48 protein-coding genes, 3 pseudogenes and 1 riboswitch (1 of these 52 running past the window's edge) are annotated in these 57,671 nt (G+C 71.3%); of the genes and pseudogenes, 24 read left to right on the top strand and 27 right to left on the bottom strand.

The genetic code is table 11. The features are described from left to right. On the bottom strand, positions 1–12 hold the start of the coding sequence (locus tag ACWD6N_RS09405; RefSeq protein ID WP_450004652.1) for a glycosyltransferase family 2 protein. It extends 1,113 nt beyond the left edge of the window; the window shows 12 of its 1,125 coding nt (coding positions 1–12); the start codon lies at positions 10–12; the stop codon falls past the left edge of the window. 89 nt (positions 13–101) lie between these two features. Beyond that, on the bottom strand, positions 102–1,427 hold the full coding sequence (locus tag ACWD6N_RS09400) for a polysaccharide pyruvyl transferase family protein (protein WP_354965959.1): 1,326 nt from the start codon (positions 1,425–1,427) through the stop codon (positions 102–104). 396 nt (positions 1,428–1,823) lie between these two features. On the opposite strand from ACWD6N_RS09400, the gene ACWD6N_RS09395 reads away from it, so the two are divergent. The 4 genes from ACWD6N_RS09395 (at position 1,824) to ACWD6N_RS09380 (ending at position 5,562) form a co-directional block, all read left to right on the top strand. Continuing rightward, positions 1,824–2,228, top strand: a complete 405-nt coding sequence (locus ACWD6N_RS09395; RefSeq protein ID WP_354965958.1) for a hypothetical protein — start codon at positions 1,824–1,826, stop codon at positions 2,226–2,228. Between the two features lie 150 nt (positions 2,229–2,378). Next, a complete protein-coding gene (locus ACWD6N_RS09390) occupies positions 2,379–3,143 on the top strand; it encodes a hypothetical protein (RefSeq protein ID WP_354965957.1) in 765 nt (254 codons plus the stop codon). A 293-nt stretch (positions 3,144–3,436) separates the two neighbouring features. Further along, positions 3,437–3,578, top strand: a riboswitch (cyclic di-AMP (ydaO/yuaA leader). A gap of 226 nt (positions 3,579–3,804) precedes the next feature. After that, on the top strand, positions 3,805–4,650 hold the full coding sequence (locus ACWD6N_RS09385; protein ID WP_354965956.1) for a C39 family peptidase: 846 nt from the start codon (positions 3,805–3,807) through the stop codon (positions 4,648–4,650). A 165-nt stretch (positions 4,651–4,815) separates the two neighbouring features. Next, positions 4,816–5,562, top strand: a complete 747-nt coding sequence (locus ACWD6N_RS09380) for an alpha/beta fold hydrolase (protein WP_354965955.1) — start codon at positions 4,816–4,818, stop codon at positions 5,560–5,562. Positions 5,563–5,579: 17 nt separating this feature from the next. Here the strand turns inward: ACWD6N_RS09380 and ACWD6N_RS09375 are convergent, their stop codons facing one another. The 4 genes from ACWD6N_RS09375 to ACWD6N_RS09360 all read right to left on the bottom strand — a co-directional run bounded on the left by ACWD6N_RS09375 (position 5,580) and on the right by ACWD6N_RS09360 (position 10,663). After that, the gene (locus ACWD6N_RS09375) at positions 5,580–7,250 is read right to left on the bottom strand and encodes a CDP-glycerol glycerophosphotransferase family protein (protein ID WP_354965954.1); all 1,671 of its coding nucleotides are present in this window, start codon (positions 7,248–7,250) and stop codon (positions 5,580–5,582) included. A 40-nt stretch (positions 7,251–7,290) separates the two neighbouring features. Further along, complete coding sequence (locus ACWD6N_RS09370) at positions 7,291–8,808, bottom strand: bifunctional cytidylyltransferase/SDR family oxidoreductase (protein ID WP_354965953.1); 1,518 nt, start codon at positions 8,806–8,808, stop codon at positions 7,291–7,293. 147 nt (positions 8,809–8,955) lie between these two features. Then, the gene (locus tag ACWD6N_RS09365) at positions 8,956–9,765 is read right to left on the bottom strand and encodes an ABC transporter ATP-binding protein (RefSeq protein ID WP_354966127.1); all 810 of its coding nucleotides are present in this window, start codon (positions 9,763–9,765) and stop codon (positions 8,956–8,958) included. A 4-nt stretch (positions 9,766–9,769) separates the two neighbouring features. Continuing rightward, the gene (locus ACWD6N_RS09360) at positions 9,770–10,663 is read right to left on the bottom strand and encodes an ABC transporter permease (protein ID WP_354965952.1); all 894 of its coding nucleotides are present in this window, start codon (positions 10,661–10,663) and stop codon (positions 9,770–9,772) included. A gap of 218 nt (positions 10,664–10,881) precedes the next feature. Between ACWD6N_RS09360 and ACWD6N_RS09355 the strand changes: the two genes are divergently transcribed. Beyond that, positions 10,882–11,490: a TetR/AcrR family transcriptional regulator gene (locus ACWD6N_RS09355; RefSeq protein WP_354966126.1), complete on the top strand. Its 609-nt coding sequence runs from the start codon at positions 10,882–10,884 to the stop codon at positions 11,488–11,490. A 28-nt stretch (positions 11,491–11,518) separates the two neighbouring features. On the opposite strand, the gene lhgO is transcribed toward ACWD6N_RS09355, so the two are convergent. Then, a complete protein-coding gene (gene lhgO, locus ACWD6N_RS09350) occupies positions 11,519–12,715 on the bottom strand; it encodes an L-2-hydroxyglutarate oxidase (RefSeq protein ID WP_354965951.1) in 1,197 nt (398 codons plus the stop codon). Between the two features lie 119 nt (positions 12,716–12,834). Between lhgO and ACWD6N_RS09345 the strand changes: the two genes are divergently transcribed. From ACWD6N_RS09345 to ACWD6N_RS09330, 4 genes are all read left to right on the top strand, one after another. Continuing rightward, positions 12,835–13,974 carry a DegT/DnrJ/EryC1/StrS family aminotransferase gene (locus tag ACWD6N_RS09345; RefSeq protein ID WP_354965950.1) on the top strand — a complete coding sequence of 380 codons (1,140 nt, stop codon included), beginning with the start codon at positions 12,835–12,837 and terminating at the stop codon, positions 13,972–13,974. A 26-nt stretch (positions 13,975–14,000) separates the two neighbouring features. Next, complete coding sequence (locus ACWD6N_RS09340) at positions 14,001–14,933, top strand: NAD-dependent epimerase/dehydratase family protein (RefSeq protein WP_089016815.1); 933 nt, start codon at positions 14,001–14,003, stop codon at positions 14,931–14,933. A gap of 71 nt (positions 14,934–15,004) precedes the next feature. Further along, positions 15,005–15,397: an acyltransferase gene (locus ACWD6N_RS09335; protein WP_354965949.1), complete on the top strand. Its 393-nt coding sequence runs from the start codon at positions 15,005–15,007 to the stop codon at positions 15,395–15,397. A gap of 13 nt (positions 15,398–15,410) precedes the next feature. Continuing rightward, a complete protein-coding gene (locus ACWD6N_RS09330; protein WP_354965948.1) occupies positions 15,411–16,598 on the top strand; it encodes a glycosyltransferase family 4 protein in 1,188 nt (395 codons plus the stop codon). 101 nt (positions 16,599–16,699) lie between these two features. On the opposite strand, the gene ACWD6N_RS09325 is transcribed toward ACWD6N_RS09330, so the two are convergent. Next, complete coding sequence (locus ACWD6N_RS09325) at positions 16,700–17,827, bottom strand: lysylphosphatidylglycerol synthase domain-containing protein (RefSeq protein ID WP_354965947.1); 1,128 nt, start codon at positions 17,825–17,827, stop codon at positions 16,700–16,702. Between the two features lie 214 nt (positions 17,828–18,041). Between ACWD6N_RS09325 and ACWD6N_RS09320 the strand changes: the two genes are divergently transcribed. Both ACWD6N_RS09320 and ACWD6N_RS09315 read left to right on the top strand, forming a co-directional pair. Continuing rightward, positions 18,042–19,142, top strand: coding sequence for a DegT/DnrJ/EryC1/StrS family aminotransferase (locus ACWD6N_RS09320; RefSeq protein ID WP_354965946.1), 1,101 nt, complete (start codon positions 18,042–18,044; stop codon positions 19,140–19,142). Next, complete coding sequence (locus ACWD6N_RS09315) at positions 19,139–20,104, top strand: Gfo/Idh/MocA family protein (protein WP_354965945.1); 966 nt, start codon at positions 19,139–19,141, stop codon at positions 20,102–20,104. Before ACWD6N_RS09320 ends, ACWD6N_RS09315 begins: the two co-directional genes overlap by 4 nt. 135 nt (positions 20,105–20,239) lie before the next feature. On the opposite strand, the gene ACWD6N_RS09310 is transcribed toward ACWD6N_RS09315, so the two are convergent. After that, a complete protein-coding gene (locus ACWD6N_RS09310; protein WP_354965944.1) occupies positions 20,240–22,279 on the bottom strand; it encodes a DUF6541 family protein in 2,040 nt (679 codons plus the stop codon). Positions 22,280–22,611: 332 nt separating this feature from the next. Further along, positions 22,612–22,734 carry a hypothetical protein gene (locus ACWD6N_RS09305; protein WP_354965943.1) on the bottom strand — a complete coding sequence of 41 codons (123 nt, stop codon included), beginning with the start codon at positions 22,732–22,734 and terminating at the stop codon, positions 22,612–22,614. 53 nt (positions 22,735–22,787) lie between these two features. On the opposite strand from ACWD6N_RS09305, the gene ACWD6N_RS09300 reads away from it, so the two are divergent. Next, positions 22,788–24,545 (top strand): CDP-glycerol glycerophosphotransferase family protein, encoded by a 1,758-nt coding sequence (locus ACWD6N_RS09300; protein WP_387327200.1) that lies wholly within the window; start codon positions 22,788–22,790, stop codon positions 24,543–24,545. Between the two features lie 64 nt (positions 24,546–24,609). On the opposite strand, the gene ACWD6N_RS09295 is transcribed toward ACWD6N_RS09300, so the two are convergent. After that, entirely contained in the window at positions 24,610–25,155 is a 546-nt protein-coding gene (locus tag ACWD6N_RS09295; RefSeq protein ID WP_354965941.1) for an acyltransferase, read from the bottom strand. A 162-nt stretch (positions 25,156–25,317) separates the two neighbouring features. Beyond that, positions 25,318–25,656: a DUF952 domain-containing protein gene (locus ACWD6N_RS09290; protein ID WP_354965940.1), complete on the bottom strand. Its 339-nt coding sequence runs from the start codon at positions 25,654–25,656 to the stop codon at positions 25,318–25,320. Positions 25,657–25,757: 101 nt separating this feature from the next. On the opposite strand from ACWD6N_RS09290, the gene ACWD6N_RS09285 reads away from it, so the two are divergent. The 3 genes from ACWD6N_RS09285 (at position 25,758) to ACWD6N_RS09275 (ending at position 28,259) form a co-directional block, all read left to right on the top strand. Next, positions 25,758–26,069 (top strand): hypothetical protein, encoded by a 312-nt coding sequence (locus ACWD6N_RS09285; RefSeq protein ID WP_354965939.1) that lies wholly within the window; start codon positions 25,758–25,760, stop codon positions 26,067–26,069. Positions 26,070–26,156: 87 nt separating this feature from the next. Further along, entirely contained in the window at positions 26,157–26,813 is a 657-nt protein-coding gene (locus ACWD6N_RS09280; RefSeq protein WP_354965938.1) for a response regulator transcription factor, read from the top strand. Positions 26,814–26,822: 9 nt separating this feature from the next. Beyond that, positions 26,823–28,259, top strand: a complete 1,437-nt coding sequence (locus tag ACWD6N_RS09275; protein WP_354965937.1) for a sensor histidine kinase — start codon at positions 26,823–26,825, stop codon at positions 28,257–28,259. Between the two features lie 11 nt (positions 28,260–28,270). On the opposite strand, the gene ACWD6N_RS09270 is transcribed toward ACWD6N_RS09275, so the two are convergent. The 6 genes from ACWD6N_RS09270 to ACWD6N_RS09245 all read right to left on the bottom strand — a co-directional run bounded on the left by ACWD6N_RS09270 (position 28,271) and on the right by ACWD6N_RS09245 (position 34,699). After that, positions 28,271–29,233, bottom strand: coding sequence for a TAXI family TRAP transporter solute-binding subunit (locus tag ACWD6N_RS09270; RefSeq protein ID WP_354965936.1), 963 nt, complete (start codon positions 29,231–29,233; stop codon positions 28,271–28,273). 74 nt (positions 29,234–29,307) lie between these two features. Further along, the gene (locus tag ACWD6N_RS09265) at positions 29,308–30,024 is read right to left on the bottom strand and encodes a hypothetical protein (RefSeq protein ID WP_354965935.1); all 717 of its coding nucleotides are present in this window, start codon (positions 30,022–30,024) and stop codon (positions 29,308–29,310) included. Between the two features lie 105 nt (positions 30,025–30,129). Further along, complete coding sequence (yaaA, locus tag ACWD6N_RS09260; RefSeq protein ID WP_354966125.1) at positions 30,130–30,927, bottom strand: peroxide stress protein YaaA; 798 nt, start codon at positions 30,925–30,927, stop codon at positions 30,130–30,132. Positions 30,928–30,943: 16 nt separating this feature from the next. Next, a complete protein-coding gene (locus ACWD6N_RS09255) occupies positions 30,944–32,350 on the bottom strand; it encodes an RNA-guided endonuclease TnpB family protein (RefSeq protein WP_387327207.1) in 1,407 nt (468 codons plus the stop codon). Continuing rightward, the gene (locus ACWD6N_RS09250; protein ID WP_354965933.1) at positions 32,347–32,961 is read right to left on the bottom strand and encodes an IS607 family transposase; all 615 of its coding nucleotides are present in this window, start codon (positions 32,959–32,961) and stop codon (positions 32,347–32,349) included. Before ACWD6N_RS09250 ends, ACWD6N_RS09255 begins: the two co-directional genes overlap by 4 nt. A gap of 112 nt (positions 32,962–33,073) precedes the next feature. Next, on the bottom strand, positions 33,074–34,699 hold the full coding sequence (locus ACWD6N_RS09245) for an ArnT family glycosyltransferase (RefSeq protein ID WP_387327229.1): 1,626 nt from the start codon (positions 34,697–34,699) through the stop codon (positions 33,074–33,076). 117 nt (positions 34,700–34,816) lie between these two features. On the opposite strand from ACWD6N_RS09245, the gene ACWD6N_RS09240 reads away from it, so the two are divergent. Continuing rightward, positions 34,817–35,857 carry an App1 family protein gene (locus ACWD6N_RS09240; protein WP_387327210.1) on the top strand — a complete coding sequence of 347 codons (1,041 nt, stop codon included), beginning with the start codon at positions 34,817–34,819 and terminating at the stop codon, positions 35,855–35,857. Positions 35,858–35,859: 2 nt separating this feature from the next. Here the strand turns inward: ACWD6N_RS09240 and glgB are convergent, their stop codons facing one another. Further along, positions 35,860–37,962 (bottom strand): 1,4-alpha-glucan branching protein GlgB, encoded by a 2,103-nt coding sequence (gene glgB, locus ACWD6N_RS09235; RefSeq protein WP_387327213.1) that lies wholly within the window; start codon positions 37,960–37,962, stop codon positions 35,860–35,862. Continuing rightward, entirely contained in the window at positions 37,950–40,025 is a 2,076-nt protein-coding gene (locus tag ACWD6N_RS09230; RefSeq protein ID WP_354965929.1) for an alpha-1,4-glucan--maltose-1-phosphate maltosyltransferase, read from the bottom strand. The genes glgB and ACWD6N_RS09230 overlap by 13 nt, the downstream gene beginning before the upstream one ends. A 145-nt stretch (positions 40,026–40,170) precedes the next feature. On the opposite strand from ACWD6N_RS09230, the gene ACWD6N_RS09225 reads away from it, so the two are divergent. Further along, positions 40,171–40,410 carry an AbrB/MazE/SpoVT family DNA-binding domain-containing protein gene (locus tag ACWD6N_RS09225; RefSeq protein WP_328425678.1) on the top strand — a complete coding sequence of 80 codons (240 nt, stop codon included), beginning with the start codon at positions 40,171–40,173 and terminating at the stop codon, positions 40,408–40,410. Beyond that, positions 40,400–40,855 (top strand): type II toxin-antitoxin system VapC family toxin, encoded by a 456-nt coding sequence (locus tag ACWD6N_RS09220; protein ID WP_354965928.1) that lies wholly within the window; start codon positions 40,400–40,402, stop codon positions 40,853–40,855. The genes ACWD6N_RS09225 and ACWD6N_RS09220 overlap by 11 nt, the downstream gene beginning before the upstream one ends. Positions 40,856–40,917: 62 nt before the next feature. Here the strand turns inward: ACWD6N_RS09220 and glgA are convergent, their stop codons facing one another. Continuing rightward, positions 40,918–42,129 carry a glycogen synthase gene (gene glgA / locus ACWD6N_RS09215; protein ID WP_387327217.1) on the bottom strand — a complete coding sequence of 404 codons (1,212 nt, stop codon included), beginning with the start codon at positions 42,127–42,129 and terminating at the stop codon, positions 40,918–40,920. 70 nt (positions 42,130–42,199) lie between these two features. Here glgA and glgC point away from each other — a divergent pair, with 70 nt between their 5' ends. Then, on the top strand, positions 42,200–43,432 hold the full coding sequence (glgC, locus tag ACWD6N_RS09210) for a glucose-1-phosphate adenylyltransferase (RefSeq protein ID WP_354965926.1): 1,233 nt from the start codon (positions 42,200–42,202) through the stop codon (positions 43,430–43,432). Between the two features lie 47 nt (positions 43,433–43,479). Then, positions 43,480–45,123: a phosphoglucomutase (alpha-D-glucose-1,6-bisphosphate-dependent) gene (gene pgm, locus ACWD6N_RS09205; RefSeq protein WP_354965925.1), complete on the top strand. Its 1,644-nt coding sequence runs from the start codon at positions 43,480–43,482 to the stop codon at positions 45,121–45,123. 111 nt (positions 45,124–45,234) lie between these two features. On the opposite strand, the gene ACWD6N_RS09200 is transcribed toward pgm, so the two are convergent. Together ACWD6N_RS09200 and ACWD6N_RS09195 are read right to left on the bottom strand one after the other, a co-directional pair. Next, on the bottom strand, positions 45,235–46,152 hold the full coding sequence (locus ACWD6N_RS09200) for an NAD(+)/NADH kinase (RefSeq protein WP_354965924.1): 918 nt from the start codon (positions 46,150–46,152) through the stop codon (positions 45,235–45,237). Between the two features lie 91 nt (positions 46,153–46,243). Continuing rightward, a pseudogene (locus ACWD6N_RS09195) lies at positions 46,244–49,346 on the bottom strand (M14 family zinc carboxypeptidase). Positions 49,347–49,566: 220 nt separating this feature from the next. Here ACWD6N_RS09195 and ACWD6N_RS09190 point away from each other — a divergent pair. After that, positions 49,567–49,713: pseudogene (locus ACWD6N_RS09190) on the top strand (hypothetical protein); the annotation flags it as partial. Between the two features lie 23 nt (positions 49,714–49,736). Here ACWD6N_RS09190 and ACWD6N_RS09185 read toward each other — a convergent pair. After that, positions 49,737–49,925 (bottom strand): annotated as a pseudogene (locus ACWD6N_RS09185) (NAD(+)/NADH kinase); the annotation flags it as partial. A gap of 9 nt (positions 49,926–49,934) precedes the next feature. On the opposite strand from ACWD6N_RS09185, the gene ACWD6N_RS09180 reads away from it, so the two are divergent. Continuing rightward, positions 49,935–50,312 carry a glycerophosphodiester phosphodiesterase family protein gene (locus ACWD6N_RS09180; protein ID WP_354965923.1) on the top strand — a complete coding sequence of 126 codons (378 nt, stop codon included), beginning with the start codon at positions 49,935–49,937 and terminating at the stop codon, positions 50,310–50,312. A gap of 31 nt (positions 50,313–50,343) precedes the next feature. Here the strand turns inward: ACWD6N_RS09180 and ACWD6N_RS09175 are convergent, their stop codons facing one another. Together ACWD6N_RS09175 and ACWD6N_RS09170 are read right to left on the bottom strand one after the other, a co-directional pair. After that, positions 50,344–52,242, bottom strand: coding sequence for a polysaccharide biosynthesis protein (locus ACWD6N_RS09175; protein ID WP_354965922.1), 1,899 nt, complete (start codon positions 52,240–52,242; stop codon positions 50,344–50,346). 353 nt (positions 52,243–52,595) lie between these two features. Beyond that, positions 52,596–53,942: a UDP-glucose dehydrogenase family protein gene (locus ACWD6N_RS09170; RefSeq protein ID WP_354965921.1), complete on the bottom strand. Its 1,347-nt coding sequence runs from the start codon at positions 53,940–53,942 to the stop codon at positions 52,596–52,598. 1,055 nt (positions 53,943–54,997) lie between these two features. On the opposite strand from ACWD6N_RS09170, the gene ACWD6N_RS09165 reads away from it, so the two are divergent. Together ACWD6N_RS09165 and ACWD6N_RS09160 are read left to right on the top strand one after the other, a co-directional pair. Then, complete coding sequence (locus ACWD6N_RS09165; RefSeq protein ID WP_354965920.1) at positions 54,998–56,134, top strand: glycosyltransferase family 4 protein; 1,137 nt, start codon at positions 54,998–55,000, stop codon at positions 56,132–56,134. Between the two features lie 28 nt (positions 56,135–56,162). Beyond that, positions 56,163–57,386, top strand: a complete 1,224-nt coding sequence (locus tag ACWD6N_RS09160) for a hypothetical protein (RefSeq protein WP_450004651.1) — start codon at positions 56,163–56,165, stop codon at positions 57,384–57,386. 37 nt (positions 57,387–57,423) lie between these two features. On the opposite strand, the gene ACWD6N_RS09155 is transcribed toward ACWD6N_RS09160, so the two are convergent. Continuing rightward, the gene (locus ACWD6N_RS09155; RefSeq protein WP_357552512.1) at positions 57,424–57,660 is read right to left on the bottom strand and encodes a transposase family protein; all 237 of its coding nucleotides are present in this window, start codon (positions 57,658–57,660) and stop codon (positions 57,424–57,426) included. Between the last annotated feature and the right edge of the window lie 11 nt (positions 57,661–57,671).

Genomic DNA, 57,671 nt, shown 5'->3' with positions numbered 1-57,671 from the left:
CTCGAAGACCACCTCGTCACCATTGACGACGCGGATGGACGGCCTCGGAACCTCACGTGGCGCCCGAGCGTGGGCCGCCTGAACAGCGGTCCAGCACGGGGTTAACGGTTGAGGATCCGGCGCACCGGCCCGGGCAGGGCCCGCCCGACCCGGGCCCGCAGCCGCTTCTCCCCCAACGTCGCGATCTCGCGCCGCAGCTCACCGTTCTGGTCGTGCAGCCACTGCACCCGGGCCAGCAGCTCCTCCGTCGCCGTGGCGGCGGCCGGGCGTACGGCGGGCGGGAAGGTGGTGGCCCGGACCTGCGCGTCGAAGCGACTGGCGCTGTCGCCGTCGGCGAACGAGTTGCCCAGATCGTGTTTCGCCAGGAACGAGAGCATGGTGGCGTACCGGGCCTTGTGACCGTTGTTCAACGCCGTGTAGTCGGCCTCCTCGTAGAGGTCGGCGGCGTCGACGTCGGCGGGCACGTCCTTCATCACCCGGTGCGGGATGTCGAAGTAGCGGGCCAGTTCCAGGGTGCGCGAGTCGTGCGCGAACAGGTACCCGGGCGTGCCGGCGACCAGCGCGGTGATGGTGCCGTGGATGCGGGTGCCGAAGGCGAAGTCGAAGCCGGCGAGGTAGTCCATCCAGGTCCACGGGTCGAGGAACATCCGCACCTTGTCCTCGGTGAACAGCGGGTGCGAGCTGTGGATCGGGATGGTGCTGGTCTTCCCCCGGTCCTCCGGGGCGTCGCCGTAGAGCAGGGTGCCCAGGGTCTTCAGGTCCTGCGGGAGGTAGCGCAGGTTGGGGTAGCGCTGCTGGTGCGAAGCGATGATCTTCCCCATGGACTTCACGTACGGCGAGACGGTCAGGGCGACCTTGTCGTGCGGCTCCAGCGCCGCCTTGCCCTTCTCCACCCCGAGGGTGTCGCCGTGCAGGAACATCGACGGGCAGCCGATCACGTCGACCGCCGAGAAGCCCAACGTGCGCAGGTAGCCCTCGGTGATCTCGCCGCGTACGCCGATGCTGTGCGAGCGGTCGAGCACCGCGCGGACGAACCGGCTGACCACACCGTCGATCGGGCGCAGGTACTCCCGGTCGCCCGCGACATTCGTCTGTACGCCCACCCCCAGCACCACCACCGGGATCTTCAACCGCTCGACCAGCTTGGTCATCGCCTCGATGCGGTGCGCGTAACTGCGGCGGAACGCGTTGGCCAGCGGGATGACGTAGACGTCGTACTGCTCGTTGATGCGGTCGACGTCGCGTAGGTCGACCTTGAAGCCGGTCGAGGTGATCTCGGCGGTGCTGGTACGCAGGATCTTGTGCGCGGCGTGGCTGAAGACCAGGTTGCCGCTGTTCTCGCCGATCCAGTTGCCCTGAAACGTCTCCTCCGGGGAGTAGACGTCGAAGGGGCCCTTCTTCGCCCGCATCAGAATCCGCTGGTGCATGGGGCTCCACCTCTCGTCTGCTGGCGCCCGGGCACAGCACCGCCCAGGCCTGGACAGGCGGGCGAGCCGTCACCTCCGGTCCCGGAATATTAGGACACGCGTCAGCCGGAACATACGCAGGCGTCACCATCGGCGAGGTGACGGGTGCCGACCGCCGCCGGTACGGTGCCCGGTCGGGCGGCACCGGGACCGCCGGCGCCGGGTCGGCTCCCGTCCTGCCGCGCCAGCGGAGCGGGACAGCCGACACCGAGCGCCGATCGGCGTGCGCCGACCGCTGAGCGGCCCGCCGCTCGACGTCCACGACGAGCGTCCGCGCTGGTCAGATCCGGCGGCGCGGCGGTATCCGACACGCCCGGCGTCGATGCGCCCGGACGGCACCGGCGGTAGCGTGGGGGCGTGCCTCCCGTCGCGCTCACCTGTCCGCTGTGGTGGGTGGCGCGCTGGGCGACGCGGATGCTGACCAGCCTCGCCGTGGTCGCCGCCCTGGCCCTCGGCTCGGGCGCGTCACCCGCGTCGGCCGCCCCGCCCGCCTCGGCCGTCCCGCTGCCCACCTCGGTGGTGTCCTCGGGCTCTCCGTCGTCCGGATGGGTCGCCCCCACGGGCGCCGCCGACCTCGCGGCTCCGGTCGCCGTCGACCACACCGCCCCGCCGATCTCGCCGGACGCGCCCGCCGCGGCACCCGCCGTCGAGGCCGCCGTGCCGGCGGAGGCCGGCGCCTCCGCGATCGGGACCGGTCCGCAGCGATCGCCGCGCACCGCCGATCCGGCCACCCGGGCGTCCCGGGCCCCGCCGAGGCTCTGAGCCACCGGGACGACGTCCCGCCACCGCGCCTGTCGAATCACGTACCTCCGCACACCCCGCCCGTCGGCCCGTGGCCCGCCACGGTGAATCCCGGCCCGGGTCGGCCGTGCGGCTCCCCACCGCAGCGATCTTCCCCCCGAGGTGCCGTTCATGGAGACCGTCCTCTACCGGTTCCTGACCGAGGTTCCGCAGGCCGCCGCCATCTGGTCGGCACTGCTCCTGTTGGCCCTGACCGTGCTCACCGTGCTGATCGCCCGCCCCGAGCGGGACCGGCCGACCGACGAGGAGTCCCCGGCGCCCACGGCCCGGGAACTGGCCGCCGTCGAGGCGGCGGACCTGCGCCGGTACGCCGAGGAGGTGGCCGTCGCCGCCGCCGGCGCGGCGCAGACCGCCCGCCGACGTCGCGCCGACTGGCTGGCCGCGCAGGAGGCGGCCGAGCGGGCCTGGGCCGGGTACGAGGAGGCGGACCGCGCCGCGCGCCGCTTCGCCGGCGCCGGTTCGCTGCCCACCCCCCGCACGCCGCGCTCCCCGACGGAGTACGCCGCCCGGGAGCGCTACCTGCACCGCGCGGCGATGGCGGCGCACTGGCGCGGCGACCTGTCGATGCGTCAGCTCACCGACGTTTTCGCACACCGCAACGGCTGGGATCCCCGGCGACACCCGGTCGAGCAGGAGGTGCTGCTGAGCCGCGCTGTCCGGGACGGCAGGTGGGTCGAGCACCGGGCCGCCGCCGAGCGCGAACGATCCACGTGGCGCGATGCCGAACTGGCCGCCGAGGCGGCCCGCACGCTCGCCGAGGAGGCGTGGGCAGCGGCGGCCCGGTTGCGGCCGGTCCGGATGCCGGTCCGACCGGCGCCGACCGCGGCGGCCCGTGCGGCGACCGCGGCGCGCTGGCGCCCGGCGCGGGTGGGCTGACCGGAAATGTCCCGACCGGAAGCGTGAGCCCGGTCACACCGACGCCGGATCGGGCAGCTGGAACGGTCGGGCGCAATGTTCGCGCAAATGCGGCGGCATTGTCGACGGCCTGTCCGGTTGTCGACCGGAGGCGCCGCCGCAACCGGTTGTCCCATCGAGTCACGTCAGTGGCAATACGCGCAGAAATTGGCGCTCGATTTCAGGTTTACGCAGGTGAACCTGGCTTGGCAGGGCTTGAGCCGGCCAGTAGTGTCGTCCCGTCCGGTGCGGTAACCGATCGCAAGAGGCGACGCCGCGCCGACCCGCTCAATCGTGATCAACGAACCGGGGACCCATCAGTTAGTCCGGGGTGAATCTGCGAGCCACGGCCCGCGGTAGGGCGATCTTCCCGCCCGAATCCGTCAGCTAACCCGGTAGGCGGTGTCGGAAGGAGTTCCATCCTCGTGCAGCACCTCTCCACCCCTCGGTTGTTCCTCCGCCTCCACGGCGCCGCGGTGCCCCCGCTCATCCGTCCGGTGAGCTGACCCTCCGGGTCACCGCCTCTCCCGCCCGGCCACGCCGGGCACAACCCTGAGCGGTTCACCACCCGCGGACCACGGTCCGCGCGCTGGCGCCTGCCCGGATATCGGTCCGGCCCGGTGTGCCGCTCTCCCCCCGATCCGTGGAGGACCCCGTGAAGCACACCCTGAAGCGTCAGCTCCGTCGTCTCGCCACCGAGCGCCCCTACCAGATCGTCGCCGCCTCCGCCGCGGCCCTGGCGCTCGCGACCACCACCGGCGCCCTGATCGCCGGCACCGACGACGCCCCGGCCAGCCAGCACACCGCGACCACGGTCGCCGAGATGCGCAGCGACACCGTCGCCTCCCGCGGCGAGGCTCGCGTAGCGGCCCCCTCGGCCAGCACCTCGCCGAGCACCGCCACCCCGACGGCCAGCGCCGCGTCGCCCGCCGCCAAGGCCACCGGCAACCCGGACCTGACCCGTAAGCCGGCGCCGAAGCCGCCCGCGACCAAGGTGCTCGACTACGACTACCAGGCGCAGAACACGTACTACAACTGTGGCCCGGCGGCCACCCGCAACGCGCTCAGCGCCACCGGGATCGACCGCACCCAGGACAAGCTCGGCGTCGAGCTGGGCACCACCGAGATGGGCACCAACTCGGCCCTGGACACCACCCGGGTGCTCAACGCCGAGGTGAAGGGCTCCCCGTACCGGACCCGGATGTTCGCCGGCGCGCCCAGCCCGGCCCAGATGGACCGACTCCAGGCCGACGTGGTCGCGGCGATCACCGCCGGCCGGGGCGTGGTGGCCAACATCGCCGGCGACGCCACCGACACCGATGGTGGCTGGCACTCCTACGGCGGCGGGCACTACATCGCCGTGGTGGGCTACAAGGACAACGGCCGGACCGTGCGGATCGCCGACTCGGCGAACGCCGCCGATCCGTCGTACTGGATCACAACGATCGACCTGGCGAACTGGATCGCCACTCGGGGTTACTCCGCCTGACCCGGGCGCAGCCGCCGCGGGCGCCGTCCCCCACAAGGGGCCGGCGCCCGCGGCGTCTTTTCATGTGGTCGACAGCCGGTGAAGCCGTACCGCGCGAGGTGGTTCGCCGTCGTGCCGCCGACGAGGACTCTCGTACCCGTCGGCGAACCGTGGGAGACTGCGGCCGTGGTGGATGAATCGCGTGGTCACACCAGCCGCGGGCCGGTCCTGCTGCTGCTGCACGGGATGGGGGCGACCGGCGACGTCTGGCTGCCCTGGGCGCCGCTGCTTGAGCAGCACTGGCCGGGGCGGTGGCTGGCACCGGACCTCGCCGGTCACGGCTGGTCGGCGCCGCTGCCGTCGTACTCCTTCGCCGGGTTCGCCGAGCGGATCGCCCACGGCCTCGCCCCCGACGACCGGATCGTCGTGCTCGGGCACTCGCTGGGCGGGGTGGTCGGCCTGGCGCTGGCCGCCCGCGCCGCCGGATCGCCGGTGGACGCGGTGGTCGGGCTGGGCATCAAGGCCGTCTGGTCACCCGACGAGCTGACCCGCGCCGCCGAACTCGCGACCCGCCCGATCAGCTGGTTCGCCAGCCGCAGCGAGGCGGCCCGTCGCTACCTGCGCGTCTCCGGGCTCGCCGGTCTGCTCCCGCCGGACCACCCGGTGGTGGACGCCGGGCTGCGCCAGGTCGACGGCCGGTGGCGGCTCGCGATGGATCCGGCCGCGTTCGACGTCGGCGATCCCGACCTCGCCGCGCTGGTGGCGGCGACCGACGTGCCGGTGGTGCTGGCCCGCGGCGAGCAGGACCCGATGGTCACCGACGCGCAGCTCAAGGAGTTCGGCGTACCGGTCGTCACCCTGCCCGGGCTCGGGCACAACGCGCACGTGGAGAACCCGGGGGCGGTGCTGGCGCTGCTGGACGCGTACCGCTGAGCCGTCCGGCGGCGGCCCTAGACCGGTGCGGAGGCGGCGAGGGTCTTCGCCGGCGCCAACTCCCGGCGGGCGGCGGTCAGGAACGCCTCGGCGTACGACTCGACGGGGAAGTCACCCAGGTAGCGACGGCGGGTGACCCAGCGCTTCTCGGCCGCCGGATCGGTGTCCAGCAGAGCGGTCAGCACCTCGTCCACATTCGACATGTCCCGGCGCAGCACGTAGCCCGCCCCGGACAGCGGGAAGTTCTCCACGAACCGCTCGCGCTCGTCGCCCATGTCGGTGACGGCGTACGGCTTGCCGGAGTAGAGGTAGTCCGAGATCACCCCGGACACGTCGGAGACCAGCGCGTCGGACCGGTTGACGCATTCGGTCAGGCTCAGCTCCCGGGCCGCCGCGCCGACCACGTGCTGCCGCCCGGTGCGGGCCCGGTCGGCGAGCAGCAGCTCGGTCAACCGGCCGAGCTGCCGGGCCGAGGCCGGGTTCTGCGCGGTGTACGGGTGAGCCCGCAGGATCACCGTCGCGCCGCGCTCGAGCAGCCGGCGCAGCAGTTCCTCGGCGACCGGCAGCGAACAGTAGTCGGCGTCGGCGTGGTGCCCCGTCCAGGTCGGGGTGTAGAGCACGATCGGGTGGGCCAGGCCGCGCACCGGCTCCGGGCGTACCTCGATCGCCTCGACCTGCGGGCGGCCCACCACCACGAACTTCTCCGCCGGGATCTGCACCCCGGCGCGGGCGTACCGGTCGATCGCCGCCGGGCCGGCCACGAAGATCCGGTCGAAGATCCCCGACACCGGGTTGGCGCTCGGCGCCTTGTCGCTGTCGCCGTGGTGCAGCTGCACGTGGGTGAGTTGGGTGAACCGGATGCAGTGGCTGTTCTTCGCCCCGTGGTTGACGTAGAACGCCGCTCGCAGGCTCGGAACCAGCGCCTCGTCCATCGCCCGGAGGGTGGGGCAGTAGACCACCGGTGCGCTGGTGGCGGCGGAGATCGGCCCCAGGAAATCGGGCTCGCGCACCACGACCATGAACGGCCGGCCGATCCGCTCCAGGTACGGCAGCCACATGGTGACCTGGTACTCCGAGCCGGGCGGTGCGGAGAAGTAGAGCAGGAACTCCGGCTGGTGCCGGCGCAGCGCGCGGGCCACCGCCCCACCGCCGGCGGCTGGCCGGAAGCGACGCCGGGCCAGGTCCAGTGCGACCGCTCCGGCGCAGGCGCCCACCAGCAGGCTGGCGACCAGCGCCACGGCGGCGGGCAGTGCCACCGCGGCGGCGAGAGTCACCGCGCCGAGCAGCCCGAGCAGGGCGGTGCCGAGCTGGTCGGCGATCAGCGGCGTCCAGGCCCGCACGGGCAGGTTGGCCACCCGGATCTCCAGGTTGCCGGCGGTCCGCAGCGGCCCCACCAGCAGCACCAGCCCCAGCAGGACCAGCGCGGTGGCGACGAGCGCCGGGTCGAGCCCGTCGTCCAGCCGCCGGGAGTATCCGACCAGGACGGCGGCGCCGATCAGCGCCGTCTCGGCGACGAGGTCAGCGCCGGGTCGGATCCGCTGCTCGGCGGCCGCCGCGACCAGTGCGGCGACGGCCAGCGCCAACCCCCATCCGGTGGCGCCGGTCAGCGCCACCGCGACGAAGGCCAGCACGGCCAGGCCGGTGCTCAGGCACCGGGCGGCCAGCTTTCGGACCAGATCACCACGCATGTCGCTCCGTTCGCTGCCGTCCCGGGTCCGTCGCCGTCAGTCAGCTCACGGAGGCCGCACCGGCCGGCGAACCGACCCGACCCGACCCGGACTGGGCCGGCACGGTCGGGGAGGGACCGTCGCCGGGCGCCCGGCGTACGTCGATCACCTGGCCGGTCAGGTCGGAGATCAGCACGTCGAGCGAGGACTGGGCGACGGCCTCCGCGGCGAGCAGGGTGTGCTCCGGCTCCTCGCCGAAGGCCCGCGTCCGCATCGGGGTGGCGGTCCGCTCGGGGTTGATGCAGTTGACCCGTACGCCGACGTCGGCCCACTCGTCGGCCAGTGCCTGGGTGAGGTTGACCAGGGCGGCCTTGGTGGCGGAGTAGAGCGCGTAGCGGGCCCGCCCCCGGGTGTACGAGCTGGAGGTGTAGAGCAGCAGCTGGCCCTTGGTCTGCTGGAGGTACGGCAGGGACTGCCGGGCGATGGTCACCGGGCCGACGAAGTTGACCTGGAGCAGCCGGTCCATCGTCTCCTCGTCCATCTCGGCGAGGGCGCCCTTCTCCAGGATCCCGGCGGTGACCACCACGTGGTCGATCCGGCCGGTGGCCTCGAACGCGGTCTTCAGCGCGGCCTCGACGTCCTCGGCCCGCTCTACGTGCGTGCCGGTGGTGGAGCGGCTGAACGGGAAGACCTGGGCGCCGAGGCGCCGGGCCAGCTCGGTCAGCTCGTGGCCGATGCCGTAGCTGCCGCCGAACACGACGATGGTGCGGCCGGTCAGCTCCTCGGTGTAGCTGCGGTGGTCGGTCAGCCGGGGCGCCTGCGCGGCGGCGAGCTGGAAGAGCTTGTCCGCCAGGTGCACGTCGACCGGGTGGGTGACCTTGATGTTCTCGTCCGAGCCGTCGATCACCTTGATCGGGGTGCCCGGCAGGTAACGCAGCACCACGCCGCAGTCGTCGGTGGCGGCGAAGTCCGGATCATCCTCGGCGATCCGGTACGCCTCGCGGATGGTGGGGGAGCGGAACGCCTGCGGGGTCTGCCCGCGGCGCAGCCGGGAGCGCACCGGGATGTCGGTGATGCAGTCGTTCTCGTCCACCTGGATGATCGTGTCGGCGGACGGGATGGCCACGTCCACGGCGTCGTAGGTCCAGAGCGCGTTGACGCACTCGCGCACGATCCGGCCGCTGAGCAGCGGGCGCACCGCGTCGTGGAAGAGGATGTTGCAGTCCGCCGGGCCGACCGCGTCCAGCGCGATCCGGGTGGTCGCGTTACGGGTCTCGCCGCCCTCGATCACCTTGGTGACCTTGCGCAGGCCGGCCTTCTCGACGATCTGCCGAGCGTCCTCGACGTGCCCGGTGGCCATCAGCACGATGATCTCGTCGATCTCCGGCGCGGCCTCGAAGACCGCCAGGGTGTGCTCGATGATCGGCTTACCGGCGATCTTCAGGAGCTGCTTCGGGATGCCGAGGCCCAGTCGGGTTCCGGTGCCGCCGGCCAGCACCACGGCCACCGTCCGCGAGGGCCGCCAGGGTGCCGGGCTCTCCGGTGTGGCGTCCGGGCCAGTGGTCTGGTCCTGCGTCATTGCCGGATCCTCACTTTCAGGGATGCGTTTAACGGAAGGTTCCGCCCGGGCGGCGACGGAATGAACCTTAACGCGCGAACCGCGTCGCCCCAACGCGGGCGACGCGGGTACATGGCGCCATGTCGATGCCGGAGGTTCGCCGGCACTCTACTTGCTGTTGGCGTACGCCTCGTATGCCCGGATCACCTCGTTGGTGGGCCCGTCCATCCGCAGGACGCCGGATTCCAGCCAGATGGTCCGTTCGCAGGTGTCCCGTACCGAGGAGAGCTGGTGGCTGACCAGGAACACCGTTCCGGCACCCTCGCGCAGCTCCCGCACCCGCTGCTCGCTGCGCTTGCGGAAGCCTTTGTCGCCGGTGGCGAGCGCCTCGTCGATGAGCAGCACGTCGTGCTTCTTGGCGGCGGCGATGGAGAACCGCAGCCGGGCCGCCATGCCGGACGAGTACGTGCGCATCGGCAGGCTGGCGAAGTCGCCCCGCTCGTTGATCCCGGAGAAGTCGATGATCCCTTCGGCCTGCTGGGCCACCTCGTCGGGGTGCATCCCCATCGCCAGGCAACCGAGGGTGACGTTGCGCTCACCCGAAAGGTCGTTGAGCAGGGCCGCGTTCACGCCCAGCAGCGAGGGCTGCCCCTGGGTGTGGATCGCGCCCCGGTTGACCGGCAGCAGGCCGGCGATGGCCCGCAGCAGGGTGGACTTGCCGGAGCCGTTGCTGCCGATCAGCCCGATCGCCTCGCCCCGGTACGCGGTGAACGAGACCCCTTTCACCGCGTGCACCTCCCGCACGTTCGGCGCGGACGTGCGCTTGACCAGCCGGCGCAGCGCGGCCACCGGCGTGGTGCCGCCGGCGGCACCCTTGTGCACCCGGTAGATGATGTGCGCGTCGTCGACCACCACGGTGGGGATCCGTTCCTGCGCCAGAACGGGCAGGGAGACGGTCGCCTCGTCGGTGGCGTGCATTTGATCAACCACGGCCGTACTCCTGTTCGCCGCGCCAGAAGTAGATGTAGCCGCCGATCCCGCCCACCAGCGCCCAACCCGCCGCGACCAGCCAGAGCTGGGTCAGCGACTCGTTGAGCAGTGGCGGCTGATCGAGCAGCGCGTAGCGGGCCAGCTCGATGTAGACCAGCAGCGGGTTGTACTGGACCAGCGTGGTCGCCCAGCCGGGCAGCCGCTCGAAGAGGCTGACGCTGTAGAGGACGCCGGAGCCGTACATCCAGGTGCGCATGATGAACGGCATGACCTGCTTCAGGTCGCTCGCCTTGGCGCCCATCCGGGCCACGAACAGCACCACGCCGGCGTTGAACACCGCCTGCAGCAGCAGGGCCGGCACCAGCATCAGCCACTTCAGGGTGAGCGGCTCGCCGGTGACCAGCACGATGCCGATCAGGACCAGCATCGAGGCGAGCAGTTGCTGGAACTGGGTCACCGTGGTGGACAGCGGCAGGCTGGCCCGGGGGAAGTGTAGGGCCCGGATCAGCCCCAGGTTGCCGCTGATCGACTGGGTGCCGGCCAGCACCGCGCTCTGGGTGAAGTTGAAGATGAACAGGCCGGTGGTCAGGTAGCCGATGAAGTTCGGGATCTTGTCCTGCTCCAGCACCACCCCGAAGATCAGGTAGTAGACCGCGGCGTTGGTCAGCGGGGTGAGCACCTGCCAGAGCTGGCCCAGCCTGGCGTTGCTGTACGAGGCGACCAGCTTGGCGTTGGCGTACGCGGCGATGAAGTGCCGGTAGGCCCACAGTCGGCGGCTGTACTCGACGAGGGTGGGTCGCTCACCAGCGACCCGGAGCCCGTGCCGAGCGGCCAGCTGCGCCTGGGTCAGGCCCGTGTCAGGGTCGACCAGCGCGGTGGTGGCCATGAAAGGGGCACTCCGATCTTTCGTGCCGACGGGTTGCTCGCGACGATGGAATCCTAGTGGGAGCTGGTGCGCGGAGCGCCGCCTCGTCGCTGCGTGGACAGTAGTCCGAAACACGTCGGGACGCAACCGTACCGTCGTTGCGCTACTCTGGTCGTCGTGAGCTGCGAGAAGAGTCCCTGGTGACGACCGAGAAGAGGCGGGCCCCGGCCGGTGCGGCGGTGCTTCGTGGTGAGATCACCACGGCCATCCGGCGCGCGCTGATGCAGGAGCTCGCCGCGGTCGGCTACGGCCGGCTCTCCATCGAGGCGGTGGCCCGACGGGCCGGCGTCAGCAAGACGGCGATCTACCGGCGGTGGAGCTCCAAGCTCGACCTGGTGCTGGACATCGTGGCCGCGGCCGCGCACGGCAAGCTGCCTGTGTTGGACACCGGCACCCTGCGCGGCGACCTCGCGTTGCTCTTCCAGGCGGTGGCGCACGCGCTGCGGCATCCGCTGGCCTCACAGATCATTCCCGATCTGCTCGCTGAGGCCGCCCGCAACCCGACCATCGACCAGACCCTGCGTCAGGTGCTGCACGCCCGCCAGCAGGAAATCGGCGGCCGTCTGGTCGCCCGCGCCGTGCAGCGCGGCGAGCTGCCTGCCGACACCGACCCGGACGCCGCCGTCGACCTCATCATCGGCCCGCTCTACTGGCGGCTCGCCATCGCCCGCGGTCCGGTCACCGACACCTACCTCGACACCCTGGTCGAGTCGGTGGCCACCGGGCTCGGCGCCGAACCTGCCGTACCCCGGCAGCGGGGCATTGTGGCTCCGTCGACGGGCGCCTGACCGCTCTGCCGTCCGCGACCCGGCGCTCTCAGCGCGGCGCGTCGACCGGAAGTCGGGAGACGATGTGCCGGGCGATCTCCAGCGAGCTGGTCGCGGCCGGGGAGGGTGCGTTGAGCACGTGCACCTGCCGGTCGGCCTCGACGATCAGGAAGTCGTCCACCAGGCCGCCGTCGGGGAGGATCGCCTGCGCCCGCACGCCGGCGCCGGCCCGGACGATGTCAGCCGGGGTCAGCTCCGGCACCAGCCGGGCCAGGCTGTCCGCAAAGCGCTTCTTCGACAGTGACCGGGTCACCTCGGTCAGGCCGTAGCGGTAGTGCCGCCGACCCAGCGCCCAGAGACCGCGGTAGGAGAGCTCGTCCCAGATGTCACGAGGGTTGATCCGGCCCCAGGAGTAACCCTCGCGGGCGGTGGCCAGCACCGCGTTCGGGCCGGCGTGCACGCTGCCGTCGATCATCTTGGTCAGGTGCACCCCGAGGAAGGGGAACTGCGGGTCCGGCACCGGGTAGATCAATCCCCGCACCAACCCCTGCCGCTGCGGGACCAGCTCGTAGTACTCGCCGCGGAACGGCACGATCCGCACCGGCGTCGGCACGCCCGCCAGCCGGGAGATCCGGTCGGCGTGCAAGCCGGCGCAGTTGATCAGGACGTCCGCGGTCACCTCACCGCGGCTGGTGGTGACGACCACGCCCTCCGGACGGGTGGCCGCCCCGGTGACCTCGGTGCCGGTGCGCAGGTCCGCCCCGCCCGCGGCGAGCAGCTCGGCCAGCTTGCGGCAGACCGCGCCGAAGTCGACGATGCCGGTCGAGGCGACGTGCAGGGCACCGACGGCCGCCACGTGCGGCTCGTACTCGGCCGCCTCCGCACCATCGATCACCCGCGCCGGCAGGCCGTTGGCCAGGGCGCGCTGGTGCAGGTCGTGCAACCGGGGCAGCTCCGCGGCGTCGGTGGCGACGATCAGCTTGCCGCAGATGTCGTGCGCCAGCCCGTGCTCGCGGCAGAACTCGACCATCGAGGCGCTGCCGGCCTTGCAGAGGGTCGCCTTCAGGCTGCCGGGCTTGTAGTAGACGCCGGCATGGATGACGCCCGAGTTGTGACCGGTCTGGTGAGCCGCCCAGCCGGCCTCCTTCTCCAGCACGGTGACCGAGTCGCCGGGCCGGTCGATCATCAGCCGGTGTGCCACCGCCAGCCCGACGATGCCGCCACCCACCACCACGAACCTGGTCATGTCATCTCTCCCGCCCGACGCCGGGACCGATGGTAACCAAGCCCACCCGCGCGCCCGACTGGCCCACCCCCCATGGGCTTGGCCTAGACTGCTCCGGGTCCATCCTCTCTGGGAGTCACATGTCTGAGGTCATCGCGCTCGGTCAACCCACGGTCGGCGAAGCCGAACTCGCCGCCATCGCCGAGGTCTTCGCCTCCGGCTGGCTCGCTGGTTCCGGGCCCACCTGCCGTCGTTTCGAGGAGCGCTTCGCCGTCGTCGCCGGCACCCGGCACGCCCTCGCCACCAGCAACTGCGGTTCCGCCCTGCATCTCGCGCTGCTCACCCTCGGGGTCAAGCCCGGCGACGAGGTGATCGTCGGCGACTACACCTTCCCGGCCACCGGCCACTCCGTGATGTGGACCGGCGCCACGCCGGTCTTCGCCGACGTGCGGCCGGACACCTGGACGGTCGACCCGGCCGCCGTCGAGGCCGCGATCACGCCACGCACCGTCGGCATCATCGCCGTCGACGCGTTCGGGCAGCCGGCGGACTACGACGAGCTGCGCGCCATCGCCGACAAGCACGGGCTGTTCCTGGTCGAGGACGCCGCCTGCTCGGCGGGCGCCACCTACAAGGGCCGCCCGGCCGGCAGCCTCGCCGACATCGCCACCTTCAGCTTCCACGGCCGCAAGGGCATCACCGCCGGCGAGGGCGGGGCGTACGTCACCGACCGCGAGGACCTCGCGGCGCACGCCCGCAAGCTGCACACGTACGGCGTGGAGGGGGCGCTCACCCGCGCCGAGCTGTCGCACCTGCCGATCCCGACCTTCACCGAGCTGGGCTACAACTACCGGCTCTCCGACATCTCCGCGGCGATCATGCTCGCCCAGCTCGACCGGCTGCCGGACCTGCTGGCCGCCAAGCGTCGCACCGCCGCCCGCTACGGTGAGCTGCTCAAGGACCACGAGCTGATCACGACGCCCTACGAGGCGCCGGACCGCGAGCACCCCTGGCAGTCGTACGTGGTCACCCTGGCTCCCTCGGTCGACCGGGGCGCGGTCGCGCTGGCACTGCGTCAGCGCGGAGTGCAGTGCACCTTCGGCACGTACGCCTCGCACGCCCAGCCGCTCTACGGCCAGACCACGCCCTGCCCGGTCTCGGCCGACCTGTTCGTCCGGCACCTGGCCATCCCGATGCACGCCAACCTCACCGACGACCAGGTCGAGACCGTCGCGGCCACCCTCATCGACGTCGTCAACTCCGCGGCCACCAGCCGCTGATCCCCCCAGGAAGGACACGCTCCGCCATGTCGAAGCAGACCGTCTTCATCACCGGAGGCGCTGGTTTCATCGGCCTGCACGTGGTACCGATGCTGTTGGAGAAGGGCTACCGGGTCCGCATCTTCGACAACATGACCCGCGGCGACCGGGACCGTATCGCGGAGCTGGTGGCGACCGGCGACGTCGAGCTGATCGAGCAGGACGTCCGCTACGGCGGTGCCGTGCACGCGGCCATGAAGGGCTGCGACTACGCGATCCACCTCGCCGCGGTCTCGATCAACAAGAGCCAGGCCGACCCGCACGAGTCGATCGACATCAACATGGTCGGCAACCACAACGTTTTCGCCGCCGCCGCCGACCACGGCGTCAAGCGGCTGGTCTTCGCGTCGTCGGCCTCGGTCTACGGTGACCCGAAGAAGCTGCCGATGCACGAGGACGACCGGCTCGACCCGCTCACCCCGTACTGCATCTCGAAGCGTGCCGGTGAGGACCTGCTCGGCTTCTACCAGCGCAGCAAGGGCCTGAACTGGGTCGCCCTGCGGTTCTTCAACGTCTACGGCCCGGGCCAGAAGCCGACCGCGTACTACACCTCGGTGATCAACCACTTCGTGAAGCGGTTGAAGACCGGTCAGCCGCCGGTCATCGACGGCAAGGGCGAGCAGTCGATGGACTTCATCCACGTCCACGACATCGCCCGCTCGGTGGTCGCCGCGCTGGAGGCCGAGCAGGGCAACGTGGCGGTCAACATCGGCACCGGCATCGACACCTCGGTGGCCACCCTCGCCGAGATCCTGATCAAGGCGGTCGGTGTCGACGTCGAGCCGCAGTTCAGCCCGCGTGAGGTGCTGGTCAGCCGCCGGGCCGCGGACATCACCCGGGCCCGCGAGGTGCTCGGTTGGGAGCCGACCATCGCCGTCGAGGACGGGATGACCGACCTGATCAAGACCGAGGTGGCGTGACCCAGTCGTCGTCCGCCGGGAGTCCGTCATCGCACGGGCTCCCGGCGAACCCGTATAACCCGCACGCCTGGGTGATCGGCGAGCCGGTGATCGGCGCCGGGACCTGGATCGGTGCCTTCACGGTCATCGACGGTTCCGGCGGGCTGACGATCGGCGCCGGGTGCGACATCAGCAGCGGCGCGCAGATCTACACCCACTCCACCGCCCGACGTTGCGTATCGGGTCGTGCCTATGCTTCGGTGGACCGTGCGCCGGTGATGATCGGCGACCGCGTCTTCATCGGGGCGAACGCGACCGTGATGATGGGCGTCACCATCGGTGACGGTGCGGTCGTCGGCGCGGGCGCCGTGGTCAGCAGAGATGTGCCACCGGGGGCGGTCGTGACGGGGGTCCCGGCTCGGGTGGTCTCCACAGTCGAGTTGGACGGCGGCGATGTCCGGTTCGTCCCCGTAGCGGAAAGCTAGGAGTCCCCCTCCCGTGCGTATCGCAGTCGTCAACAACTTCTTTCCGCCGCGCGCCGGCGGAAGCTCCCATCTGTCCGAGTCGCTCGCCCGTGGCTACGCCGCCGCCGGGCATGAGGTGCTGGTGCTCACCGCCGCCTACCAGGACGCTCCTGCGGTGGAGGAGCGCGACGGGCTGCGGATCGTCCGGCTGCCGGCGTTCATGCTGCCGGAGACCCGGCTGGCCGTCAGCTTCGACATCTCCTTCGCCAGCCGGCCGAGTGTGCTGCGGCGGGTCCGCACACTGCTCGACGACTTCCGGCCGGACGTCATCCACCAGCACGGCCAGTTCTTCGACCTGACCTGGGCGACCGCGCTCTACGCGCGTAAGCGCCGGGTGCCGGCGCTGCTCTCCATCCACACCCGGCTGGAGAACCCGCAGGCCCGGTACGCGAAGGTGTTCCGCGGTCTGGACGCGGCCATGGTCAAGCCGTTCATGCGGCGCGCCAAGCCCCGGCTCGTGGTGATGGACGTGCTCATGCAGGAGTACATCGAGTCGCGCTACCGCGGCGCGCACTCCGGCCTGGTGCCGATCCCGGTCGGGGTGGATCCGGACTGGGTGGTCGGCGGCAACGGTCAGCGGGTCCGCGACCGTCACGAACTGGGCAACGCGCCGGTGATCCTCTCGGTGGGCCACGTCATCCCGCTGCGGGACCGCGTCGCGCTCGTCGAGGCGCTGCCCGAGGTGCTGGCCGCGGTGCCGGACGCGAAGCTGCTCATCTGCGGGCAGGTCTACTACCAACACTTCGCCGAGCGGGCCCGTGCGCTCGGCGTCGAGCACGCCGTCATCGCCGCGGGCAAGGTGCCCAAGAGTGAGATCCCGGACTACCTCGCCGCCGCCACGGTGGAGTCGCACGAGCAGGGGCTGGGTCTCGGCACCGCGACGCTGGAGGCGATGGCCGCCGGGGTCCCGGTGGTGGCGCCGGCGCGGGCCGACAACTTCCCCGGCATCGCCCTCCGCGACGGCGACAACGTCCTGCTCTGCCAGCCGGGTGACGTCCAGGGCCTGGCGCAGCGGCTGACCGCCGCGCTGACCGACCAGGGCCTGGCCAAGCAGATCGGGGTCAACGGTCAGGCTTTGATCCGCGATCGGTTCAGCCTGGACCGGGTGCTGCACCGGCACCTGGAGGTACTGACCGAGATGGCCGCGTCCCAGGGCCGCTGACCTGACGTACGTCGAACCGCCGGTGCCCCCGACCGAAAGGTCGGGGGCACCGGCGGTTCAACGTACGTGTCCAGGGGTTGTCTTACGGCCGGGCGGGAACGTCAGCCGGTGGTGACCGATGCGTCCGCACCCGAGCGGGGCGCTGGCACCTGCTCGGCCCGAACCGCCGCAGCGGCCCCGTCGAGCGCCGGGTCGGCAGTGCTCTCCCCGGTCACCTTCTGCAGCTGCCGCATCCCGGAGAGGGCGGCGATGCCGGCGGCGAGCAGGTCGGCCACGGTGAAGATCAGGCGGGAGGCGAGCGCGATCCCGGTCGCCGCGCCGATGCCGCCGGCGCCAGCGAGGAAGGGCGCCATGGTGGCGACCAGCACGGCCTCCCGGACGCCCAGCCCGGAGGGGGAGAGGAAGGCGAACATCCCGACGGTCATCGCGATGGCGAACGACCCGATGCTGCGCAGCAGGCCACCAACGCCCGGGGCGGCCTGCGCGTTGGCCAGCAGCCACAGGTGCACGCCGAAGAGGGTGTAGCCCAGGGCGCTCCACCCGACCACCCGGAGCACGCCGGGCAGGGTGAGCCGGTGCTGCAGCGGCGGTCGACGCAGCACCTTCAGGACGAGCTGAATGAGCCGGGTCAACACGGCCGGAACGGCGCAGAGCAGCGCGATCGGGAAGAGGACGGCGACGATGTAGAGCGCGACCCGGACCGGCTCGGCGTACTCCGCGCCGGAGTCGGCGGTCGCGTCGAGCAGCGAAGGCAGACTGAGCAGACCAACGCCGAGCGCGGCGACGACGCCGAGACCCAGCGCCATCAGGGTGGCCAGGAAGGCCCGAGCTCGTGGCAGGCCGGCACGCCGGCCCAGCTCCATCTGCAGGACGTAGGCCCAGACGCTGCCCGGGATGTACTTGCCGAGCTGGCCGACCATGCAGATCCGCAGAGCCGCCGACACGGACACCCGGTGCTCCAGGTCCGCCGCGGCGGCCCGCCAGGCCATCGAGTTGGCGAACATGCCGGCCAGCACCGCCAGCACGGCGAGCACCACCGAGGGCCACGCGAGGTCGACCCAGGTCTGCCGCACCTGCGGCCACTGGCTGATGACGCTCCAGGTCATGCCAGCCGCGATCGTCACGATGACCACCACCCGGACGGCCAGTGAGAGCCATCGGGACTTCGCCGCGGCGGCCCCGGTGGCCGGGGTGGGTACCGTTTCGACCTGCGTCGCGGTTTCTGCCACGGCCGTCCTGTCCTTTGGTTGTCCCGACCCATCCGGGTCGCCTGCACAATTCGCCGAGACTAGCGCAGTGTGCCGCGTACCACGAACCGAGGTTGACCGCGAGTCGGGACCGGTCCGGCGCTGGGGGGATTCGCGTCGCGGTGGTCCAGGTGTGCCGGGCATCTCCCGCGCTGCTACGGTCTGCACGCTGCCCCATACCTCAAGGAGAGCTGTTGTGATCCCGATTTCCGTCGTCAAGCTGGACGAGGAAGCCGAACGGTTGGCGGTCGAGGTGATCCGCTCGGGTGTCATCGCGCAGGGGCCCATGGTGGCCCGCCTGGAGCGCGAGTTCGCCGAGCTGGTCGGCGTCGAGCACGCGGTCGCCGTCAACAACGGCACCACTGCCCTCGTGGCCGCGCTTCAGGTGCTCGACCTGCAGCCCGGCGACGAGGTGGTCACCAGCCCCTTCACCTTCGTCGCGACCCTCAACGCCATCCTCGAGGCGGGCGCCACCGCCCGGTTCGCCGACATTCGCGAGGATGACTTCTGCGTCGACCCGGCGGCGCTCGCCGACGCCATCGGCCCGCGCACCCGGGTGCTGATGCCGGTGCACCTGTACGGCCAGCCCGCCGACATGGACACCATCGCCCCGCTGGCCCAGAAGCACGGCCTGGGCCTGGTCGAGGACACCGCGCAGTCCCTGGGCGCGTCCATCTCCGGCCGCGGCGCCGGCAGCTTCGGTCTCGGCACCTTCTCGCTGTACGCCACCAAGAACCTCACCACCGGTGAGGGCGGCATGATCACCACCAACGACGCGGTGCTCGCCGACCGGTTGCGCGTGCTGCGCAACCAGGGCATGCGGCAGCGCTACCAGTACGAGGTGGCCGGGCACAACTACCGCCTCACCGACCTGCAGGCCGCGCTGGGCATCCCGCAGATCGCCGCGTACGGCGGGAACGTCAAGCGCCGCAAGGACAACGCCGGCCGACTCTCCGCCGGTCTGGCCGACGTCCCCGGGCTGCGCCTGCCGACCGAGCTGCCCGGCCGGTCGCACGTCTGGCACCAGTACACGGTGCTGGTCACCGACGAGGCTCCGGTGAGCCGCGACGAGGTGATCGCCCGCCTGACCGAGAGCGGCGTGGGCTGCGGCATCTACTACCCGAAGACGGTCTACGACTACGACTGCTACCGCGACCACCCTCGGGTGATCGCGGACCCGGCGCCGGTGACCGACCGGGTGGTCCGCCAGTGCGTCTCCCTGCCGGTGCACCACCACCTCACCGACAGCGACCTCGACCAGGTCGTCGAGGCCGTCCGGAAGGCGGTCGGCGCGTGACCGCCAAGCTGCGTTTCGCCCTGGTCGGCACCGGGGTCATGGGTTCGCTGCACGCCCGGGTGGTCGCCCAGTCCGACCGGGCCGAGCTGGCCCGGGTCATCGAGCCTCGACGCTCGGTCGGCCAGCAGGCCGCCGAGCGGTACGGGGCCGACTGGTCCCCGGACGCCGACGACCTCTCCGACGTCGACGCGGTGGTGATCGCCGCTCCCACCGAGTTCCACCGCGGCCTCGCCGACCAGGTCCTGGCCGCCGACAAGCCGCTGCTGATCGAAAAGCCGGTCTGCGGCAGCCTCGCGGAGACCGAGGAGATCGTGGCGACCGCCGAGAAGCGCGGGGTGCCGCTGCTGTGCGGGCTGCTGGAGCGGTTCAACCCTGCGGTGCTGACGGCACTTGCCCTGGTCCACCGCCCGCTGCACCTGACCGCCACCCGGCACTCGCCGTACGCGCCGCGGATCCGCACCGGGGTCGCCTGGGACCTGCTCATCCACGACGTCGACCTGGCGATCCAGGCCTTCGGCGGAGAGGAGCCGGCGACGGTACGCGGGACCTTCGGCCACTTCCACCCCGACTCGCTCACCGAGGCGGAGGACGTGGCGGAGACCGTGCTGTCGTTCGGCACCGGCGCCCTGGCCAACGTGTCGGCGAGCCGGATCGGGCAGCGCAAGGTGCGGACCCTGGTGATCAGCGAGGTCGACCGGCTGATTGAGGCCGACCTGATCCGCAAGGACGTGACCATCTACCGGCACGTCTCACTGGACGCCGCCACTCCGGACGGCCGTGGCTACCGGCAGCAGAGCATCATCGAGGTGCCGGAGCTGATCACGAACCGCGAGCCGCTCGCCGCCCAGCTGGACCACTTCCTGGACATCGTCGCTGGCACCGCCGACGCCGACGTCGAGCGGCAGCGGATCCTGCCGGCGCACCGGGTGGTGGGTCGGCTCTTCGCCGACAACGGCCGCTGACGGACGGTAAAGGGCGGGGCGACCACGGTCGCCCCGCCCTTTCGTGTATCCGGTGGGGAGCGTCGCGCGGCGGGCGGGCGGACGCTCCCCCTCGACTACCGCCCGCCGAGCCGGGTCAGGCTCGCGGGCGGTCGGTCAGCCGTCGGACGCGCAGGCCCGCCCCGCGTCGGTGACCTGGTAGATCTTGATCCGGCCGAATTTCTGCACCAGCGTGACCTTGTCGCTGGCGTCCAGCAACGCCTGCTTGTAGTTCTTCGTCGCGGCGGGAATGCCGCGCTTGCCGACGACGACGTACTCGACGCCGAACCGGCGTACCTCGCAACCGGCGGGCACCGCACCTTCGCTGCCCACGAGCCAGTTGAAGGCGGCCCAGCGGCGCTCGTAGTCGTCGCCCGCTTCGGTGAGGCCGGGCAGCGGCGGAATGCCGAACAGCAGCGGGTTTTTGTAGTCGGCGTACGCCCAGGACATGAACTCGCGGTGCCGGTCGTAGGCCACCGTCCTGCCGGGTGGGGTGTTCTCGCTGAGCCATTCGTAGGTCTGGACGTAGGAATTGCCGAGCGGAGCCCTGTTGATCATGGCCGTCCGCAGTGGCTTCCAGCTCGACGGCACGGCGCCCAACCCGATGAGCGCGAGCACCAGGACCGTCGCGGCCACCGCGGCCGGCACGGCCGAGTCGCGCAGGCCACGGGCCTTGGCCACCAGCCGCGACACGAGCCACTGGATCGCGATCCCGATGACGACCGCACCGACCACCGTCAGGACGCCGTAGACCGGGAAGATCATCGAACGGACCCGCTCGCGGACGCCGTACCAGAGACCCGCCAGCGTGGCCGCGGCGGTCGATTCGGAACTGGTGGTCCAGATGCCGATGACGGTGAAGACGGCCCCGGCCACGAACCACGGCCGGGCCCAGCGCAGCCGCGGGATGAGCAGGCAGAACGGCGAGACCAGCAGGCAGGCCATTGTGATGACCACGGCGACGCTGATCGGTGACATCGTGAAGACGAAGTCCTTGCTCGGCACCAGCGGATAGCCGAAGAGCGCGTAGCGCTGGGGGTGGGTCACCCAGTACTCGATCGACTTGTCCCACATGTTCGGCAGGGCGGGCTCGTTGGAGGTTCGTTCGCCGTTCGCACCGAGCAGGGCGCCCAGCAGCGGCAGCAGCGGCAGCAGCGCGGCGACGACCATGGTGCCGAGGGCGGTGGCGCCGTGACGCAGCTTGAACGGCGCGCGGAGCGCCAGCACCACGCCGATCGTGAGCACCCCGATGAACAGGACGTCGTAGGTGTGCGTCATGACCAGGCCGGCACCGGCGAGCCCGGCCAGCAGCCCCAGCCGTACCGGGTGCGGGCCACGCAGCGCGAGTGCGACCAACAGGGCGATGGCACCCGCCATGGCCGGGGCGGTCTGCTCGTTGATCCGCCCGTTGACCACGGAAACCCACATCGGGCCGATGAAGGCGGGCGCGGTCGCGGCGCAGGCGGCGACGACCGGCCGGGCGCCGAGCGCGCGAGCGGCGCCGTAGACACTGGCCACCAGGGCGAGCGGGCCGAGGATGATGGACCAGGCCGCCATGGCGGTGCTGATGTGGCCGCCCGTGATCTGGACAGCCTGGGCCCAGGAGATGTCGGCGGCCAACGGGTAGAACTTGCAGGAGACCGCCACCTCGTTGACGCCGGATGTGCACGCCGACGTGACCATGACGCTGCCGGTGTCCAGAATGCGGCGGGTCAGGAAGCCGTGGTTCATGGCGTCCCAGCCGGGTGGGGCGACGAGCCGGCCGAGCATCAGCCAGCCGAAGGCGATGGTGATCGCCGACGGGACGGCGACACCGGCCATGTCGACCCAGCGGGGACGGACCGAGGGGAGCGGGCGGAAGCGTGCGCCGAGACTCGGCCGTCCGCCCTCCTCGTCCGCGTTGCTCAACCCTCGCCAGAACAGGCGGGACGCGACGACCGCGGCACCGGCCAGCACCAGCTCCGCGACGAGCACCGCCAGGGCGCTCCGGGGCAGGCCCAGCGTCGGCAACCACGCCATTCCGACCGTGACCAGACCGAGGGTGGTCGCCGGGGCGGCGGCCCACACGGCCCACCGGTAGCGCCCCGGGGGCAGGGCGAAGCCGAGCACCGCCCCGGGCACAAGGGCCACGACGAGGGCGATCAGGGTTGTGAACACGCAGATCCTTCCTTGGGGACGGTAACTCTCCGCGGACACCGCCGTGATCGATTACCCCGTGGGCGGCCGTCACTCGGGCCAGGCGGCCGGCCCAGTATAGGAACCGGCGACCGGCGAGGTTCTATCGAGACCGGACACCGTCCGCGGCCCTCACGACGTTCTCAGGTGGAGCCGATTCGCGCCGACCCGGAGGGGCGGCGATCCGGACCCCGGGGGACTTTTCGCCTGACACTGCGGCACCCGATCAATACCGGCGCGTTCCTTCGCGTTAAGGTCACACCAGCGCGGTAGCGGGGGGCCGCGTGAGCGCCGGTTGTCGTCGCGGGTCAGGTTCAGCGGGTGGGCAGGTGGGCCGCCTCGGCCGACCGGTCCTCCGATGGTGGCTCGGCGAGGGGCTCACCGGCGACGCCCGGCACGCCCACGATCGCAGCAAAGCGGGGGATCCAGGCCGTCACGGCGCCAGTGGTGGCCCGTGGAGTCAGTCGTCGATCTCTTAGGGAGCTAGTCCTTGTTCGGTAAGTTGATGGGACCGGCGGGAGTCGCGGCCCGCGGCGCGCTGCTGCTGCTGGCCTACGTCGTGATGCTCGTCGCCGGTGCGCTCGGCTGGGCCGTCGTTTTCACGGTAGCCGGGCTGGCCGCCCTCGGCGGCGAGTACGCGCTCGCCCGCTGGTCGCCAGCCACGCACACCCTGCTGGAAAAGGTCGGCCTGCGCGGGGACTACCGCCAGCTCACCAGGGACCTCGCGATCGTCCTGCTGGTGGTGGCCACGGTGCGCCCCAGCGTGGGGGAGCTCAGCCTGATCCTGCTGCTGCCGGCCGCGGTCTGGTTGATCTCGGTCTTCGCCGGCGCCCTCGCCACCATGATCGACCGGCGCAACCCGGTCTCGGCGCTGGTCCGCAACATCGACCTCGGGCCGATGCGCTCCGCGCCTCGTCCGCCGGGGTGGGCGGCCTGGCTGGCCGGTGACCGACTGGCCCTGGTCAACGTGGTGCTGGCGCCGGCCGCCGTGGTCGCGGCCGCCCTCGACACCGTCGCGCCGGTGCTGGGCGCGGGAGCGGGGGCGGTGCTCGCCGCCGCCGTCGTCGGTGGGATCGTCGCGCTGACCTGGCTGCGCGGCCGGGGCTCCGGGCAGAGCCCGCTGCTGCCCGCCGTCCAGCGCTGGCTCGACACCCACCGGCCCGAGGTGGCGCTCTACTTCGCCGGTCCGGCCAAGGACGTCTACCAGGCGAACATGTGGCTCGCTCCGACCGAGGCGCTGGAGCAGCGCGCGGTGGTGCTGATGCGTAGCCGGGAGGCGTTCACCGAGCTCGCCGACACCCGACTGCCGGTGATCTGTGTGCCGGCCGGGGTGGACTTCATGAACCTCGAACTGGGCAGCGTACGCACGGCGCTCTACGCGGCGAACGTCGGCGCGAACATCCACATGCTCCGCGAGCCGGGCATGAAGCACGTCTTCGTCGGGCACGGCGACAGCGACAAGGCGGCCAGCGCCAACCCCTACAGCAAGGTGTACGACGAGGTCTGGGTCGCCGGTCTCGCCGGTCGCGAGCGGTACGCCCGGGCGGGCGTGGGCGTGCTCGACACCGACATCGTGGAGATCGGGCGCCCGCAGCTCGCCGGCGTGCACACCTTCGGCGCGGAGTCGGTCGATCGGCCCTTCACCGTGCTCTACGCCCCGACGTGGGAGGGGTGGCTGGACGACGACCCGTACCACACCTCGCTCGTGCTGATGGGGGAGCGGATCATCCAGGGTCTGCTGGCGACGAGGCCCGAGGTGCGCGTCATCTACAAGCCGCACCCGCTGACCGGTTCCCGCTCCAAGGACGCCAAGGCGGTGCACGAGCGGCTGGTGGAACTCATCCGGGGCGCCGGCGGTGACGCCGACGCGACCTCGCTGGACGGTACCCGGCACCTCGTGGTCACCGGCCGGACGCCGGCGCTGTTCGATTGTTTCAACCAGACTGACCTGCTGATCAGCGACGTCTCCAGTGTGGTCTCGGACTTCGTGCAGAGCGAACGGCCGTACGTGGTGGCCAACCCGAGCGGCATGCCGGAGGACGAGTTCCGGCGGGAGTACCCGACCGCCCGGGCGGCGTACCTGCTCTGCCGGGACTGCGGCGAGCTGGAGAAGATCGTCGCCGTGACCCGGGCCGACGACGACCCGATGGTCGAGGCCCGGCGTGAGCTGAAGACCTACCTGCTCGGTCCGGCCGAGGAGAACCCGATGGACCGGTTCCAGGAGGAGATCGCCCGGCTCTGCCGCTGAACGGCCCGACCGACACGAGCGGCGGTGGACGGATGCGTTCCGTCCACCGCCGCTCGTCGTCGGCTCAGCCCTGCCGCTGCGGCGGGTTGTCCACGTCCCGGGAGATGACCTCGCCGCGGTCGTCGACCCAGCCCTTGGGACGGGCCGGGTTGCCAGCGACGAGCTGGTACGGCGCGACGTCCTTGGTCACCACCGAGCCGGCCGCGATCATCGCGTACTCGCCGACCTCGATTCCGCAGACCAGGGTCGCGTTCGCGCCGATCGAGGCGCCCCGGCGCACCATGGTCGGGGTGATCTTCCAGTCCGGATTCTGCGCGCGGGGCCGGAAGTCGTTGGTGAAGACGACGCACGGGCCGACGAAGACCTCGTCCTCCAGGGTCACCCCCTGGTAGACGGAGACGTTGTTCTGAATCTTGACCAGGTCGCCGACCGTGACGCCAGCGTCGACGTACACGTTGCGGCCGATGACGCAGCCGGCGCCCACCTCCGCCGACGACCGGATGTGGGCCAGATGCCAGACCTTCGTGCCGTCGCCGATCCGGGCACCCTCCTCCACGTCGGCGGTGGGGTGGACGAAGACCGAGGGGGACGGGGAAGTGCTGTCAGTCATCCTTCAACTCGCATGGTCGCAGGGCGCGCCGGGGCGCCGTCGGTGACCCGCGTCGGCGTGCGCCGGGACGGCCATCGGCCGCGCGGATCGGGGCTGCCACGCCCGCCCAGGCACGGAGCGTGGGGCCGGGGCGCACGGGACTCGGCGTAGCATAGCGACCGCTCAGGCCAGCAGCGCCGCCACCGCGTCGGCGGCCGGCTGATCAGCCGGAAGCGTCTGCGTCGACACCACCGCGGTCACCGGCAGCGGGCCGTACAGGTGGGGAAAGAGCTGGCCGCCCCGCGAGGGCTCCCAGCGCAGCGCGTCGCCCAGCCGTTCCGGGTCCACGGTCAGCAGGGTGAGCCCGGTGGCGCCGGTGAAGTGTCGTCGGGCCGTCTCCACCACCTGGTCGGCGGCGGATAGGTGGATGAAGCCATCCTGCCGGTCCACCGCCGAGCCGACCAGGTGGCCGACCGCCCGGGCGTCGTCCCACTCCACCGTCGGCAGCAACTTGTAGATCACCGTGGCAGCCTACGTGGGCCGGCAGGCGTTTCGGCCGTACCGCCGCCGACGCCGGTCGCGGCCCGGCATGCTCAGGTGGAGCAGGCGGCGGGAGGGTGACGATGGAGAGCTACGACGAGGACTGGACCGATACCCAGCGCGCGCTGTACGACGAGTGCTACCGGGCTGGCGGCGAGTGGGCCGAGGACCCGGACACCCCGTCCGATGACGTACAGCACGTGATCAACCTGGCCGAGGCGGACGACGACGCCTTCACCGACGCCGAGATCGACTACGCACCCCTGGTCGACGCGGTCACCCAGGCCAGCGGGGTCAACGTCACCAGCGTGCCGGCCCGCCACGACGACCCGGGTTTCCGGGGCTTCGTGGATGGCGTTCGGGACGCCGTCGCCGACGACGTCTTCGGCTTGTAGCCGAGTAGCCCGGGGAGGCGGCCCTCCCGCTCGCGGCAACCTTCTGCCACCATTCGCAGGACGACACTGCGATGGACGGGGGCACGGGTGCGGATCCTGCTGGTGGAGGACGACCGCCGGGTTGCCGCCGCGCTCTCCTCCGCCCTCACCCGCCGCGGGTACGAGGTCGAGCACGCCGCCACCGTCGCCGCCGGGCTCGCCGCCGCCCCGTGCGACCTGGTGCTGCTCGACCTGACCCTGCCCGACGGGGACGGCACCGACCTCTGCCGGGAGCTGCGCCGGCGCAGCAGCCAGCTCGGCATCATCGCGGTGACCGCCCGGGGCGAGGAACGCGACCGGGTGCTCGGCCTTCGCCTCGGCGCTGACGACTACGTCGTCAAGCCGTTCTCGATGGTGGAGTTGCAGGCCCGCATCGAGGCGGTGCTGCGCCGGGCCGCGAACGCCGCTCCGGAACGGCACCTGATCGAGGCCGGCGCGGTGCGCATCGACGTCGCCGCCCGGACGTTGACGGTGGACGGCCGGGAGGTCACGCTGACCCGCAAGGAGTTCGACGTGCTGCTCTCGCTGGCCCGTCAGCCCGGGGTGGCGGTGCCACGCGACCGCATCCTGCTCGACGCCTGGGGCACCACCTGGACCGACCGGCACACCGTCGAGGTGCACGTCGGGTCGTTGCGCGGCAAGCTGGGCGACGCCCGCCTGGTCGAGACCGTACGCGGGGTCGGCTACCGGCTGCGCGATGCGTGAGGGGCCGCCGTGCGCCGTCGACTGGTGATCAGCTATCTGCTGCTGATGGTGCTCGTCCTCATCGCGTTGGAGACCCCGCTGGCCGCCACTCTGGCCAGCCGCGAGACCGAACGGGTACGCGCCGACCGGCTCGCCGACGCCACCCGGTTCGCCTCGCTGGCCGGACCGGTGCTGCGCGGCGGCGGGCCGGGCCCGATCGAGGCGGAGCTGCGCAGCTACGACGAGCTGTACGCGATCGGCGCGGCGGTCGTCGACCGGGAGCGGGGCACCGTGGTCGCCTCGACGAGTTGGCGTCCGGCCACGGGGACCAGAACGGCGCTGGACATCGCGCTGTCCGGGCAGCAGACCAGCGCCCCCGAGTCGGTCCTGCCGTGGACGGCCGGCGCGGTGGTGGTGGCGGTGCCGATCAACGACGGCGGCGAGGTCCTCGGTGCGGTGGTGATCGTGACCCCGGCCGACCCGATCCGCCGGACCGTCACCGCCTGGTGGCTGCTGCTCGCCCTGGCCGGCCTGCTCGCGGTGCTGGCCTGCGTGCTCACCGCGTTCGGCCTGGCCGGCTGGGTGCTGCGCCCGGTCACCGAGCTGGACGCGGTCACCCACGAGATCGCCGAGGGCGACCGGAAGGCGCGCGTGCTGCACCGGCTCGGCCCGCCGGAGCTACGCCGGCTCGCAGCGAGCTTCAATCACATGGCCGACGTGGTGTCCGACGTGATGGACCGGCAGCGGGCGTTCGTCGCGCACGCCAGCCACCAGCTGCGCAACCCGCTCACCGCGCTGCGGCTGCGGGTGGAGGAGCTCGGCCCCAGCCTGACCGACCCGGACGGGCGCTCCGAGCACCGGCTGGCCCTGGAGGAGACCGACCGGCTGGCCCTGGTGCTGGACGCGCTGCTCACCCTGGCCCGTGCCGAACGTGAGGAGAACGAGCGGGTCACCGTGGACGCCGCCGCGGTGGCCGCGTCCCGGGTGGCCTTCTGGGCGCCGCTCGCCCGGCACCGGTCGGTCGCGCTGCGGCTCGTCACGACCGACGCCCCGGCGTACGTCCAGACCGTGCCGACCGCCGTCGACCAGGCACTGGACGCGTTGATCGACAACGCGGTGAAGTTCAGTGGCGCCGGTGGGGCGGTGACGGTGACCGTGGCCAGCCGCGACCACGGGGTGAACCTGGAGGTGCGCGACACCGGTCCGGGTATGACCGAGAGCCAGCTCGGCCAGGCCACCGAACGGTTCTGGCGGGCACCGGACGCGCAGAACGTGGACGGCGCCGGGCTCGGCCTGACCATCGCCGCGGTGCTGGTGGACGCCTCCGACGGTCGGCTCACCATGCGCCGGGGGGAGCCGCGTGGGCTGGTCGCCGGCCTGTGGTTCCCGACGCCTCAGCCGGTCCCCGTGGCGGAGTCGCCGGACGAGGAACCGGCTGTCGACCTACGCTCCACCCTGGCCCGTTAGCGGGCCGGGTGTCAGGGCTTGGCCGCCCGGTACCAGGCGGCGGCCCCGGGGTGCAGCGGCAGCGGCGGCGTGGCGATCGCCGAGCGGGGGCTCATCCGCCCCGCCGCCGGATGCGCGGCGCCCAGCTCGGCCCGGCGCTCCATCAGCAGCCGGGTCACCTCCCGGACCAACCGCTCCGGGAGGGCGGCCTGGACTATCAGGTAGTTCGGGTTGGCCACCGTGGTCACCGGGTCCACGCCGTACACCGAGCGGGGAATGTCCCGGGAGACGTAGACCTCGCTGTAGCGGGCGCGCAGCGGCTCCGTCCACTCGCCGAGGTCCACGATCCGGGTGGCGCTGCGCCCGGCCAGCTCCTTGATGCCCCGCACCGGCAGCCCGCCGGAGAAGAAGAAGGCGTCGATCCGCCCGGCCCGCAGCGCGATCACCGAGTCGTCCAGCCCGAGCCGCTCCTGGCGTACCTCGTCAGCGAGCTGGGCCACCTCCAGCAGCCGGGTCGCGGTGATCTCGGTGCCGGATCCGGGCGCGCCGACGGAGACCCGCCGCCCGCGCAGGTCGGCGACCGTGCGGACCGGCCCGCCGCCGGTGGTCACCAGGTGCAGTTGGTCGTCGTAGACCCGGGCGACCGCGTCGACCGTCGGACTGTCCGTCGTGGTGGTGGGCAGCACGTCGGCCTGGGTGAAGCCCAGCTCGGCCTCGCCGGAGCCGACCAGCCGGACGTTCTCCGCCGAGGCGGCGGTGACGATGACGCTGGCCTGCACGCCGGGCAGCTCCCGGTTGAGGATGGCTGCCAGGGACTGCCCGAAGGCGTAGTAGACGGCGGTGGGGCTGCCCGTGGCGATGCGGATCCGCAGCGGCTCGGCCAGGCCGTCCCGGCAGCTGGCCGCCCCGGTCAGCGTCGCGGCCAGCAGCAGCGTCAGCAGCGCCGCCGTCCCCGGACGGCGGCGACCGGGCCAGCTGGGCGAGGTACGACTCACGCGGTGCACTGTGCGCCGTCGGGCCGGTGCGCGCAAGCCCGTTCGACCGGCCGCCGATGCCGGCCGCGCCCGGGTCAGCAGGCGGGGCGGCTCTCCGGCTGCGGTGCCGCGGTGCCGGCCGGCTCCATAGCTGCGGTGCGGGCCGGTTCCATGGCCGCGCTGCGCAGGATCCGTGCCCGGTCCGGCCCGTCGGCGACGCTGACCAGGAAACAGCCGGTGCCGGGACGGAGCAGGGCCGGCACGTCGAGCACGGCCGCGCCACGGATCAGCACCGCCGCCAGCTCCCGGTCGGTGAGCCGCACGCCGAGGATGTGCCGGCGGACATGCCGCCCGCCGGCCAGCAGCGCCGAACGCCAGGCCGCCGCGGCGAGCCGGGACACCCATCGCCGGCGTGCCGGCGAGGCACCGGGCAGCGGTCCGCCGAGCAGCTCCCGACGACCCTGCCACCAACCGGCGTCGAGCACCCGGGCGTACCTCCCACGGTGTTCCCGGGGCACCCAGAGCCGGTGCAGCTCGTAGCGGCGGCGCAGGCCGCCGACGGCCACCTCGTGGGTCACCGGGATGTCCAGTCGGCCGAGCAACTGCCGCATCCGCTGGGCGGCGTCCTCCCGGTTGAACTCCACTCCCGGCGCGGGCGGCGGGAGCGCCGCCGACAGCCGCCTGACGGTCGGCCGTGGCGTGCAGCGCAGCAGGCAGGCGGCCTCGAACGCGTCGCCCAGGGTCAGCCAGTCCAGCGGGGGTGGCGTCGCCGGGGAGCGGGGCCGATCGAGCAGGGCGGGTTCGCGGGCCAACGGAGGAGCTCCCTTGTCGGAGTCTTGGTTCCCCTACCGTGGCCCCTGACCCGCCGTTGTGGAACCGGTCCCGCCCAGCCTTGAGGAAATCTTGCGGGTGCCCGCCTAGAGGTCGGTGACCACCAGATCCACCTGCCGAGCCCGACCGGGGGCGGCCGCCTGCTCCACGACAGTGTGCTTCAGGTCGCGCAGCGTGCCGATCAGCTCCGCGGCGGTACGCGGCCGCGCCCCGGCGACCAGCAGGTCACGGACCAACCGCCCCTTGGTCGCCTTGTTGAAATGGCTCACCACCGAACGGACCGGCACCCCGTCGACCTCCCGCTCGTGCAGCACCCGCAGGGTCACCGTCCGCTCGGCAAGCTCCCCGCGCGGCGTCCAGGTGGTCGCGTACGCGCCGGAGCGCAGGTCGAGCACCGGCCCGGAGCCCGCCGCGGCCGACAGCACCGGCGCCAGCACCGGCCGCCAGTACGCCGACAGCGCCCCCACACCGGGCAGGCGGGCGCCGATCGGGCAGCGGTACGGCGGGATCCGGTCGGCGAGCCGCACCGCGCCCCACAGACCGGAGCTGATCAGGATCGTCCGGCGGGCCGTCCGCAGCGCCGCCGCCGGCAACGAGGCCAGGTCCAGCGCCTCGTAGAGCACCCCGGTGTAGACCTGCGCGGCCGGCGCGGTGGCCGCCACCCGCAGCCGTGCGTTGCGGCGCAGTTCGCCGCGCTGGCCCTCGGTGAGCCCGAGCGCGGCCAGCGCCGCCGCCTCGTCCGGCCCGGCGCTCAACGCCACGAGCGCGTCGAGCACCCGCTCCCGGGCCGGGTTCAGCTCGGGCAGCGCGAGCCGGTCCGGGGACCATCGTCGACCGGTGCCGGCGTCGGCCTTCCCCTCCGAGGGCGGCAGCAGAATGAACATCGGGTCCGCTTCCTTGTCAATGCTCATTGCTGAGCACGTCGGATGATTCGCTCTCCGCCCGGCGTGCCGGGCTGGAGTCCGGGAGCGGCAGTCTGCTCCGGTGGCAATCGGCCCGTGCCTGCACGATCTGCCTCACCGCGCGATGCGGGGTGTGCAGGGTGATGTCGGGGTCACCATGTCGTCGCAGGACGTTGACCGCGGCGTTCACGTCGGCCTGCCACACCACCCCGCACGACGTGCAGTGAAGCCGGTCCCCGGCGCGGCGGCCGAAGCAGCCGCAGCGGTGACAGACTTGTGAGGTGTAGGCGGCGTTGACGTGCACGAGCGCAGAACCTCTGCGCTCCGACACATTCTTCAGCGCCTGCGCGGTGACCCCCTTGGTCCACGCAGCGAGACGCCGGTTGGTGTTCTTGCCCAGCGGCGTGCGCCCGGCGAACGTCTTGGTCAGCTCCTCGGCCACCACGACGGCGGCCTTGTCCACTACCCGGTGCACGGCGGTGAAGATCTCCGTGCGCACCCGCGCCTGGTGGCGGGCGGCCTGCCGATCACGCTTAATCGTGCCGAGGTTGTTGGCCGCGATCCGGTCAGCCTTCGCCTGGTCGCCGCGCCGGGCGGCTGTATTGGCGACCGAGCGCAGTTTCGCCCGGCGGCGGTTGCGTTCCTTGATCCGATCGGATTCGGCGCTCAGCAGATGACCGAGACCGTCACCGTGGTGGTTGCCATCGGAATCGGTCAGCACCTCGGTGTAACCCTTGTCCACACCCAGCGTCGCCGTGCCGGATGGACGCTGGGAGGTCTTCATTCCTGCGGCATCGATCTGGTAGTGGATCTCCACCCGGCCATCACGCAGGATCAGCCGCAGCGTGCCCGTCGGGACGACGGTGGTGTTCAGCGGGATGCGGACCATCTGGCGCCGAACGAGACCGGGTACGGCCAGCCACAATCGCCCGCCCTTGTCAGCCCGGGTGTGGTGCTGGTCCGCGCGCACCACTATCTGGTTGTGGGTGCGGTTGTGCCCGCGCCGCCAGTGTGAGCGCATCTGCCGGGACAGGTACGGGTCGTCGGCCCACCGGTCAGCCTTGAGCAGGCTGAACAGCCGTTTCTGCTCTGCCCGGTCGCCGGTGTGGTGGCGGATGGCTCGGCGCACCTGCACCTTGGCCGATTCGCGGGTCGCGGCGATGTCGGCCATCGCGTCGCGGACGGTTTCCTTCCACGCGTTGGCCAACACCCCGAACCGGTGGTGGATGCCCTCGGACAACCATCGGTCGCGAACCTGCCGGTCCTTCAACCTAGCCCCGCCCGCCGACCCGTACCGCTGCCACACCTCGCCGCGGACCCGACCCAGCCGCCGCGCCTGCTCGGCCAGCGCGCGGTATTTTCCCGCGTTGAGGCGGTGTGAGTAGGCGATTCGGGTCGTCTTCACGACGACGCCTCGGTCAAGTCCGCTGCCTTGAGCTGCTTCTCGTAGCGCCGCAGGCCATACAGGCGGCAGGAGAAGGTACGCACGATAGCCAGCAGGTCCTGCACCATCTCCTCTCGCGGCGACAGCGACTCCTGGTTGGCGACGAGGATTTCGCAGCCTGCGGTCTCGGCCTCGTGAGCAAGGTAGTCATAGCCGAACCGGGCAAGCCGGTCCTTGTGCGCGATGACCAAAGTTGCCACTCGCCCGGCTTTGACGTCGGCCATGACGGCGAGCATCTTCGGGCGAGTCAGGTTCATTCCGCCGCCGACTTCCCGCACCCACTCATCCACTGCCAAACCGCGAGCGAGGCAGAACGCCTCCATGGCTTCGACCTGGCAGGCGAGGTCGGCGCGCTGCCCGGCGGAGGAAACGCGGCAGTAGACGACGATCTTGCGGTCGTCACGGGCGAAACCGGGGGCAAGGACGGCGGCCACGTCGGATTCGTCGAAGTAGCGCTGACCAGACGGGGAGCGGCGGACAGTGATCTTGCCTTCCGCCTCCCAGCGCCGGACGGTCGACGGTGACCGCCCGACGCGCTTGGCGAAGTCGCCAATCCGGTAAACGCTACTCACGACGAGAAACTTTAGGCAGCTTTGCCCAAGGGAGCAAGCCTAGAGTCACCGCTTCTCGACGGGCGGTACGGCGGCGCCCAGCGCGGCGGCCCGGCCAGCGTACGACCCGCGGCTACCGCCAGGGCCGGACCGGGGTGTCGGGGTGGTACACGCGATAGCCGCCGACCTCGTGGACCGGTGCGGCGTCGGGGCGGTCGGCGAGCAGCCGGCGCAGCCTCCGGTCCATCGGCGAGTCGGCCTCCACCACATAGCCCGGTCGTTCGGCCCGGCCGACCTGTCGCCAGTACGGCAGGTAGCGGTTCTGCCCGGGGGACAGGTCGCCGTCGAGCACAGCGCAGACCACCGTCTCGTCGGTGTTGAAGATCAGCCGGTTGCAGGTCCAGTAGTCCCCGTACACCTCGTGGGGGCCGTCGGCACGCAGCGCGCCGGCCAGCTCCCGGGCATGGCGCTCCTCGGTCCGCGACGCTCCGACGCCGGTGGTCACGAAGAGCACGGTGATCACCAGCGTGGTCGCGGTCAGCGCGGCCAGCACGGCGGTCGCCAGCGCGCCGGTGAGCCGGCCGAGCGCGCCGACCGTGCCCCGCCAGCAGGCGACGGCGGCCACCCAGAGCGGCCAGAGCACCGCCGGCAGGGACAGTTGCAGCACCGACAGGTAGCGGGCGTTGTCCAGCGGGCTGGTCGCGGCGAGCGGGGTGCGCACGTACGACAGCAGGGTCAACGCGGCGCCGACGACCAGCGCGAGCAGCACCACCGGCCGGGCCCGCTCCCCGCGGGACCCCCGGGCGGCCTGGCGGTACGCGAGCACCGCGAGCACCCCGGCGACCACCAGCAGCACCGGATAGAGCAGCCCGAACCACTGCTGCCAGCGACCGCAGCCGTCCACCGGGCAGAGCCCGTGCGCCAGCGGCACCCCCTCCAGCAGGCCGCCCCGGATCCGCTCGGACCACGGCGGCAACGGACCCGCCTTGGTGCTGACCTCCCGGAACACCGACAGCGAGTCCGCACCCGGGGGCGCTCGTAGGTTGTCGTAGATCATCGGCGCCACCCCGACCACGAAGCCCGCCACCAGCAGCAGGCCGGACCAGCCGAGAAGCTCCCGCCGTACCGCCCACACCAGGGCCAGGCCGGCCACCGCCAGGTACGGCAGGATCAGCCAGTCCGACCAGGCGGCCAGCCCGACGAGCAGGCCGAACAGGGCGACGGCGAGCCGTCGGCGGTGAACCGTGCCGGCCGCCAGCCCCACCGTGATCAGCAGCATCAGCAGCACCGCGGGCTTCACCTCGGGCCGTCCGCCGACGACGGTGAGCTGGTCACGCACCACCCGCTCCGGTCCGAGGGCCAGCAGGCCGACGACGAAGGCGGCGAACCACGGCGCGCAGAGCCGACGGGTCAGCCGGTGGATCAGGTAGAGGAAGACGGCGTACAACGCGAGCATCGGCAGCCGCAGCACCGGCCAGCTCGGCCCGGTCAGCGCGACCAGGGGAGCGGCGAGGTACGACTCCAGCATTCCCATGTAGTGCTGGCCGTAGAGGAAGACCGGTCGTTCGCTGCCCTGCCCGATGTGCAGGGCGGCGAGACCGAACGTGGCCTCGTCGCTGTTGGACACCGGCACGGTGTAGAGCGTCAGGACCAGCCGATACCCGACGCCGGCCAGCCCGAACAGCAGCGCGACGAGCGCCGGCCGGTCGAGTCGCGGGCGCCATCGCCCGCGGTGCTGCTCTGGATTCGACACGACCACGCCCCCGTCGTCGTCCCGACCGGAGTGTTTCACGGACGGCGGGCCGGCCGCTGTGGTTCGCAGGACGCGGCGTCGGCTCGCATGGCCGTGGCCGTCCACGTGTGGCAGGGTTGGCGGGTGCCACCCACTCCCGCCGGCCAGCTGGCCGTTCCGAACCTGCACCGGGCCGCGCGGATCGAGGACGCCGTGCACCAGCTCGTGGAGCGTCGGCTGCGGCGCACCGGCTGGCGGGTCAACATCATCGCGTACACCGGCTACGGCTCACCGGGCTGGGTGCGGGTCATGTGCCGGGTGCTGCTGGGTCGTCCCGACACCCGCCAGCGGGGCCGGCTGGACACGGTCCGCGGGTGGCGCAGCTTCACCACCTTGCCCGCCAAGCACGTCACGGTGACGATCGAAGCTGGTGGGGTGTGCTGCGAGGCGCGGGCCGACCGCAGCGGCTTCGTCGACACGCTCGTCGAGGCCGATCTGCCGCCCGGGTGGGGCACGGTCCGGCTCAGCGTGCCGGACGCGGAGCCGGTCGACGCGCCGGTGCGCATCCTCGACCCGGAGGTCCGGTTCGGCATCCTCTCCGACATCGACGACACGGTGATGGTGACCGCGTTGCCCCGGCCGCTGCTGGCCGCGTGGAACACCTTCGTGCTCGACGAGCACGCCCGGGCCGCCGTGCCCGGCATGGCGGTGCTCTACGAGCGGCTGGTCACCGCGCACCCGGGCGCGCCGGTCTTCTACCTCTCAACCGGCGCGTGGAACGTCGCGCCGACGCTGACCCGGTTCCTGTCCCGGCACCTCTACCCGGCCGGGCCGCTGCTGCTCACCGACTGGGGTCCGACCGCGGACCGCTGGTTCCGCAGTGGCCGGGAGCACAAGCGGGTCACCCTGGCCCGGCTGGCGCGGGAGTTCCCCGAGGTGCGCTGGCTGCTGGTCGGCGACGACGGCCAGCACGACCAGGAGATCTACCGGGAGTTCGCCGCCGCCCACCCGGAGAACGTCGCCGGGGTGGCGATCCGCCGGCTCTCCCCGACCCAGTCGGTGCTGGCCGGTAGCCTGCCGGCGCCGGCGGGTCGCCCGTCCTCGGGGCCGGTGGGGCAGAAGTGGCTCTCCGCACCGGACGGCGCCGGCCTGTGGTCGCTGCTACGCGACGCCGGCCTGGTCTGACGCTAGCCCTGGCGGAGCCAGACGACGCCGAGCGGGGGGATCTGGAGGGCGGCGGAGGCCACCATGCCGTGCCAGGGCACGTCCTCGGCGTGCACCTCGCCCAGGTTGCCCACCCCGGAGCCGCCGTAGTGCTGCGCGTCGGTGTTGAGCACCTCGGCCCAGGCGCCGCCGGCCGGCAGGCCGATCCGGTAGTCGTGCAGTGGCTGGGCGGAGAAGTTCGCCACGCAGACCAGCGTCGAGCCGTCCGGGGCGATCCGGATGAACGACACGGTGTTGTTGGCGACGTCGTCGCCGGCGATCCAACGGAAGCCGGCCGGCTCGGTGTCCTGCGCCCAGAGCGCCGGGGTGTCCCGGTAGATCCGGTTGAGGTCGCCGACCAGGCGCTGCACGCCGGCCCGGGCCGGGTCGTGCAGCAGGTACCAGTCGAGGCCGCGCTCCTCGCTCCACTCCCGGTCGTCGGCCAGTTCCGAGCCCATGAAGAGCAGCTGCTTGCCCGGGTGCGCCCACATGTACGCCAGCAGCGCCCGGACGTTGGCCAGCCGTTGCCAGGTGTCGCCGGGCATCTTGCCGGCGAGTGAGCCCTTGCCGTGCACCACCTCGTCGTGGCTGATCGGCAGGACGTAGTTCTCGCTCCAGGCGTACGCCAGGGAGAAGGTGAGCTGGTGGTGGTGGTGCTGGCGGTAGATCGGGTCCTTCGAGGTGTAGAGCAGGGTGTCGTGCATCCAGCCCATGTTCCACTTGAACCCGAAACCCAGCCCGCCCTCGGCGGTGGCGCGGGTGACGCCCGGCCAGGCGGTGGACTCCTCGGCGATCAGCACCACCCCGGCGTGGTGCTTGTAGACGGTCGCGTTCACCTCCTGCATGAACGCGATGGCCTCCAGGTTCTCCCGGCCGCCGTACTGGTTGGGGGCCCACTCGCCGTCCTTGCGGGAGTAGTCCAGGTAGAGCATCGAGGCGACGGCGTCCACCCGGAGCCCGTCGACATGGAACTGGTCGCACCAGTAGAGCGCGTTGGCGACCAGGAAGTTGCGGACCTCGCGGCGGCCGAAGTCGAAGACGTACGTGCCCCAGTCGGGGTGCTCGCCGCGCCGCGGGTCGGGGTGCTCGTAGAGCGGGGTGCCGTCGAAACGCGCGAGGGCCCACTCGTCCTTGGGGAAGTGCGCGGGCACCCAGTCCAGGATCACGCCGACGCCGGCGGCGTGCAACTGGTCGACGAGGTGCCGGAACTCGTCCGGGTCGCCGAACCGGGAGGTCGGTGCGTAGTAACCGGTCACCTGGTAGCCCCAGGAACCGCCGAACGGGTGCTCCATCACCGGCAGGAACTCCACGTGGGTGAAGCCCAGCTCGGTGACGTACGCGGTGAGCTGCTCGGCCAGCTCGCGGTAGCCCAGCCCGGGCCGCCACGAGCCGAGGTGCACCTCGTAGACGCTCATCGGCTCCTGGTGCGGCTGCCGCTCGGCCCGCCGGGCCAGCCAGTCGGCGTCGGACCACCGGTACGTCGAGTGGTGCACCACCGAGGCGGTGGCGGGCGGCACCTCGGCGTACGCCGCGAGGGGGTCGGCCTTGTCCCGCCACTGCCCGTCGGCGCCGAGGACCCGGTACTTGTAGCGGGCCCCGACCCGGGCGTTGGGGACGAACAGCTCCCACACCCCGCTGGAGCCGAGCGAGCGCATCGGCCAGCCGTCGTCCGGCGACCAGCCGGTGAAGTCGCCGACCACCCGCACGCCGTGGGCGTTGGGCGCCCAGACGGTGAACGCCACCCCCTCGTCGAAGACCCGGGCGCCGAGCGCCTCCCACAGCCGCTCGTGCCGGCCCTCACCGATCAGGTGCAGGTCCAGCTCGCCGAGAGTCGGCCGGTATCGGTACGGATCGTCGTGGGTCGCCCCGTCGACCTCCACCCGGTAGTCGAGGACCTCGCCGGGCAGCACCGCCTCGAACACGCCCGCGTCGTGCACCCGCTTCATCGGGTGCCGGTCACCGCCGACCAGGACGGCGGCGTCGCCCGCGCCCCGGCGCAGCGTGCGGATGGTGGTCCGCCCGTCGGCGGGGTGCGCGCCGAGCAGCGCGTGCGGGTCGTGCGTCACGCCGGTGATCAGCTGGTCCATCGGGCGTCCTTCGAGGCGGGAGCGGTCGGCGCGGTGCCGCTGGAGAGGTCGGCGGGGACGTCCGCGACCGTGAGCGTGGCCGGGACCGTGGCGACGGGCGCCGGTGCGCCGGGCGGGGTGGGGCGGCGCACGGTCAGCACGTGTGCCGGTTGCAGGTACGGGTCGAGCCGCACCGCGTTGCGCTGACCCCAGTCGTAGCTGGTGCCGGTGAGCTCGTCGTGCACGGTGAACCGCTCGTGCCAGTCGAACCCGAGCGACGGCATGTCCAGCGTGGTGTTGCCCCACTGCACGGCACGCGGGTCGAACGAGCAGATCACGATGACAGTGTCGCCGGTCTCCGGTTCGTGTTTGGACCAGCAGAGCAGCGCCGGGTTGTCGATCTCGTGGAAGCGCAGGTTGCGCAGCTGGTGCAGGGCCCGGTTGTCCCGGCGTACCCGGTTGAGGGTGGCGATGAACGGGGCCAGCGAGCGGCCCTGCGCCTCGGCGCCGGCCCAGTCCCGGGGGCGCAGCTCGTACTTCTCGTTGTCCAGGTATTCCTCGGCGCCGCGGCGGGCCACGTGCTCGAACAGCTCGAAGCCGGCGTACATGCCCCAGGAGGGGGAGAGCAGCGCGGCCAGCACCGCCCGGATCTTGAACATCGGCGGGCCGCCGTGCTGCAACGACTCGTGCAGGATGTCCGGGGTGTTGGGCCAGAAGTTGGGTCGCATGTAGTCGGCCGCCGCGAGCAGTTCCTCGCAGTACTCCCGCATCTCCGCCGCCGTCGTGCGCCAGGTGAAGTAGGTGTACGACTGGGTGAAGCCGATCTTGCCGAGGCCGTGCATGATGGCCGGCCGGGTGAACGCCTCGGCCAGGAACAGCACGTCCGGGTCGACCTTCTTCACCTCGGCAATGAGCCAGTGCCAGAAGTCGAAGGGCTTGGTGTGCGGGTTGTCCACCCGGAAGATCCGGACACCCTCGCCGACCCAGTGCAGCACCACCCGCAGCACCTCGGCCCGGATGCCCTCCGGATCGTTGTCGAAGTTCACCGGGTAGATGTCCTGGTACTTCTTCGGCGGGTTCTCCGCGTACGCGATGCTGCCGTCGGCCCGGGTGGTGAACCACTCCGGGTGCTCGCTGACCCACGGGTGGTCCGGCGCGCACTGCAACGCCAGGTCCATCGCCACCTCCAGGCCCTGGGCCGCCGCGGCCTCGATGAAGGCCCGGAAGTCTGCCGGCGTACCCAGGTCGGGGTGGATGGCGTCGTGGCCGCCCTCGGCGGCGCCGATCGCCCACGGCGAGCCCACGTCGTCCGGCCCGGCGGTGAGCGCGTTGTTGGGGCCCTTGCGGTTGACCCGGCCGTTCGGGTGGATCGGCGGCAGGTAGAGCACGTCGAAGCCCATCGCCGCGACGCCCGGCAGCCGCTCCGTGGCGGTGGCGAAGGTGCCAGAGCGCGCCCCCACCGCTCCCTCCGAGCGCGGGAAGAACTCGTACCAGGCGGAGAAGAGCGCACGCTGCCGGTCCACCCAGAGGGAGTACGTGTCACCCTCGGTGACCAGCTCCCGTACCGGATGCTCCCAGAGCAGGTCGGCCAGGGCCAGCGCAGGGTCGACCCGCTGCGGCAGCGGCAGGTCGGTGTCGACCAGCGCCGTGAGAGCCGTGGCGACCCGGGCCCGCTCGGCGGCCGGCACCAGCTCGCGGGCGGCGGTGAGCACCCGGGCGCCCTCGGCCAGGTCGTTGGCCAGCTCGGCCGGCCCCTGCCCGGCGGCCATCTTCTTGGTCACCGCGTTCTGCCAGGTCAGGTACGGATCCTGGAACGCCTCGACGGTGAAGACCCAGGCGCCGACCGTGTCCGGGCGGATGGTGGCGTGCCAGCGGTCCTGACCCGGCTCGCCGGGGCGCATCCGGGTGAACGGCCGCGCCGCACCGTCCGGGCCGAGCCATACCACGTTGCAGCCGAGGGCGTCGTGGCCCTCCCGGTAGGCGCGGGCCGACACCGGGATCGGTTCGTCGACCACTGCCTTGGCCGGGTAGCGACCGCAGGCGACGGCGGGGGAGACGTCTTCGATCGGGAACCGTCCAGTCACCCCGCCAACCTACTGTGCGAGATCCTCTCGCGCGCGGCAAGCAACTGACGTTGGCGAGCTATGCGTGACCGAGGGGCAGGCGTCATGGGTGATGCCCGACTGCAAGTATCGCGTATCATATGTGACACGTGACAGGAGGTCGGGTATGAGGTTGAATAGCAAGGGCCAGGTCACCATCCCGGCGGCCTTGCGGGCCCAGTACAACCTGCACGAGGGCGATGAGGTGGATGTGGTTGAGGAGGGCGGCGCTCTCCGCATCGTGCGGGTCCACGGCGCCGACACCCGGGGGCAGCGCCTCGTGCGCCACATGCGAGGCCGGGGTAGCGCCAAGGAGACCGAGCACATGTCCACCGAGGAGTTGATGGAGTTGCTGCGTGGCGAGTGACCGGCTCCGCGCCCTGCCGTCGCGTTCGCCGGATGCGGCGACGACCCTGGTCGACACCAATGTGCTGCTGGACATCCTGACCGATGACCCGAAGTGGGCGGAGTGGTCGGGAGTTGCCCTCGCCGAGGCTCGTGACGCCGGCAACCTGGTGATCAATCCGATCGTGTACGCCGAGGTGTCAGTCCGTTTCGCCGGTATCGAAGAGCTGGACGAGGCGTTGCCCGCGGGGGACTTCCTTCGCGAGGAGCTTCCGTACCCGGCGGGCTTCCTTGCCGGTAAGGCCTACGCGCGGTACCGCAAGTTAGGCGGCATGAAGCGATCGCCTGTCGCCGACTTCTACATCGGTGCGCATGCGGCGGTGTGCCGGTACAACCTCCTGACCCGTGATGGGGCGCGATACCGCACGTACTTCCCGACCCTGACGCTGATCACGCCGACCGACTGACTGCTGCTCAGTCGTCGTCCAGCCGCCCGCTGTCAAGATCCGCGCACTTTCGAGGAAACTGCTTACCTCACCGAGCGGTACACGTCGAGCGTCTGCCGGGCGACGGCGTCCCAGGAGAAGTGCTTCACTGCGCGCTGCCGGCCGGCCTTGCCGAATCGCGCGGTGCGGGCCGGGTCGGCCAGCAGCGTGTTGACCGCCGCCGCCAGGTCGGCGACGAACTTCTCCGGGGCCAGCGGCCGGCCGGACCCGTCGGCGGCCTGCTCGATCGGCACCAGCAGGCCCGTCTCACCGTCAGCCACCACCTCGGGGATGCCACCGGTGGCGGTCGCCACCACCGCAGTCTCGCAGGCCATCGCCTCCAGGTTGACGATGCCCATCGGCTCGTACACCGACGGGCAGACGAAGACGGTGGCGTGGGTGAGCACCTGGATCACCTCGGGCTTGGGCAGCATCTCGGCCACCCAGACCACCCCGGAGCGGTTGGCCCGCAGCTCGGCGGCCAGCTCCTCCACCTCGGCGGCGATCTCCGCAGTGTCCGGAGCGCCGGCGAGCAGCACGAGCTGGGTGTCCGCCGGCAGCTCCCGGGCGGCCCGCAGCAGGTAGGGCAGCCCCTTCTGGCGGGTGATCCTTCCGACGTACACCACGCTGGGTCGGGCCGGGTCGATGCCGAGCCGCTCCAGCACGTCGGTGCCCCGGTCCGGGGCGTACTGGATGGTGTCAATGCCGTTGTAGACCACCCGGACCCGGTCCGGGTCGACCTGCGGGTAGGCGGCCAGCACGTCGCGGCGCATCCCACCGCTGACCGCGATCACCGCGTCGGCGGCCTCCACCGCCGTGCGCTCGCACCAGGAGGAGAGCGCGTAGCCGCCGCCGAGCTGCTCGGCCTTCCACGGCCGCAGCGGCTCCAGGCTGTGCGCGGTCATCACGTGCGGCACCCCGTGCAGCAGCTTCGCGGTGTGTCCGGCCAGGTTGGCGTACCAGGTGTGGCTGTGCACCACGTCGGTGCCGGCCGCGCCGGCGGCCATCTCCAGGTCCACGCCCATGGTGCGCAGCGCGGCGTTCGCGCCGGTGAGGCCGGGCGGTTCGGCGTACGCGGTGACCGCCGGCTCGGTGCGCTGCAGACCGAAGCAGTGCACCCGCACGTCGGCGAGGCGGCGCAACTCCCGGGCCAGGTACTCGACGTGCACGCCGGCGCCGCCGTAGACCTCCGGCGGGTACTCACGGGTCAGTAGATCGACGCGCAGGGAGCCGGTGGCCGGGGAGGAGTCGGTCATGTGCGCACCCTAGTGCAGAAGACTCCCCGTACGAGTGGTGAAGTGCGACGCGGGTGGATAGCGTCGGGGCATGGCTGCCAAGGTGCTCGCGATCGTCCTGGCGGGTGGGGAGGGCAAGCGCCTGATGCCGCTCACCACGGACCGGGCCAAGCCGGCCGTCCCGTTCGGCGGGATGTACCGCATGGTCGACTTCGTCCTCTCCAACCTGGCCAACGCCGGCTATCTCAAGATCGTCGTGCTGACCCAGTACAAGTCTCACTCCCTCGACCGGCACATCACCAAGACCTGGCGGATGTCCACGCTGCTCGGCAACTACGTCACCCCGGTACCCGCGCAGCAGCGTCGCGGCCCCTGGTGGTTCGCCGGCTCCGCCGACGCCATCTACCAGAGCTTCAACCTGATCAACGACGAGCAGCCTGACTACGTGATCGTCTTCGGCGCCGACCACATCTACCGGATGGACCCGCGGCAGATGGTGGAGGACCACATCGCCTCCGGCGCCGCGGTGACCGTCGCCGGCATCCGCCAGCCGCTGTCGATGGCCGACCAGTTCGGCGTCATCGAGGTCGGCGAGGACGGTCGGCGCATCCGGGCGTTCCGCGAGAAGCCCACCGACGCGGTCGGCCTGGCGGACGCACCGGACGAGATCTACGCGTCGATGGGCAACTACGTCTTCACCACCCGGGCGCTCTGTGAGGCGGTCGAGCGCGACGCGGAGGACAAGACCAGCAAGCACGACATGGGCGGCAGCATCATCCCGATGCTCGTCGAGCGGGGCGAGGCCAACGTCTACGACTTCCGGGACAACGAGGTGCCGGGCACCACCGACCGGGACCGCGGTTACTGGCGGGACGTCGGGACGCTCGACTCGTTCTACGACGCGCACATGGATCTGATCAACGTGCACCCGGTGTTCAACATGTACAACTTCGACTGGCCGATCTACACGGAGCAGCCGCCGTGGCCGCCGGCGAAGTTCGTGCACCAGTGGGGCGAGCGGGTCGGCCGCGCGGTCGGCTCGATGGTCTCCCCGGGCGTGGTGATCTCCGGCTCGCTGGTGGAAAACTCGATCGTCTCGCCGAAGGTGCGGGTGCACTCCTGGACGCACGTCGAGGGCTCGGTGCTGATGGAGGGTGTCGAGATCGGCCGGCACGCGGTGATCCGACGAGCCATCCTGGACAAGAACGTGTTCGTCCCGGAGGGCGCCGAGATCGGCGTCGACCTGGAGAAGGACCGGCAGCGCTACACCGTCTCCGACAACGGCATCGTGGTGATCGGCAAGGGCCAGAAGGTCGAGCTGTGATCCCTGCCGGCCCGTCGTCCGTCGCAGTACCGAGGAGGTAGACCCCCGTGCCCCATCCCCGTGCCGGCCAGCCCGCCGAGGCCGCCGACCTGGTCGACGTGCCGCGCCTGGTGACCGCCTACTACGCCGAGCACCCGGACCCGGCGGACCCGGCGCAGCAGGTCTCCTTCGGCACCTCCGGCCACCGGGGTTCCAGCCTGCGCAACGCGTTCAACTCCGACCACATCCTGGCGGTCACCCAGGCGCTCTGCGACTACCGACGGGAGCACGGCCCGGACGGCCCGCTCTTCCTCGCCCGGGACACGCACGCGCTCTCCGCGCCGGCCGCGGTGGACGCCCTGGAGGTGCTCGCCGCCAACGGGGTCACCGTGCTGGTGGACAGCCGCGACGGCTACACCCCCACCCCGGCGCTGTCGCACGCGATCCTCACCCACAACCGGGGGCGCACCAGCGGGCTCGCCGACGGCATCGTCATCACCCCGTCGCACAACCCGCCCGACGACGGCGGCTTCAAGTACAACCCCACCAACGGCGGGCCGGCCGACACCGACGTCACCCGGTGGATCCAGGACCGGGCCAACGCGATCCTGGCCGCCGGGCTCAAGGAGGTCCGCCGGATCACCTACGCCCGGGCCCGGGCCGCTGACACCACCGGGGAGTACGACTTCCTCGCCAGCTACGTCGACGACCTGCCGACGGCGATCGACGTCGACGCCATCCGCGACGCCGGGGTGCGGATCGGCGCGGATCCGCTGGGCGGGGCGAGCGTGGCGTACTGGGGTGAGATCGCCGAGCGGCACCGGCTGGACCTGACCGTGATCAACCCGACGGTCGACCCGACCTGGCGGTTCATGACCCTGGACGGAGACGGCAAGATCCGAATGGACTGCTCCTCGCCGAACGCCATGGCGTCGCTGATCGCCGCCCGCGCCAACTACCAGATCTCCACCGGCAACGACGCTGACGCCGACCGGCACGGCATCGTCACCCCGGACGCCGGCCTGATGAACCCCAACCACTACCTGGCGGTGGCGATCAACCACCTGTTCCGCACCCGACCCGACTGGGGTCCGGCCGCCGCGGTGGGCAAGACCCTGGTCTCCTCGTCGATGATCGACCGGGTCGCCGCCGACCTCGGTCGGCCGCTGTTGGAGGTGCCGGTCGGCTTCAAGTGGTTCGTGCCCGGGCTGCTGGACGGTGCGGTCGGCTTCGGCGGGGAGGAGAGCGCGGGCGCGTCGTTCCTGCGCCGCGACGGCTCCACCTGGACCACCGACAAGGACGGCATCCTGCTCTGCCTGCTCGCCGCCGAGATCCTGGGCAGCACCGGGCGCAGCCCGAGCGAGCACTGGGCGGAGCTGGCCGAGCGGTTCGGCGCGCCCTCGTACGCCCGGATCGACGCCCCGGCCACCCGGGAGCAGAAGGCCGTGCTGGGCAAGCTCTCCCCGGAGCAGGTAACCGCCACCGAACTGGCCGGCGAGCCGATCACCGCGACGCTGACCAGCGCGCCCGGCAACGGTGCGCCGATCGGCGGGCTCAAGGTCAGCACGCAGTCCGGCTGGTTCGCCGCCCGGCCGTCCGGCACCGAGGACGTCTACAAGATCTACGCCGAGTCGTTCCAGGGGCCGGAGCACCTGGCGCGCATTCAGCAGGAGGCCAAAAACCTGGTAGACGGGGTGCTCAACCAGTCCTGACCCCACCCAGGCCCACCCCCCCACCCCCTCCGCGTTGATCATGAAGTTATCGCCGCGACACGCCGTGCCGGGCGGCAATAACTTCATGGTCAACTGGGTGGGCGGGGTCGGTCAGCAGGGTGGGGGGCGATCCTGCTGGTGATGCTGGAGCTCCTCGGGCAGCAGCTCGCGGAGCTGCTCGGGCAGGAACGGCAGGTCGAGCAGGCTCATCTTCAACTGGTTGCGTTCCTGGTAGCGCAGCGGGTCGAGGCGGACCACCAGGCCGGCGTTGCGGCGGTAACTGATGTCGATGGTCCCCTCGGTCGCCGCGTCCCGGAACACCAACCCGTCCATCTCCACGGCGACCGCCGCCGAGTTGGGTTCCAGCTCCAGTCGGATCTTCTCCCCTGGAGAGAGCACCACCGATCGGGAGATGCCGGCCATCGGCGCCGACGGCGTCACCACCACCACGTCCGCCGCCGGGGAGATCAGCGGTCCGCCGGCGGCGTAGCTGTATGCCGTGGAGCCGATCGGCGTGCTGACCACCACGGCGTCGCAGCGGTAGTAGCCGTACTGCTGGCCGTCGATCCCGAGGGTGGCGGTGATGAAGCCGGAGCCGGGCTGACGGACCAGGGCGATGTCGTTGAACGCCACGACGTCGTCGCCGCACACGTCGCAGGCCAGGCAGGCGTGCGACTCGACGGTGAAGTCCTTCGACAGCAACCGGCTCAACGCCTCGGGCAGCTCCGGCGGTTCGACCTCGACCAGAAAGCCGAGCTTGCCCAGGTGCACGCCGAGCACCGGTTTCGGGTCGAGGATGGCGGAACGCAGCGCTCCCAGCATGGTGCCGTCACCACCGATGCTGATCAACGCGTCGGCGCGGACGGCCACCGCGTCCGCCGGCACCGGCTCGACGCTGGCCGGCACACGGTGCTGGTCTTCCTCGCGCACCATCAGCGACTTGTGGTGGCGCGACGCCCACCGTTCGATGATCTCGACCACCTCGGAGACATCCCGGGTGGGGTGCAGCACCAGACCCAGCCCCGACATCCGTACAGCTCATCACATCGGCGTCGGATACGCCCGGCGTACCCCGAAGGTGCGCCGGCGGTCCGGGGACCGCCGGCGCACCTCGCCGCCGTCAGCGGCGGGGCCGGCCGGTCAGGTGGGTCAGCGAGCGGGCGACCAGGTCGTCGCGGGCTGCCGGCGCCAGGCCCTCCAGCCCGAAGCCCAGGTACACGGTGTCCGCGGTGACCACCGCCGAGCCCTCCTCGAACGCCTGCTGGCTGCGCGACCAGTCGTTGGCGTTACCACCGGAGCCGGCCGGTGGGCCGGCCACCGTCCAGTCGCCCAGGTCGGCCGACTCGAACGAGGTCTCCGCCACGGCGGACCCGTCGACCAGAACTGGGGCGTCGTCCAGGAAGACTCCGAGACCCTGGGTGCCCCAGTCCGAGGCGTACGAGATCGACAGCTCGACCTGTTTGCCGGCGTAGCCGGACAGGTCGACCACGAACTCCTTCCAGCCGCCCGAGGCACCGGTCGCCGCGTTCCAGCTGCCGGTGCTCCCGGTCGGCGAGCAATCCGCCCCCTGGTAGTGCGTGATGAACGGGTGCAGCTCGTCCCAGCCGCTGGCGCAGCTGTCCCCGGTGACCGTGCCCGTCTTGCCGTTGGCGTCCGGCAGGGTGGTCCAGGTGTCGGTGCCCACCTCGTGCGCCTCGACGAAGAGGAAGTCCCAGTTCTCCTCCAGGTCGTACGAGGTGAAGAAGCGCAGCTCGCCGCTGCTCGCCCCGGTCAGGTCCACGGTGCGGGTGAGCCGCTTGTACGACTCGTCCGCCTGGCCGCTGTACAAGTACCACTCCCCGGTGCGCGGGTCGAACGGTGCGCTGCCCGGGCGGGTCCAGCCCACCGGCGCGGAGCTGGCGAACTGGGGGAACTGATCCGGCGGCAGGAACGTCGAGGTGGTCAGGAACGACGCGGTGTGGTCCTGGTTCCCCGCCGACCCGGGGGCGTTGAGCTGCCCGCTGAACCCGGTGAACCCGGGGCCGTCACCGGCGACCGGGTACGGCTCGCCCTCCGGCGAGGTGCCGCCGTCGCTCACGTAGGTGAAGGCGCCCAGCCAGTACTGCTGGAAGTCGTTCAGCAGCGGCAGGCAGGTGGCGTCCTCGGCGTCGGTGCACTCCGCCGGCGCGTCCGGGTGGTACACGTACGAGCCGTTGGCGCCCTGCGCGAACAGTGCGTACTTGCCGCTGACCAGCAACTTCCCGCCCTCGTTGAGGTAGTCCCGGACGGCCAGCTCGGTGTCCAGTGCGGCCCGGGCCGTGGTGCCGGCGACCTGGCCGGGGGAGCGCAGGATCACGTCGTCCCCGGTCTCCCACACGACCGTCCGGTAGTGCGACAGCACGCCCAGCGGGTGCGGCGCCTTGCGCCCCATCGCGTCGAAGTCGTAGACATCGCTGCTGTGGCCGGCCCGGGTCAGCGACGCGGCGATCTCGTCGGCGTACTTCGCAGTGCCGCCGGTCTGCGCCGGGCTGAGCCCGGTCACGTCCTCCACCGCGAGGACCAGCACGTCGCCGCCGATGTCGCCGTGCACCCGGTAGGTGAAGCGTTCACTGGCCACCGGGCCTCCGCGGGGCTTCACCCCGGTGAACCACACCTCAACCCGGTCACCCGGCTTTGTGCCGGTGACCGTGCCGCGCAGCTCGGCGTAGTAGTCGTCGCCGACGTCGCCGTACCGCTCGCCGCCGCGCCACTCACGAACCTTGCTGGTCTTCGGCCGGCCCCCGTTGACCACGTAGTGCATCCGGACGTCCTTCAGCGCTCGCCGCGTGATCGAGGCGACCTGCTGGCTGCGCCCGTACGACGTGTCGAAGGTGTCCACCACGAAGTCCGGTGTGCTGCGGCCGACCACCGACACCGGGTCGTCCGGGTTGCCCGCCGAGCTCGCCACTGCCAGCGCGAACGGCAGGTTCTTGGCCACCTCACCGGCGATCAGGCCCTCGTCGTCCGGGAAGATGAAGTCGCTGACGCAGTCCTCCGGGCGCCACTCGTCGTCCGGGTCGACCGCCGAGGCGGACTCACAGGTCGACATCTCCGGCGTGAAGCCCAGCGTCCCGTAGCGCACCGAGGCGTGGCTGTCGGTGTCGCCGTTGGTGGTGTACAGCTCGGCGGAGATGTCCGGGTCGTAGCCGGGCACCGCCGGGTGGGCGTCGTCACCGGCCATCGCCTGGTAGATCACGTCGTCCGGCGTGGGGGTGCTTACCTGCCAGCCCACGCCGTAGAGCAGCAGTTGGGCCGCGGAGTGGTAGTTGACGAAGAACTCGAAGCCGACCCGCTGGAAGAGCCGGTCCAGTGCCTTGGTCTCCGGCTCCGAGTTGGGCGCCGGGCCACGGTAGGTGTCGCTGTTCGGCTCGGGTGACGAGCCCTCGTTGTCGTACCCCCACTTGTAGCTGAAGTTGCGGTTGAGGTCGACCCCGTCGGCGGTGGTGATCTGCCCGTCCCGGTCGTTGTCGCGCAGGTTCTTGCGCCACAGCCGGTTGCCGGGGGTGAAGGTGTAGTCGTAGCCGTCCGGGTTGGCCACCGGCAGGAACCACAGCTCGGTCCGGTCCAGCAGCCGGGTGATCGCCGGATCGCTGCCGTAGTTGTCCAGCACGTGGTGCATCAGCCGGCGGGTCATCTCCGGCGTGATCCACTCCCGGGCGTGCTGGGCGCTGCCGTAGAGCACCGCCGGACGGCGGCCGTCCGGCACCGTCCGGGCGTTCTTGGTGACCTTGACCGCGAGGATCGGCTTACCCTGTTGGGTCCGGCCGATCGTCTCGACCTTGGCCAGCCCCGGGTGGCGCGCGGCGGTGGCGATGATCTCGTCGCGGAGGCCGCCGGGCTCGCTGTAGGAGCGGAACGCTGACCAGCCGGCCGCCGCCTGCTCCCGCAGCGCCTGGGAGGCGTCCTTGCCGCGCACCTTCTTGATCGAAAGGGGGACGCCCTGGCCGGCCAGTCGCTTCGCCTGCCGACGGCTGAGCACCGTCTCGACCGTCGTGCGGCCGGTCGAGTCCGTCTTCGCGTCGTGGCCGAGGTCGACCCCCGCCGCGCGCAGTTGATCCCGCTGTTTCGCGTCGACCGTGCCGACGTACACCTCCAGGCCGTCGCGGGCGCCCGGATCGGACGGCGGCCGCGCTGGCCGGTGGGGTCAGTGCCAGTGCGCCGAGCAGGGTGACCACGCTGGCGAACGCCAGTCGTCTCGGTCTCATCGCGCCTCCTTGGGTGAAGGACCTGTAGGCGCGAGCCTTCGAGCCGGCGTGATCGATGTCAATAGGTCGATCGGGGCGAGGCGGCTTACCGTGCCGATCCGGCTGCCCCGGTGATGGCCGGGTGGACGGTTCGGCGTACTCCGATCGGAGGATGTTCGGCGATCGGGCGAGCCCCTGTGTCGGAAGCGGCTACGGTCGGACCGGCATATTCGGACAAAAGACGGAGTCCGGCTGGTTCGCCGCCCGACCGTCGGGCACCGAGGACGTCTACAAGATCTACGCCGAGTCGTTCCAGGGCCCGGAGCGCCTGGCCCGGATCCAGCAGGAGGCGAAGGACCTCGTCTCCGAGGTGCTCAAGCAGGCCTGAGCCGCCGCCGTCCGGCGGCCCGGTCAGCGCGGCGGGGGGAGTTCCCGGCGGTTGAGCTGCCGGAGCAGGTTCTCGGGAAGCATCTCGCGCAGTTGTTCGGGGAGCAGCGGGAGATCCAGCAGGCTCAGCTTGAGCTGGTTGCGCTCCTGGTAGCGGCGCGGGTCCAGGCGGACCACCAGGCCGGCGTCCCGGCGGTAGCGCACCTGCACCGCGCGTACAGGGTGAGGGACGCCAGCGCGGCGCCCGTCATCCCCCAGATCGGGAATGGCGAATCCGTAGAGTTCCGCGGCGCCTACGGCGCTGGCTGCGCCGATGATCGCGGCGGTCCGGCTCCATCCGCCGCCGAGCAGCGCCCGGGCGGCCACTCAGTACGGGGCGAGGCAGATCTCCGCGACGAGCAGCGGGAAGAGGAGAGTCCCGCCTACTACCACGGGCCGGACGTGTCTGTGCCGCAGCGGCGGGACCGGCTCAAGGTCGTGCCGTACACGGTGGACGACCCGGCGATCATGCAGCGGGTGGTCGACCTCGGCGCCGACGGGATCAGCACCGACAACCCGGATCTGCTGGTCAGCGTCGTGATCCGCAACGGTCTGCGTTGACGGCAATCCCACCCGGCCGCGGCGCCGCCGCTCACGGCGGCGGCGGGGCGGGGGTGTCGGCCGACCGGCTCTTGGGCACCAGCGGGGCCGAAAGTAGCTGGCCCGGCTGGTCACAGAGCGCGGCGAACCGTGTGATCAGCTTCTCCGGTTCTTCGGCGGGGTCGAGGGAATTGACTTCGATGGGGTCGAGCGCGGGCACGGTGACGTGCGAGATCAGTGGATGCAGCGGCCGGACGTCGGCCTCGCCGGCGCCGAAGAGCTCCTCGTGGAGTTTCTCCCCGGGCCGCAGCCCGGTGTAGACGATCTTGGAGGGGCCGGGGGCCTGGGCCGCGAGTTGCCGGGCGACATCGTCGATGCGAACGGGCTTGCCCATGTCGAGTACGAGCGCCTCGCCGTCCCGGCCGATCGCGGCGGCCTGGAGCACCAGGTGCACCGCCTCCTGGATCGTCATCAAGTAGCGGGTCACCTCGGGGTGGGTGACCGTGATCGGCAGCCCGGCCTCGATCTGCGCCCGGAACGCGGTGACCACGGACCCGCGGCTGCCCAGCACGTTGCCGAAGCGGACGCTGAGGAAGGTCCCGGGGAAGTTGGCCGCTGCGTACGCGGTGAGCCGTTCCGTGATCCGCTTTGAGTGCCCGAGCACGCTGATCGGGTTCGCCGCCTTGTCGGTGGAGATGTTGACGAACTTCGCCACCCCACGACACGCCTCGAGGACCGCGAGGGTGCCCCACACGTTGGTCTGCACGGCCTCACCGGGGTGTTGTTGCAGCAGAGGCAGATGCTTGAGCGCGGCGGTGTGGAAGACGATGTCCGGGCGGCGTTCCGTCATGATGCGAGCGAGCCTTTCGGCGTCACGCACGTCGGCGAGGATCAGCTCGGACGTATCCAGGAGCGCCCGGCCGGACAGCGACAGTTGCAGGCTGTGCAGTGCGGACTCGTCGCGGTCGAGCATCAACAGCTCGCTGGGGTTTGCGCGGGCGATCTGCCGGCAGAGCTCCGATCCGATCGAGCCGCCGGCGCCGGTCACCAGGATCCGGCGGCCGGCGAGTCCCGTGTCGGCGCACTTGATGTCTGCAACGACGTGCCGGCGGCCGAGCAGGTCGTTGATGTCCACGTCGCGTACGTCGGCCACGCTGATCCGGTGATCGACCAGTTCGCGTACGGGGGGAAGAACCTTGAAGGCGGCCCCGGCCGCCAGGGTGGCGGTACGGACCTCGCAGATCAGTCCGGCGTCGGCGTTGGCCACCGAGAAGATGAGGGTGGCCGCCCCGGTCCGGGCGACCGCGGTGGCGATGTCCCGGCGCCCGCCGAGCATCGGTACGCCGTCGATGCGCATCTGTTGCTTCTCCGGGTCGTCGTCCAGCAACCCGACCGGCAGGTACCGGCCGCGGGGGTCGCTCACCATCGCGCGCAGCAGGGCTTGCCCGGCCGAGCCCAACCCGAAGAGCACTACCGGAGTCGCGGAACGGCTACTCGGCCGCAGGGCGCGGTCGCGGCGACGACGGTACGCCGTCCGGATGGACAGCATGATGAGCAGGGCCACCGCGGCGCCCATCGGCGGGGTGCTGGCAGGTACCGGCCGCTCCGTCACGGAGAGAACGGCGGCCAGCAGCATGATCGCCGCAGTGCAGGCGGCCGTGCCGGCCAACGCTCGGACCTCGTGCAGGCTGCCGATCGGGTGTCGCCCCCAGTACCGGCGCCGGAGCAAGGCCATGGTGGAATGCAGCGCGGCGGCGATCAGCCCGGCGCCGAGGGTCCGGGTGATCTGGCCGGTGGTGAGGTCGAATTCGTATCTGGTCCAGGCTGCTACGGTGAATCCGCCGATCCAGGCCGCGGTATCGCTGGCGAGCAGTGCCGCGGTGCGGCGCTGGACCTCCTTCCGCCGGTCGGTTGCGTGGGTGTGGGTCGGCGCGGCTGCGCTGGGCTGCATCGATGGCTCCCTGGTGCTGGTTTGCTACACCTGGCGGGTACTAGGCCTCTTCGTCAGGTAAGAACTATTTAGCCCGCTTTCAGGGCTAGTTGTGATGTATTCGCAGTCGTTAGCTCTTTAGATCCGTTTTACGCCGCATGCCGCGCAGAGGCCGTAGCCCGGGGCACGGGGATGCGGTACCCGGTCAGCGCCCAACTCCCGGTCGCGTGCGCGGCGTAGAGTTCCGCGCCGCGAGGCATGGCCCGGTCGAGGATGGTTCGGACCACCTCGGCGACTCCCGGCTGGCGCGGAACATCAGCCCGAGCCGGATGCTGCTCATTACGAGATCACCCAACCGGCCCCGGTCCGGGGGGTCAGGGTCGGCCCATGCCGCGGTACTCCCAGCCGGCCTCGATCCATAGTGCCGGGTCGAGGCAGTTGCGGCCGTCGATGATGCGGCGGTTGGTGACGAGTGTGCCGAGGGCGTGGGGGTCGGCGTTGCGGAAGTCGGCCCATTCGGTTAGGACGCAGACGAGGTCGGCGTCGCGGACGGCGTCGGTCATGGTGGGTGCGTAGGTGAGGTCGGGTTGTGCGCGGCGGGCGTTGTGCATGCCTTGGGGGTCGTAGACGTGCACGTATGCGCCGGCTTTGGCCAGCAGGGCGGCGACGGCCAGGGAGGGGGCGTCGCGCACGTCGTCGGAGTTGGGTTTGAATGTGGCGCCGAGTACGGCGATGCGGGTACCGGACAGATCGGGGCCAGCGGGGCCGCAGCGGCAGGCGAGCAGGTCGGCGGCGAGTTGCAGGACGCGGGTGCGTCGGCGTTGGTTGATCAGGTCGACTTCGTGGAGGAAGCGGAGGGCTTCGCCAGCGCCGAGTTCCTGGGCGCGGGCTTGGAAGGCACGGATGTCCTTGGGGAGGCAGCCTCCGCCGAAGCCGACGCCAGCTTGCAGGAAACGGTTGCCGATGCGGGGGTCGTAGCCGATGGCGCGGGCGAGTTGGGTGACGTCGCCGCCGGCGACTTCGCAGACCTCGGCCATGGCGTTGATGAACGAGACTTTGGTGGCGAGGAAGGCGTTGGCGGCGACTTTGACCAGCTCTGCGGTGGCGAAGTCGGTGACCACGACGGGGAGTTCGCGGTCTTCGGTGGCGGCCAGGTCGAGCACGCCCTTGTGGGCGGCGTAGAGCATGCTGCTGGCCCACTCGCTGTTGACGCCGGCGACTATGCGATTGGGTCGCAGGACGTCTTCGACGGCGCAGCCTTCCTGGAGGAACTCAGGGCTCCAGGCCACCTCGACGCCCAGTTCGGCGGGGGCGTGTTTCCCGACGAGTTGTTCGACCCATTCGGCGGTGCCGACCGGCACGGTGGATTTTCCGACGATGAGCGCCTTGCGGGTCAGGTGCCGTGCCAGGCCGCTGACCACGGCTTCGATATAGGACAGGTCGGCGCCCACGCCGTCAACGCGTTGTGGGGTGCCCACGCAGATGAAGTGCACGTCGCCGAACTCGGCGGTCTGTGCCAGGTTGGTGCAGAACCTTAGCCGCCCGGCGGCAAGGTTGCGTTTGAGTAGTTCGTCCAGGCCGGGCTCATGGAACGGCACCTCGCCATCGGTCAGTCTGGCGATCTTGTCGATGTCGACGTCAAAGCCGAGCACCTCGTAGCCCATCTCAGCGAAGCAGATCGCGTACGTCGTGCCGAGGTATCCGGTGCCGAGGAAGGCCAACCGGGGACGCGGGGCACCCGACGGCGGGGTGACTGCCGCCCTATCGGGGTCGGCCAGCGGCGTGGGGCGCTGGTTGGTCACGGTCAGGCCTCCGTGGCAGGCGTTGTTGGGTCCGCGCCCCAGTGATGTGCTGGGGCGTACGGCTGTGGTGGGTGATATCTGAGGCTCCAATGAGGTGCGCTTCGGCTGATCCGGTAGCGACAGCGCTGCATGTCCGTCCTGGGCAGAGGTCCTAGCGCAGGGCCTTCGATGAGTCGGCCGCTGTCGGCTACGACGCTCAGCGGGCCGCGATCCTGTTCCGCACCGCTCTGCGCGCCGGTCGCCGGTCGCCGTCAACCGCATCGAGCAGCACCCGTTCGAGGCGGCGGAACTGGAAGTCGGTCAGCTGCATCTGCGCTCCCTGTGAGCTCTCTCGTGGCTACGTTCACCCGGCGGTGCGCCACGTTGGGTCTTCCGAACCGCGGGGGCCTGGCCGAACGTGGGCAATACATACTTAGCCACCGCGATCAGGATGAGACGCTTGTTTCACGTTTTTCGGTTGAAAGTCCACCATGGAGACCGGCCGTGACGGTGGCTCCCGCGGTGCGAGCGGACCCGCCGGCCGCCGGAACGCAATCGGCTGCACGTCTTCGCCGCGGCATCGCGTGGGACCCCGGACTCCGATGCGTTGCGGCTCTTGCGCGCCGATTTCAAATTTCCTACGGGCAGGGCGGCCGCGTGTCCCAGTGCTGATTCGGTCGTTGACCGAGGTGCAGCCGTGGGGGGGAGCCCGGCCCGGCTGCCTTCACGTCCGTAGACGCCGCGGGTCCTGCGCGACTCCCGGCCGCCGATGTCGCTGGCGGCCGAACTTCGCCCCGTCGCCACCGCGATGGGGCGTCTGTCGAGAGAGTGGTAGTTACGTGATTCTGGACAGCACACTGGGGGCGTCGCAGGGACGGGGGACGGCGCCGCAGCGGCGACGTGTGGCCCTCGTCACATCTGGTTTCCGTACTGGGGGCGGGGTACCCGCCGTCGCCCGGTGGCTAGCCGCCAACCTCGCGGCGACCGCTGCGTACGTGGTCGACATCCACGACCTGGCGACCTCCAGCCGTGATCCGTCGAGTCGCCGCCTGCTGGCCCCGACGTCCTGGACGCGGTCGAGCCTGTTGAGGCTGGACGTCGAGGACCCCGCGGTGCGCCACTGGGGCGCGAACGCCGTCGAGGTGGAGGCCATGCGCTACCGGCCCCGACGTGAGCTGACCTCCGCGCTGCGCGGCTACGACCTGGTCCAGGTGGTCTCCGGCTCACCGGCCTTGGCGGCCGCCGCGTTGCCCGCCGGAGTTCCGGTCGCGATGCAAGTGGCGAGTCCAGTCGTTTGGGAGCGCGCATCCCGCCTGGCCGCCTGGCCCATGCCGGTGCGCCGCTGGCGTCAGCTCATGACCAGCGTCACCACCCGGATCGAGCGAGTGGCGTTGCGTGCTGCCGACGCCGTGCTCGTCGAGAACGCCGCGATGCTGGATTACGTGATGTCACTTGGGCAGCGGCACGTGGTCAAGGCACCGCCGGGGGTGGACACCGACAGGTTCTCGCCGGCGCCGTCCGGCTGGCGCGGCGACGGCCACCTGCTGTCTGTGTGCCGGTTGGGCGAGCCACGCAAGGGCCTCGACCTGATGATCCGCGCCTACGCGCGCATGGTGGCGGCGGACGCCGCTGTCCCACCCCTGGTGCTCGCCGGCCGGGGCACTCCGGCGCCGATCATCCACGCCCTGGTGCGGCAACTCGGGCTGGAGTCCCGGGTCACCGTCCGTTCCGACGTCGCCCTCACCGAACTGGTCGAGTTGTACCGGACCGCCTCGGTCTTTCTCCAGACGTCCCATGAGGAGGGCCTGGGCATATCGGTGTTGGAGGCGATGGCGTGCGGCCTCCCGGTGGTATCGACCGACACCCACGGTGCCCGGGAGACGATCGTCGACGGGGTCACCGGCTGGCTCGTGCCGCTGGCCAAGCTCGACGACGTGCCGGATCTGTTCGCTGAGCGGGTCCTGGCCGTGCTGGCCGGGCAGGGGCGGGAGTTGGGCATCAACGGCCGGAGCCGGTGCGTGGCGCAGTTCTCCTCCCGGGCCGCCATCGATCGGTTCATCGCCGTCTACGACGGGCTGCTCGGGCCGTCGTCAACCACGCCGCTTCCGGCCGGGCACGGACGGCAGGACTGAGATGACGGAACCGGCCACGACGGCCACGGTGACCAAGTCCCAGTCACTGCCGCTCGCGCTTCTGCAGTGCTATCCAGTCACCACGCTGCTCCTGGCGCCCTATGCCGTTCTGATCGTTCCGATGGCAGTGATCAACCACAACCCCGGGACCGGGTTCATCCTGGGGCTGCTGGCGCTGGCGATGGCGGGTGCGACACTGGTGGAGACCGCGGCGCTGCTGATCTGGCGCCGGAAGACCTGGCGTCAGGAAACAATCTCCACCCGGACGGACCATCCGAAAATCTTTCTGATCGCCCGGCTGGTCGCGATCGGCAGCATGATCGCCGATGTCGCCGGGACGATGGCTGGGCGGGGCACCATCTTCACTCAGGTGTCCGGCACGGTCGCGGCGTCCCCCGTGGCCAGCGCCAGCGCGCTCGTGGCGGGCTGGAAGTACGTCGCGTTCGCGCTGCTCCTATCCAGTTTCCTGACCGGACGCGCCCGTCGCGGAGCCTTCTACCGCTGGACGCTGGCGCTCATCGGAGTGCAGGTCTGCCTGGTGTTCCTCACCGCGATATCAGCGCCGCTCATCGGCTACCTGACGTTCGTCTTTGCCGCGGGGTTGATACTTGGTGCCATCAGGTTTCGCTACGTCGTCGTGGCCGTGGCGGTGCTCTTCCTCGTTTGGCCGACGATCTTCAACGCTCGGAACGAGATCCGGGTCGCGAACGGCATCGCTGTCTCCGACAACTCCGCCATCGACCGGCTGCGGTTCGATACCCAGCTCACCCGGGCCAGCGGCTTTGAGGTTCCCGTTGACGTCGGTCAGCCACGAATTGCAGACTTTCCCCGGTACGGCCTCGTGCCGAGGATCGTGGACCGGGAGCGGCCACTCATCTCCACCGGAGCGAAGATCAATCAACATCTCGGTGGCAGCGCCACGTCCTCATTCAACTTCCTCACGCTGGGGACCGTGTATTTCCTCGACGGACCGGTCGGGGTCGTCATTTACTATGGGTTGTGGGCACTTGTGGTCGCCAGCCTGCTTTCGGTGGGACGAGGACCGGGACCCGTCCGGCTCTGTCTATTATGCCTGGTCATCGCCGGTCCCCTGGTCTGGGTAAGTACCTACCCCGACACGGTGATCGGGCTGCTCCAGCACACCGTATCGGCATCCCCCGTGTTCTTGGCGATCATGCTGTCCAAACGCGAGAAGAACACAGGGCGGCATCCAGCACCCGCACTCGATCCGCACCTGGCACTTCGCGTCTGACATCGCCGACCGGATCCGAGATGCCAGTGACGTGATCTCAACAAGAATCCGGTAGGTATCGGTATTCGAAATGGGTGAGGTGGAGAGCGGCGCGGACGATGTCGCCGACCTGCCGTGGGCTGGCTGTGCTGTGACGCAGGGTCCTCCAGCGGCCGACGAGGATCGCGAAGCCGCGTTCTCCGAGGCACCGCATGGATCGAAGGACGGCGTTGTAGGTCCGGTTGTCGACGGCGAGCCGGCGGCCGTCGGCGGGCTGCTTGTACGGAGCGTGGATGCCGTGGCCAG

The sequence above is a fragment of the Micromonospora sp. NPDC005163 genome (assembly GCF_053599835.1).
The sequence above is the reverse complement of the archived record's forward strand: the minus strand, read 5'-3'. Positions and strand labels throughout refer to the sequence as shown.

Bases quoted from the DNA above. Each gene is read 5' to 3' on its own strand.
- ACWD6N_RS09400 (WP_354965959.1), bottom strand. From the start codon at position 1,427: ATGCACCAGCGGATTCTGATGCGGGCGAAGAAGGGCCCCTTCGACGTC.
- ACWD6N_RS09390 (WP_354965957.1), top strand. From the start codon at position 2,379: ATGGAGACCGTCCTCTACCGGTTCCTGACCGAGGTTCCGCAGGCCGCC.
- ACWD6N_RS09375 (WP_354965954.1), bottom strand. From the start codon at position 7,250: ATGCGTGGTGATCTGGTCCGAAAGCTGGCCGCCCGGTGCCTGAGCACC.
- ACWD6N_RS09370 (WP_354965953.1), bottom strand. From the start codon at position 8,808: ATGACGCAGGACCAGACCACTGGCCCGGACGCCACACCGGAGAGCCCG.
- ACWD6N_RS09365 (WP_354966127.1), bottom strand. From the start codon at position 9,765: ATGCACGCCACCGACGAGGCGACCGTCTCCCTGCCCGTTCTGGCGCAG.
- ACWD6N_RS09360 (WP_354965952.1), bottom strand. From the start codon at position 10,663: ATGGCCACCACCGCGCTGGTCGACCCTGACACGGGCCTGACCCAGGCG.
- lhgO (WP_354965951.1), bottom strand. From the start codon at position 12,715: ATGACCAGGTTCGTGGTGGTGGGTGGCGGCATCGTCGGGCTGGCGGTG.
- ACWD6N_RS09345 (WP_354965950.1), top strand. From the start codon at position 12,835: ATGTCTGAGGTCATCGCGCTCGGTCAACCCACGGTCGGCGAAGCCGAA.
- ACWD6N_RS09340 (WP_089016815.1), top strand. From the start codon at position 14,001: ATGTCGAAGCAGACCGTCTTCATCACCGGAGGCGCTGGTTTCATCGGC.
- ACWD6N_RS09295 (WP_354965941.1), bottom strand. From the start codon at position 25,155: ATGACTGACAGCACTTCCCCGTCCCCCTCGGTCTTCGTCCACCCCACC.
- ACWD6N_RS09285 (WP_354965939.1), top strand. From the start codon at position 25,758: ATGGAGAGCTACGACGAGGACTGGACCGATACCCAGCGCGCGCTGTAC.
- yaaA (WP_354966125.1), bottom strand. From the start codon at position 30,927: ATGTTCATTCTGCTGCCGCCCTCGGAGGGGAAGGCCGACGCCGGCACC.
- glgB (WP_387327213.1), bottom strand. From the start codon at position 37,962: ATGGACCAGCTGATCACCGGCGTGACGCACGACCCGCACGCGCTGCTC.
- ACWD6N_RS09225 (WP_328425678.1), top strand. From the start codon at position 40,171: ATGAGGTTGAATAGCAAGGGCCAGGTCACCATCCCGGCGGCCTTGCGG.
- glgA (WP_387327217.1), bottom strand. From the start codon at position 42,129: ATGACCGACTCCTCCCCGGCCACCGGCTCCCTGCGCGTCGATCTACTG.
- glgC (WP_354965926.1), top strand. From the start codon at position 42,200: ATGGCTGCCAAGGTGCTCGCGATCGTCCTGGCGGGTGGGGAGGGCAAG.
- ACWD6N_RS09200 (WP_354965924.1), bottom strand. From the start codon at position 46,152: ATGTCGGGGCTGGGTCTGGTGCTGCACCCCACCCGGGATGTCTCCGAG.
- ACWD6N_RS09175 (WP_354965922.1), bottom strand. From the start codon at position 52,242: ATGCAGCCCAGCGCAGCCGCGCCGACCCACACCCACGCAACCGACCGG.